The following is a 57415-nucleotide window of genomic DNA, read 5'->3' as shown; positions in this document are numbered from 1 at the left end:
CGCCCTTGACGCGCACGACGTGCGCGCCGCGCAGCGCATGGCGGCGCATCAGTTTCTCGATGAATGCCTGCGGCGTGGAGCGGCAGCCGCCGCGCTTGCCGACGCGGATCACGCGCGCGTGCGGCGCGAGTTCGACGATGCCGGGCGCGACGAGATCGTCGAGCAGCAGCACGTCGGCGGCCGCCAGCGCCTTCACGGCCTTCAGCGTAAGGAGATCGGGATCGCCGGGGCCGGCGCCCAGCAGCGTGACTTTACCAGTCGTCATGTCGTATTCCAGTGCCGCGTGCGTGCGGCGATCGATAACGCGTTGTTGCTTGCGGCGGCGGCGGGCGGTCGAAGCGACCACGGCATCCGGCCGTGCCGAACACGGGGGGACGTCGTTGTCCTGGTCTGCTGCACCCGCCTGCGACGGCGGGCCTGACTTGCGGGGACTGCCCACCGGCGCCGTTGCCGGTGTACACAGGATTCAGCAATATCCGGGCCAACCTGAGCGAGCCTGGCGGCGAGCGGGGCGATATGCACGGCGATATGCGCTGCATGGCGCGCCACGATGGATGCCGACCCGCATACGGCCGGGGGACAGCGGCGCACGCGATGCCGTATCGGCGTGCATCGCGCCCCGTTAGCACGCACCGCGATGTCGCACGGCGACAGTGCTGCAGCGCACCACATCTGTGCCTCGCTGCATCCCGCCGCGTCGTGCACGGCGCACCGCAGCGATGCGCGCGACGGCCGGCGAGCCTTGTGCGGCGGGGCCGCGCGCGCGATTCGGGCCGACATGGCACGGCGTTTGCATAAGCCGGTTCGGGCGGATCAACGACGATTCGTCCGCAGTACCGATTACTGACGCGCCCGGCAACGGGCTTCATGGGCAACGGCGTCCTACACATCGGGTCTCGACGAGACCGGGTGTGCAGGACGCCGTTTTTCGTTTGGCGGATGACATGACCGACAAAGCTACCCGTATCGATCTCTTCAGCTTCCGCACCGCGCCGATGCGCGCGTTCCACATGACGTGGATGGCGTTTTTCGTGTGCTTCTTCGCGTGGTTCGCATGCGCGCCGCTGATGCCGCTGATCGCGCGCGAATTCCACCTCACCGCGGCACAGGTGGCGAACATCAACATCGCCGCGGTGGCCGCGACGATCGCCGTGCGGCTGCTGGTCGGCCCGATGTGCGACCGCTTCGGCCCGCGCCGCGTGTATGCCGGGCTGCTTTTGCTCGGCGCGATCCCCGTGTTCGCGGTGTCGTTCACGCACGACTACCTGTCGTTCCTGATCTGCCGGCTCGGCATCGGCGCGATCGGCGCGGGCTTCGTGATCACGCAGTACCACACGTCGGTGATGTTCGCGCCGAACGTGGTCGGCACCGCGAACGCGACGACGGCCGGCTGGGGCAACGCGGGCGCAGGCGCGACGCAGGCGATGATGCCGCTCCTGGTCGCCGCCGGCCTGATGCTCGGCTTCGGCGACGACGCATCGTGGCGCATCGCGCTCGTCGTGCCGGGCGTCGCGATGCTCGCGATGGCCTGGGCGTACTGGCGCTTCACGCAGGACTGCCCGCAAGGCGACTTCGTCGCGCTGCGCAAGCAGGGCGTGACGGTCGACAGCGGCAAGAAGGGCGGCTGGGCGAGCTTCGTCGCCGCGTGCGGCAACTATCGCGTGTGGATGCTGTTCGTCACGTACGGCGCGTGCTTCGGCGTCGAGGTGTTCATCCACAACATCGCCGCGCTGTACTACGTCGATCACTTCCAGTTGTCGCTGAAGGATGCTGGTTTCGCGGTGGGCCTGTTCGGGCTGCTCGCGCTGTTTGCCCGCGCGCTCGGCGGCTGGCTGTCGGACAAGATCGCCGCGCGCCGCAGCCTCGACGTGCGCGCGGCGCTGCTGTGCGCGCTGATCGTCGGCGAAGGGCTCGGGCTGATCTGGTTCTCGCATGCGCAAGGCATCGCCATGGCGCTCGTCGCGATGCTGACCTTCGGCCTCTTCACGCACATGGCCTGCGGCGCGACCTATGCGCTCGTGCCGTTCATCGACCGCAAGGCGCTCGGCGGCGTCGCGGGAATCGTCGGCGCGGGCGGCAACGTCGGCGCGGTGGCCGCGGCCTTCCTGCTGAAGGGCGTCGGCGACGTGCAGCACACGCTGAGCCTGCTCGGGCTCGCCGTCACCGCGACCGCATTGTGCGCGATGGCCGTGCGCTTCAGCGAAGAACACAAGGCACGCGAGGCCGAGCTGCGCGACCGCGCGCTGGCCGCCGCGAACGCCATGAACTGATCGACCGAAGGAAACGTCATCATGAAACTCATCGTCATCGGCCACGGGATGGTCGGCCACAAGCTCCTCGAATGCGTCGCCGCGCAAGCCGGCGCGGCGGGCGCGCTGCAGGTCACGGTGCTCGGCGAGGAACCGCGCCCCGCGTACGACCGCGTGCACCTGTCGGAATTCTTCGCGGGCAAGTCGGCGGACGATCTGTCGCTCGTCGAACCCGGCTTCTTCGAGCGTCATCCGCAGTTCGACCTGCGCCTGAACGCCCAGGTCGCGTCGATCGACCGTGCCGCGCACACGGTCACGCTCGCGTCCGGCGAAACGCTCGCGTACGACAAGCTCGTGCTCGCGACGGGCTCGCGTCCGTTCGTGCCGGCAGTGCCGGGACGCGATCGCGCGGGCTGCTTCGTGTACCGGACGATCGAGGATCTCGAAGCGATGCAGGCGTGCGGCACGCACGCGAAGCGCGGTGTCGTGATCGGCGGCGGGCTGCTCGGCCTCGAATGCGCGAAGGCGCTGCGCGACATGGGGCTCGACACGCACGTCGTCGAATTCGCGCCGCGGCTGATGGCGGTGCAGGTCGACGACGGCGGCGGCCGGATGCTGCGCGCGAAGATCGAGGCGCTCGGCGTGACCGTGCATACGGGCAAGAACACGCTCGAGATCGTCGACGGCGAGGAAGGCACGCACCGGATGGCGTTCGCCGACGGCTCGCATCTCGACACCGACATGATCGTGTTTTCGGCCGGTATCCGCGCACGCGACGAGCTGGCGCGTGCGTGCGGCCTCGACATCGGCCCGCGCGGCGGCGTCGCGATCGACGACGCGTGCCGCACGAGCGATTCGGACATCTACGCGATCGGCGAATGCGCGGCCTGGAACGGGATGGTGTACGGCCTCGTCGCGCCGGGCTACGACATGGCGCGCGTGGTCGCGAAGCAACTCGGCGGCGGTATCACCGATGCGGCCGATGCGGCCGACGCCGCGTTCGCCGGTGCCGACATGAGCACCAAGCTGAAGCTGATGGGTGTGGACGTCGCGAGCATCGGCGACGCACACGGCGCGACGGCCGGCAGCCGCACCTACCAGTATGCGGACGAGCGCCGCCAGGTCTACAAGAAGCTGGTGGTGTCGGACTGCGGCAAGTTCCTGCACGGCGCGGTGATGGTCGGCGACGCGGCCGAATACGGCACGCTGCTGCAGATGATGCTGAACCGCATCGAGCTGCCCGAGTCGCCGGAATTCCTGATCCTGCCGTCGTCGGACGGTGTGGCGAAGCCCGCGATCGGCGTCGACGCGCTGCCGGAAGGCGCGCAGATCTGCTCGTGCAACAACGTGTCGAAGTCGCAGATCTGCGCGGCGGTGGCCGACGGCGCGACGAGCCTCGGCGCACTGAAGTCGTGCACGGGCGCGGGCACGTCGTGCGGCGGCTGCGTGCCGCTCGTCACGCAGATCATGAAGGCCGAGATGAAGAAGCAGGGTCTCGCGGTCAACAACCATCTGTGCGAACACTTCCCGCATTCGCGCCAGGAGCTGTTCCACCTGATCCGCGTCGAGCGCATCACGACCTTCGACGAACTGCTCGCGAAGCATGGCCACGGCCTCGGCTGCGACGTGTGCAAGCCGGCGGTGGCGGGCATTCTCGCGTCGTGCTTCAACGAATTCGTGCTGAAGAAGGAGCATGCGGGGCTGCAGGATTCGAACGACTACTACCTCGCGAACATCCAGCGCGACGGCACGTATTCGGTCGTGCCGCGCATGCCGGGCGGCGAAGTCACGCCGGAAGGGCTGATCGCGGTGGGCCAGGTTGCACAGAAGTACGGGCTCTACACGAAGATCACCGGCGGCCAGCGTGTCGACCTGTTCGGCGCACGCGTCGAGCAGCTGCCGTCGATCTGGGAGGAGCTGATCGCGGCCGGTTTCGAATCGGGCCACGCATACGGCAAGGCCCTGCGCACCGTGAAGTCGTGTGTCGGGTCGACGTGGTGCCGCTACGGCGTCGACGATTCGGTCGGCCTCGCGATCGACCTGGAGAACCGCTACAAGGGGCTGCGCGCGCCGCACAAGATCAAGTTCGGCGTGTCCGGCTGCACGCGCGAGTGTGCGGAGGCGCAGGGCAAGGACGTCGGCATCATCGCGACCGAGAAGGGCTGGAACCTGTACGTGTGCGGCAACGGCGGGATGAAGCCGCGCCACGCGGAACTGCTCGCGTCCGATCTCGACCGTGCCACGCTGGTCCGCTATATCGACCGCTTCCTGATGTTCTACGTGCGCACGGCCGACCGGCTGCAGCGCACGAGCGTGTGGCGCGACAACCTCGAAGGCGGCCTCGACTACCTGATCGACGTCGTCGTGCACGACCGGCTCGGGATCGGCGCCGAACTCGAAGCCGACATGCAGCACGTGGTGGACACCTACGAGTGCGAATGGAAGAAGGCCGTCACCGATCCCGACACGCGCAAGCGCTTCCGCCACTTCGTGAACAGCGACGCGCCGGACACGACCATCGAATTCGTCGAGACGCGCGGTCAGATCCGGCCCGCGACGCCCGGCGAACGGACGGGCGGCAAGCCCGTGTCGATTCCCGTGGTGGCCGTTGGCGCGACGCAAGCCGCCACCGAACCCGCAACCGTTTGACCCTGACCGACACCAGCGTCTTTTCCAAGGAGCCCATCATGAACGATCGTCTTCCGCTGTCCTGGACCCGCGTGTGCCCGCTCGACGACATCGTGCCGAACACCGGCGTGTGTGCACTCGTCAACGGCGCGCAGGTCGCGGTCTTTCACGTCGCGCATGCCGAAGAAGGCGGCGTGTTCGCGATCGACAACGTCGATCCCGTGTCCCAGGCGGCCGTGATGTCGCGCGGGCTGATCGGCAGCCTCGGCGAGCGTGTCGTCGTCGCGTCGCCGCTGTACAAGCAGCATTTCGATCTGCGCACCGGCGAATGCCTCGAGGCGCCCGAGCAGTCGGTGAGCGCGTATCCGTCGCGGGTCGAGGACGGTTTCGTGTGGATCGCAGCCTGATCGCCCCGGAGCGCGCATGACCGCCACCCCCGTCAAGAGCGTGTGCCCGTACTGCGGCGTCGGCTGCGGGATGGTGCTGCACGTCGAGGAAGGCGAAGTCGTCAAGGTGTCCGGCGACGCCGACCATCCGACCAACTTCGGGCGGCTGTGCACGAAGGGCTCGTCGGCGCACGTCGCGTTGCGCCGTTCCGGGCGGCTCGACCGCGCGTTCGTGCGGCGCGCGCGCGAGGACGACCTCGTGCCGCTGCCGGCACGCGACGCGATCGCCGAGACCGCGCGGCGGCTGCGCGCGGTGCTCGACACGCACGGGCCCGATGCGCTGTCGTTCTACGTGTCGGGGCAGATGTCGATCGAGGCGCAATACCTCGTCAACAAGCTCGCGAAGGGCTTCGTCGGCACCAACAACATCGAGTCGAACTCGCGCCTCTGCATGGCGAGCGCGAGCACCGGCTACAAGCAGTCGCTCGGCGCGGACGGCCCGCCCGGGTCGTACCAGGATTTCGATCGCGCGAACCTGTTCTTCGTGATCGGCGCGAACATGGCCGACTGCCATCCGATCCTGTTCCTGCGGATGATGGATCGCGTGAAGGCCGGCGCGAAGCTGATCGTCGTCGATCCGCGCCGCACCGGCACGGCCGACAAGGCCGACCTGTTCCTGCAGATCCGGCCGGGCACCGATCTCGCGCTGACCAACGGGCTGCTGCACCTGCTGCATGCGAACGGCCGCACCGACGCCGCGTTCATCGATGCGTACACCGAAGGCTGGGACGCGATGCCCGCGTTCCTCGCCGACTACACGCCGGAGCGCGTCGCGGAAATCACCGGTCTCGCGGAAGCCGACCTCCGCACGGCCGCGCAATGGATCGGCGACGCGCAGGAATGGATGAGCTGCTGGACGATGGGGCTCAACCAGAGCACGCACGGCGTGTGGAACACCAACGCGATCTGCAACCTGCATCTCGCGACGGGCAAGATCTGCCGCACCGGCAGCGGGCCGTTCTCGCTGACCGGCCAGCCGAACGCGATGGGCGGGCGCGAGATGGGCTACATGGGCCCCGGGCTGCCGGGCCAGCGCTCGGTGACGTCCGACGACGATCGCCGGTTCGTCGAGAACCTGTGGCGCGTGCCTGCCGGCACGCTGCGCAAGGAGACGGGGCAGGGCACGGTCGACCTGTTCTCGCGGATGGCGGCCGGCGACATCAAGGCATGCTGGATCATCTGCACGAACCCGGTCGCCACGGTACCGAACCGGCAGAACGTGATCGCCGGGCTGCAGGCCGCCGAGCTCGTGATCGCGCAGGATGCCTTCCTCGACACCGAAACCAACCGCTACGCGGACATCCTGCTGCCCGGCGCACTGTGGGCCGAGGGCGACGGCGTGATGATCAACTCCGAGCGCAACATGACGCTGATGCGCGCGGCGGTCGCGCCGCCCGGCGACGCGCTGCCGGACTGGCGCATCGTCGCGGAAGTCGCGCGCGCGATGGGCTTCGGCGATGCGTTCGACTATGCGTCGGCGGCCGACGTGTTCGACGAGATCGTGCGCTTCTCGAATCCGGCGACCGGCTACGACCTGCGCGGCGCGAGCCATGCGGCGCTGCGCGAGGGCCCGGTGCAATGGCCGGTCGCGCCGGGCACCGCGCGCGAGCGGCACCCGATCCGCTACCTGAACGACGGCGTGAGCCAGACGCCGCGTCCGGCGGCCGACGGGCACGACGCGCCGCGCCTCGCGTTCCCGACGCCGTCGGGCAAGGCGCGCTTCTTCGCGCGGGCGCATGTCGATCCGGCCGAGCTGCCCGACGACACGTTCCCGATCGTGCTGAACACTGGGCGGCTGCAGCATCAATGGCACACGATGACGAAGACGGGCAAGGTCGCGATGCTGAACAAGCTCAACCCGCGCCCGTTCGTCGAACTGCACCCGGACGATGCGAGCGCGCTCGGCGTTGCCACGAAGGACAGCGTCGAGATTCGTTCGGCGCGCGGCCGCGCGGTGCTGCCGGCCGTCGTGACCGAGCGCGTGCGGCGCGGCAACTGCTTCGCGCCGATGCACTGGAACGACGTGTACGGCGACGACCTGTGTATCAACGCGGTGACGAACGACGCGATCGATCCCGAATCGCAGCAACCCGAACTGAAATACTGCGCGGTCGCGTTGCGGCGCGTCGAGACCGATGCGTTCGCGGCCGCCGACGAAGAGACGGCGCAACCCGACGCAGGCGCCGACGACGCGCGGCCCGCCCCGGCGCTGGTGCAGGCTACTGCTTCACAGGAATCCGACATGGCAGACATCGACACTTTCGCGGCCGCGCTCGGCGTGGCCGACCTCGCTCCGCCGCCATTGACGGACACCGAACGGCTGTACGTGGCCGGCCTTGTCAGCGGGCTGAAGGCGAGCGCCGGCCGGCGCGAGGGCAGCGTGCCCGTGCTGCCGGCCAGCGCGCCGCTTACGCCGCCGGTGCGGTTCTGGCTCGACGGGATGCTGGCGGGGCTGTTCAGCCGCTCGCTGCCGGCGAGCGTGCCGGGTGCGGCGGCGCCCGCGCTGCCGGCCGATGCCAGCGCGCCCGGCGGTGTGCGGATCGTGCGCACGCGGCCGAAGGTCGTGCTGCTGTGGGCATCGCAGACCGGCAACATCGAATCGTTGACCGAGGATTACGCGACGCAGCTGATGAATGCGGGCTTCGAGATCCGCACCGCGTGCATGTCCGACTATCCGGTGGCGTCGCTTGCCGGTGCGCAATACGTGCTGCTGATGACGAGCACGTTCGGCGACGGCGACGCGCCCGACAACGGCAGCGAGTTCTGGGAAGCGCTGCAGGCCGGCAGCGCCGCGCGCCTCGACGGCGTGCACTTCGCGGTGCTCGCGTTCGGCGATCGCAACTACGACCAGTTCTGCGGCCATGGCCGCCGGCTCGACGCGCGGCTCGCGGAACTCGGCGCGGCGCGTCTTTGCGCGCGCGTCGATTGCGACGTCGAGTTCCAGCGCGACGCCGACCAGTGGCTCGAACGCGTCGTCGCCCGGATCAAGGAAGCCGATGCCGCGCTGCATGCGGTGCCGTCCGCTGGATTGAGCCCGTCGGGGCTGCTGCCGACCAAGGCGCATCCGGCGCCGTCGAAGCTCGTCGCGAACCTGCGGCTCAACCGGCCGGGCGCGGCGAAGGACACGCGCTACGTGTCGCTGTCGACCGAAGGCGCGAACCTCGAATACGAAACCGGTGATGCGCTCGGCGTGTGGCCGACCAACTGCCCGGAGCTGGTCGACGAACTGCTGTCCGTCACCGCGCTGAAGGCTGACGCTCCCGTGTCGGTGGCGGGTGTCGGCGACGTGCGCCTTGGCGACGCGCTGGCGCGCCACTTCGACATCACGCGCCCGCATCCCGACACGCTCGCGGTCATCGCGTCGCGCAGCGCGAACGGCGCACTGAAGGCGCTGCTCGGCGACGATCGCAAGGCCGACCTGAAGCAATGGTTGTGGGGGCAACAGCTCGCCGACGTGCTGCACGAGTTCCCGGTCGATCTGTCGGGCACGGAGCTGGTCGGGATGCTGAAGCGCATGCAGCCGCGCCTCTATTCGATCGCGTCGAGCCCGAGCGCGCACCAGGGCGAGATCCACCTGACCGTGTCGGCCGTGCGCTATCACAACGGGCGGCGTGCGCGCAAAGGCGTTGCGTCGACGTTCCTCGCCGATCGCGCGGACGACGGCCGCGTGCCCGTGTTCGTGCAGAAGTCCGCACATTTCCGGCCGCCGGTGAACGGCGACGTGCCGATCGTGATGGTCGGCCCCGGCACCGGCGTCGCGCCGTTCCGCGGCTTCCTGCACGAGCGGCAAGCACGTGGCGCACGCGGCCGAAACTGGCTGTTCTTCGGCGAGCAGCACGCGCAGACCGACTTCTACTACGGCGACGAACTGGGCGCGATGCACGACAGCGGCTTCCTGACGCGGCTCGATCTCGCGTTCTCGCGCGACCAGGCCGACAAGATCTACGTGCAGGACCGGATGCGCGAGCAGGGCGCCGAGCTGTTCGCGTGGCTGGAGGAAGGTGCGCACTTCTACGTGTGCGGCGATGCGGCGCGGATGGCGAAGGACGTCGATGCCGCGCTGAAGGCGGTGGTCGCCGAGCACGGCGGGATGTCGGACGAAGCCGCGAACGACTACGTCGCGCGGCTTTCGAAGGCGCGCCGCTACATGCGGGACGTGTACTGAACGCTGGCGACGCGGGCCGGGAGGGTTACGGCTGTTCGTCCGGTTGCGGTCGCGGTTGGTCGAACCACTGCCGGCTCGAGCGCGACAGCAACAGCAAGGTCGCCAGCGTGAAAAGGCAGTAGACCGTGCTCAGGAAATCGGCCGGCCGGTGCGCGACGGTGAAGGCCATCAACGCGAGCGTGGCGATGACCAGCCCGATCATCGTGATGCGCGCCCAGTTCTTCCGGCGCGCGATCTGCACGACGAGCAGCGCGAGGGCGACGGCGATCGCGACGAAGGTCGCCGCGAGCATCCGGACCATCCCGGCGTGAAGCGAGCCGCTCGGGAAGCGGTCGAGCAGCGCCGGAACGACCGCCGACTCGAAAACGGCGACCCGGTACGCGAAGATGCACCACGCGCCCGTCAGCAGCGTGACTGCCACCCGCACGGTTTCCGGCGTATCGCCGCCGAAAATCGGCATATTCTTCAGCGAAGTCATTTTCATTTCGATGGGTTCCTTCGCGGCGGCGGGCATGCCGTTTGCGTGCGGCCGGCGGCGTTGCGGCCGCAGGCGGGAATCGATCGTCGCAGCGTAGCACAGGCGCAGGCGCCGGCCGGTTCGTTACGCGGCCGGTGCGCATCGTTCCTACACGATCGACCGGAGCAAGCATGAAGAAGGGATTTGTCAGCGCGGCGCACCGGGCCGCGACCGTTTACATGGCGGGCATCCTGGCGGCCGCCGCGGCATGGAGCCTGCCCGCCGCCGCGCAGGGCTCGACGCCGCCCACGGGCACGGCTGCCGCGACGCCCGACAATGCGGTGCTGCTGACCGTGTTCCTCAAGCACGACCAGTCGCGCCCGCTCGCCGAGCTGAATGCGCAACTCGCGAAGCAGGGGTTCTACAAGGCGTTTCCGCCGCCGGGCGTGGAGGTGGTGAGCTGGACCGTGACGATGGGGATCGGGCAGATCGTCGTGCTGCGGCTGCCGGCGTCGCGGCTGCGGGAGGTCAATCGCGTGCTCGAGGATACGGCATGGGGCGCGTATCGGACGGAGTTTTATCCGACTTATGACTACAAGGCGATCGGGTTAGGGGAGCATGAGCGGGCGGAGTAATGAAGGGCCGTGTGTGCCCGGCGCGGGACACGGCGGGCGGCCCGCCACACAGACCCGTCCCCATTTCCGGCGGGTCGCGCCGGTTCGTGAATTCGTCCTCGTCCGTGCAGCCCGGCCGGGAGAATTTTTCCCAATTCCGCCCCCGGTCATTCATCCGATGAAAAAACCCCGCCGGTTCCCGGTATGATGCGCACCTTGCGTTTGTCGGACGCGATATTTTTGATGCGATTTTGATGTGCGAGACGCCACAAAACCGCACAATCCGAATCTGAAAGAATCTGTAATATAAATTCCGTATACTCGTAAGTTCTGATCCAGGCGCCGCCCGCGATTTCCGTCGGCCGACCGCCCACGCAGAACAACCAGATACGTCGCCGCCTGGCCGTCTTGCGCCGCGACACGCTATGCACCACCACTGAACAACCTATGTCTTCCCGCCACTCTGGTTCGCCCGGCCGCGCCGCGGCGGTGATCGCCCGTGCCCGGGCGTTGATCCGCAACGAGCGTGTGCTGTCGCCGCTGCTCGCGCTCGGCATCGGCCTGCTGCTGATCGTGGTCTTCCAGCACTTGTCGGAATCCGTCGACTACCGGTCGGTGATCCGCCAGCTGCGTCACATGTCCGCCGGTGAGTGGAGCGCGTCGCTGGCCGCGACGGCGCTCAGCTATCTCGCGCTCGTCGCCCGCGACGCGGTCGGCCTGCGCTACGTTGCCGCGAAGGTGCCGCGCGCCGCGCTGTGGATCGGCGCGATCGCCGGCTCCGCGCTGGGCAACGCGACCGGCTTCGGCGCGCTGACGGGCGGCGCGGTCCGCGCGCGCGTGTACGGCGTGTCGGGCGTCACGCCCGCGCAGATCGGCCGGATGACGGTGTTCACGAGCGGCACGCTGGCGCTCGCGATGGTGTGGATGACGGCGATCGGCATGGTCTGCGTGCCGGAGGCGCTTGCCGCGATGCTGCACGTCGCGCCCGGCGTGCTGACGTGGACCGGCGCGGCGCTGCTCGTGGTGCTGGCCGCGATGGTCATGATGTGCGGCAACACCGCGCGCCCGGTCGTCACGCGTTTCAAGTGGCTGTCGTTCGACGTGCCGGCGCGGCGCGATCTCGTCGCGCAGGTCGTCTATGCGGTGCTCGACGTCGTCGCGGCCGGCCTGACGCTTTGGGTGCTGCTGCCGGCCGCGCCGGTCGGTTTCCCGACCTTCATTACTGTTTATGCCGCGGCGTTGCTGCTCGGGATGATCGGTCATACGCCGGGCGGGATCGGCGTATTCGAAGCCGCGATGGTCTTCACGCTCGGTCGCGAAGTGCCGCCGCACGCGATGGTCGCCGCGCTGATCGCGTATCGCGCGATCTATTTCGGCGTGCCGCTCGTGCTGTCGGCCGGCCTGCTGGCCGGTTTCGAAGGCCGCGCGCTGCGGCGCCGGCTCGTGTCGAGGCAGGCCGCGCGCGTGTCGCAACTGGCGCCGCTGTTCCTGAGCCTCGTGACGTTCGCGGTCGGCGGGATGCTGGTGATCTCGAGCGCGACGCCCGCGTTCTGGCACCGGATCGCGATCCTGCGCCACCTCGTGCCGCTGTGGGTGCTCGAAGGCTCGCAGGTGATCTGCAGCGTGCTGGGCGTCGCGCTGCTGTTCGTCGCGCGCGGGCTGCTGCGCCGCCTCGACGGCGCATGGTGGATGACGTTCGCGCTGACGCTCGCGAGCCTCGCGCTGTCGCTGGCGAAGGGCCTCGCGTTCGTCGAGGCCGGCGTGCTCGGCATTCTGCTGGTGCTGCTGCTCGTCAGCCGCCGCCGTTTCAACCGGCATTCGTCGCTGCTCGCCGAGCGCTTCACGGTGAGCTGGTTCGTGTCGGTGGCGATGGTGCTGATGCTGGCCGTGTGGGTGCTGTTCTTCGCGTTCCGCGACGTGCCGTACACACGCGAGCTGTGGTCGCATTTCTCGTTCGACGCGCGTGCGCCGCGTGCGCTGCGCGCGACGCTCGCAGCCGGCGTGTTCGTCGCGCTGTTCGCGCTGTGGCAATTGCTGCGCCCGGCGCCGGGCCGTTTCGTGAAGCCCGCGGAGCAGGACCTGTCGGATGCCGAACGGATCATCCGCGCGCAGGAGTGCAGCGACGCGGGCCTCGCGCTGATGGGCGACAAGTCGTTCCTGTTCTCGGAGTCCCGCCAGGCGTTCCTGATGTATGCGAAGAACGGCCGCACGTGGGCCGCGCTCCACGACCCGGTCGGGCCGCGCGAGGAATGGCCGGCGCTGATCAGCAAGTTCATTGCGCTCGCACACGCGCACAGCGGCCGTGCGGCGTTCTACCAGGTGCGCGCGAACGCGTTGCCGCTGTATCTCGACGCGGGCCTCACGCTGATGAAGCTCGGCGAGGAAGCGCACATCGCGCTCGACCGGTTCGACCTGAAAGGTTCGAACCGGTCGCACCTGCGCTATGCGCTGCGTCGCGGCGACAAGGACGCGCTGACGGTCGAGGTGATCGCGCCGAGCGACGTGCCGGCCGCGCTGCCGGCGCTGCGCGACATCTCGGACGGCTGGCTCGACAGCCGCGACGCGCGCGAGAAGAGCTTCTCGGTGGCTGCGTTCCACGACGGCTATCTCGCGACGCAGTCGGTGATGCTCGTGCGCCAGGCCGACAAGCCGATCGCGTTCGTCACGTTCATGACGACCGACCTCAACACCGAGGCGACGGTCGGCGTGATGCGTCATCTGCCGGAAGCGTCGCCATATGCGATGGAGTATCTGTTTACGCAGCTCGCGCTGCACCTGAAGGAAGCGGGGTTCCGCAAGCTGAGCCTGGGCATCGCGCCGTTCTCGGGGATGGGGGCGGCGAAGATGCCGTCGCCGTGGCACCGGTTCGGGCTGATGGTCTGGCGCTTCGGCGGCCGCTTCTACAACTTCCGTGGCTTGCGTGCATTCAAGAGCAAGTTCGAGCCGCACTGGGAGCCGCGCTATCTCGCGGCCTCGGGCTCGGTCGGCGTGTTCGTCACGCTCGCGGATCTGTCCCTGCTGGCTGGAGGTCGGCGTTCATGATGTTGAAGAAGGGTATCGCGCAGGCGGCAGTCGCCTGCGCGGGAATGATGCTGGCCGGCGCCGCGCTCGCGGCGCAGCCGGCTGCGGCGAAACCGGAAACCGTATCGGGCGGCCGTTACGGCCCCGTGACCGTGACGAAGCCGAGCGGCCCGCTGCGCGGCTTCGTCGTGCTGTTCTCGCGTGAGCGCGGCTGGGGCGCCGCCGATCAGCAGGCAGCCGACGCACTCGCTAAAGCGGGGGCGATGACGGTCGGCGTGGATTCGGAGCGCTACGCGGCGAACCTCGCCGCGAAGCAGGAAACCTGTCACCACCTCGACGGCGACGCCGAGGCGGTCAGCCACCAGCTCGAACGCCTCGCGCAATCGGCGCGTTACTACACGCCGATCGTCGCGGGCGTGGGCCAGGGCGGCGCGATCGCGAAGCAGATCCTGTCGATGGCGCCGGAGAACACCATCGCCGGCGTCGTGTCGGTCGCGCCGGCGCCGAAGCTCGATGCGCGCTTCAAGCCGTGCCCGCCCGATCCGACGATCGTGCGCCGCGCGATGCCGGGCTTCGTTGAAACGGCCGCGGCCGGCGACACCACGAAGCTCGTGTCGCTCGTGACGTCGCGCCTGCACGACACCAGCAGCAGCGACGAGCTCGACGTGTCGGACCTGCCGCTCGTCGAGCTGCCGGCCAAGGGTGGCAGCGACCGCCTCGCGATCGTGATCTCCGGCGACGGCGGCTGGCGCGATCTCGACAAGACGATCGCCGAGGCGCTGCAGCGCGACGGCGTGTCCGTGGTCGGCATCGACAGCCTGCGCTACTTCTGGAGCGAGAAGCCGCCCGCACAGGTGAGCCGCGACCTCGCGCGCGTGATGCGTACGTACATGGCGCGCTGGCATGCGAACCGTGTGGCGCTGGTTGGCTACTCGTTCGGCGCGGACGTGATGCCGTTCGCGTACAACCGGCTGCCGGGCGACCTGCGCGACAAGGTCGCGGTGATGTCGCTGCTCGGCTTCGCGCCGGCGGCGGATTTCCAGATCCGCGTGACGGGCTGGCTCGGCATGCCGGCGAGTGACAAGGCGATGAAGGTCGCGCCGGAGATCGCGAAGGTACCGCCGCAGCTCGTGCAGTGCTTCTACGGCGCGGAAGAGAAGGACACGATGTGTCCGGCGCTCGCGAATACCGGCGCCGACGTGATCAAGACGGGGGGCGACCACCACTTCGGCCACGACTACATCGCGCTCGAGAGGAAGATCCTCGGCGCGTTCGGCAAGCCGGTGGCGGCGCGCTGAACGCCGGTGCCCGCTTCGCGGCGGGCGCGGCGCTTGCGGTTCATCGGACGGGCGGCCTGCGGGCCGCCCGTTTTCATTGCTCCGTCTGCGTCGCCGCATCCTGCCGCGGTGTTGCCGTTCTCGCATCGCGCTGATAGAAGCCCGGGAACCGGTCGAGCTGCCGGCGCGCGGCGGCCAGATCGGCATCGACGCCGAGCACCGCGCTCGAAAACCCGGTGCGCTCCATCAGCAGCAACTGGTCGATCAGCACGTCGCCCGTCGCGCGCAAGTCGCCGGCGAAGCCGAAGCGTTTGCGCAGCAGATAGGCCTGGCTGTACGCGCGGCCGTCGGTGAAGGACGGGAAGTGCAGGTCGATGCGCGCGGCCTGCGCGATTCGTTCAGCGAGCGGCGGCAGTTCCTCGTCGTTGCCGATCGTCAGGGTCGTGCGGGTCGCCATGTCGGGCGCGTTCGTATCGTCGGCGTGTTCGGCCGGTGTCAGCAGCCGGATGCGTGCGTTCGCGCTCGCGTTTACTGTTTCGTCGATCGGGTTCATGCGTGCTCCGCGTGGTGACGTGCGTCGTTCGCCGCCGCCTTGAAAGGCTCGGTGCCGATGCGGCGCACCGTGTCGATGAATCGTTCGCTGCGGCCGTCGGCATCGAGACGCGTGTCCAGGTACACGTTGACGAGCGCGTCCACGACATCGACGATCTCGTCCGCCGAGAACGACGGGCCGATCACCTTGCCCGGTCGCGCGGGGCCGCTCGCGCTCGAACCGTCCGAGCCGCCGATCGTCACCTGGTACCACTCCGCGCCGTCCTTGTCGACGCCGAGGATGCCGATGTGCCCGCTGTGATGGTGGCCGCACGAGTTGATGCAGCCGCTGATGTGCAGGTCGATGTCGCCAACGTCGTGCTGCATGTCGAGATCCTGGAACCGCTCGGCGATCGCGTCGGCGATCGGGATCGAGCGCGCGTTCGCGAGCGCGCAGAAGTCGCCGCCGGGGCACGCGATCATGTCGGTCAGGAGTCCGACGTTCGCACTGGCAAGACCGATCGCGCGCGCGTGCTCCCACAGCAGGAACAGGTCGTCGACATGCACCCACGGCAGCACCACGTTCTGCGTGTGCGTCACGCGCGCCTCGCCGGCCGAGAAGCGCTCGGCGAGTTCGGCCAGCGCGTCGAGCTGCTCGGGCGATGCATCGCCGGGCGCCTGCAGGCGACGCTTGAACGACAGCGTGACGATGCGCAGCGCCGGGTCGCGGTGTGCGGCGACGTTGCGCGCGAGCCAGCGCGCGAAGGCCGGATGGCGATTGGCGTGGGCGGCCATGCGTGCTTCGGCATCGTCGAGGTCGAGCGTGCGCGGCTTCAGCCGCGGCGGCACGAACGATGCCGCGATGCGGTCGAACTCGGCCTGCGGAATCGTGTGCGGGCCGCCGTCGTGCTCGACGATCTGGCGGAACTCTTCCTCGACGTCGTCGATGTAGCGCTGCCCCTCGCTCTTCACGAGGATCTTGATGCGTGCCTTGTACTTGTTGTCGCGGCGTCCGTGGCGGTTGTAGACGCGGACGATCGCCTCGATGTAGTTCATCACGTGCTGCCACGGCAGGAACGCGCGCAGCAGTGTCGCGATCAGCGGTGTGCGGCCCATACCGCCGCCGGCGCTCACGCGAAAACCGAGCTCGCCCGCGTCGTTGCGCACGAGCTTCAGCCCGACGTCGTGCCAGTCGGTCGCCGCGCGGTCCTCGGCCGCGCCGGTGATCGCGATCTTGAACTTGCGCGGCAGGAACGCGAATTCCGGATGCAGCGTCGTCCACTGGCGCATCACCTCCGCGAACGGCCGCGGATCGGCGATCTCGTCCGGCGCGACGCCCGCGCGCTCGTCGCACGAAATGTTGCGGATGCAATTACCGCTCGTCTGGATCCCGTGCATGTCGACGGTCGCGAGCAGGTCCATCACGTCGGCCGCCTTCGCGAGCGGAATCCAGTTGAACTGCACGTTGGTGCGGGTCGTGAAGTGTGCGTTGCGGGTCGGCAGGCGCAGCGTGCCGAGCAGCGCCTGCGCGTCGCAGGCGGCGCGATAGGTGGCGTCGTCGGGCACGTCGTAGTCGCGTGCGATCCGGGCGAGCACGCGAAGCTGCGCGCTCGACAGTTCGCCGTACGGCACGGCCACGCGCAGCATCGGCGCGTGGCGCTGCACGTACCAGCCGTTCTGCAGGCGCAACGGCCGGAACGCGTCCTCGCTCAGCGTGCCGTGCTGCCAGCGTTCGAGCTGGTCGCGGAACTGGGCGGCGCGGCTCAGCACGAGCGCCCGGTCGAAATCGGTATATCGGTACATGACGTGATACGAGAGAGGAGCGGTGGCGCAGGGGGCGCGCGCCGCTCGGGAGGGAACGTTGCGACGGGTGTCGGGCAATCGGAGACAGCGTAGGGAACGCGGGGCGGCGGGAAAAGAAGCAGATCGGGACGAAAAAGGCACAGCAGATTCGCGGGGCGCCGGCATGCGTTGCGCATGCCGGCGCCGGGTTCACGCCTGCGCGTCGACGATCAACGCCGGATCGAGCGCGCGGATGCGCTGGTCGATGAAGTAGCCGCCGCCTTCCTGGTAGCGCAGATACAGCCGGCCGCACGACACGCAGCGGCTGACGTTGCAGCGGTTGTACGGAAAGTGGCGCGGCGCGATCGGTGCGTCGTCGGACCCGTAACGCGTGCGGTCCGGATGGTATTCGTCGTAGGTCGGCTCGGGGTCGTCGGGCGGCATGAGCGTCGCCACTTCGACGAGCTGCGGGTCCCGTAGCGACAGCGGCAGGCTTGTCCAGCCGGCAAGCGGGGTCTTCGTGCAGGTGCACGGTTGCGTGACGCCAGCGGCTTCGGCGGCGAGCCTCAGCAGCGCGGCGTGATCGAGGTACGGCAATGCGCTCATGGGATGGGTCGAGGGGGCGAAAAGAGGTGCACTGTAACCCGTGCGTGCGTCGGCTGCACGGCGGCGGTGGCCTGCGTGCGGGCTCAACCGGCCTTGCGTACGGCCGGCTCGGCGACCAGTTCGCCGAGCACGCGGATCGCGCGTTCGATGTCGCGGTTCCACGGATGGCCGAAGTTCACGCGCACGCAGCGCTCGAAGCCGTGCGCGGCCGAGAACAGCGGCCCCGGCGCGAAGCTGATGCCGCGCGCGATCGCCTGGCGGTGCAGTTCCATCGCATCGATCGCATCGGGAAACGACAGCCACAGGAAATACCCGCCGTCCGGCCGCACCCACTCGACGCCGTCCGGCAGCCAGCGCCGCAGCGCGTCGTCCATGCGGGCGAGCTGCGTTTGCAGTGCGCCGCGCAGCTTGCGAAGATGACGATCGTAGCCGCCGTGCTCCAGATAGTTCGCGATGCCGACCTGCGCGGGAATGCTCGCCGACAGCGTGGTCATCAGCTTGAGCCGCTGCACCTTTTCCGCGAAACGGCCGGCGGCGGCCCAGCCGATCCGGTAGCCGGGCGCGAGCGTCTTCGAGAACGAACTGCAATGCATCACGAGGCCGTGCCGGTCGAAAGCGCGCGCGGGCATCGGGTAGTCGGGGCCGAAATGCAGCTCGCCGTACACGTCGTCCTCGATCAGCGGCACCTCGCGCGCGGCAAGCATCTCCACGAGCGCGCGCTTCTTGTCGAGCGACAACGTGACACCGGTCGGATTCTGGAAATTGGTCATGAACCAGCACGCGCGAATGTCGTGCCGGTCGAGCGCGTTCGCAAGCGCATCGAGATCGAGGCCCGTGCGCGGATCGACGGGAATCTCGACCGCGCGCAGGTCGAGTCGCTCGATCGCCTGCAGCGCCGCATAGAAGCCGGGCGATTCGACCGCGACGACGTCGCCGGGCCGCGTGACGGCCATCAGGCACAGGTTCAGCGCTTCAAGTGCGCCGTTCGTGACGACGATCTCGTCGACGGGCTGTGCGACGCCGGTCGCCAGATAGCGGCGCGCGATCTGCTGGCGCAGCGCCTCGTTGCCGGGCGGCAGATCGACGACCGTGCTCCACGGGCTGACGAGCCGCGTCGCCTGCGCGAGCGACTTCGCGAGGCGCGGCAGCGGAAACAGCTGCGGCGACGGGAAGGCGGAGCCGAGCGGCACGATGCCGGGCTGCGTCGCGGCGTCGAGCACCGAGAACACGAGATCGCTGATGTCGACCTTGCGCGTCGCGCCGGCGCGGCTCGCGCGGCGTTTCGCGGGCGGGTTCGCCGCCGGGCCCGCACCCGGCGCGACGTAATAGCCGGAGCGTTCGCGTGCGCGGATCAGCCCCCACTGTTCGAGCAGGTAATACGCGCGAAACACCGTCGACTGGCTCACGCCATGTTGCGCGATGATCTGCCGCAGCGACGGCAGGCGCGTGCCGACCGCGAGGTTGCCGTGGCGGATTTCGTCGGCGATCGTGTGGGCGAGGGTTTCGTAGCGTTTCATCGGTGCGGGTGGTGCATGCTTGCGCTACGCGCGGGCCAGTGCGGCGCCACGCCGGCGGGGCGGGTCATTGTCTGACGAGCGGCCCGAAAAGGAAAGCGCGACGGCCGCGGCGGCTGGCCGCGCTTTCGGGGCGATGCCAGTGCCGATGCTTGCGCCGCATCAGGCCGCGTTCTGCTCCGCGTTGCGGCCGTTAGCACCGTCCCTTTCGCCTGGAAGCGTCCGGCGCCAACGACGCGTAACGACTTTCTCCTGATCATTCGTTGTTCTCGCATACGCATTCGTCTGAGCGCGACGACACGCGATCGAACGGGTGCACGCATGTCGTCCTCCGCATGAGGCGGACACGATTCGCGTGCGGCTTGTTCCAATTGCGCCGCGATATTTTTTATGGTCTTGTTGCACGATCACGCGTCGACTCGAAAAAGGACGGCGGATGCAGTCGGGCCATTCATACGGGGTCCCTTTGATCAGGGGAATAGGCGCGCGCGAGCGTGGGCTTCGTGCCGTCCGTCGATTGCTCGTCCTGTTGGCGTTGGGCGTGTCATGCGTGCACGCGTTCGCCGCTTCTCCCGAGACCGTCAACGACAACGTACTGCGCGTCCTTGCATGGCCCGGCTATGCGGACAACGATGTCGTCAATGCATTTGAGACGCAATTCCATGTGCGCGTCGAAGTGACGTTCGTCGATTCCGACGAAGCGTTGTGGACGCGAATGCACAGCGCGTCGCCACCGCCGTATGACGTGCTCGCGGCCAACACGGCCGAGATCCAGCGCTATGCGCGCGGCGACCTGCTCACACCCATCGACCTGTCCCAGATCCCCAACCGTCGACGGCAACTGCCGAATTTCCGGCAGCTCGCGACGATCGGCGGGCTCGTGCACAACGGCGCGACCTATGCGATTCCATTCACGTATTCGTCGATGGGACTGATCTACGATCGCAAGCAGGTGCCGGTCGCGCCGCGTTCGATGCTGGAACTCTGGAACCCGCGTTACCGCGGCAAGGTGCTCGACTTCAACAGCGCGCAGCATAATTTTTCGTTCACCGCGCTCGCGCTCGGCTATCCCGACCCGTTTCACCTGTCGCCCGCGCAAACTCTTGCCGTCGCGCACAAGCTGGTCGACCTGCGACGCAACCTGCTCACGTATTACACGTTTCCTGAAGAGGCGACCGCGCTGTTCGTCCAGCATCGCGCGGCGCTGATGTTCGGCAACTACGGCACGCAGCAGGTCGAACAACTGCGTCGCGCCGGTGCGGATGTCGGCTACGTGATTCCGAACGAAGGCGCGCTCGCGTGGCTTGACTGCTGGGGCGTCACGCGCGGCGCGGAGCATCGCGAGCTCGCGTTCGCATGGATCAACTACATGCTCGAACCGGCGATCGGCGCGCTGCTGACCGAACGCCAGGGGCTCGCGAATACGCTCGAGCCGCCACCCGGTCTCGAGGCCGGCCACCAGCACCTCGTCTGGATCCAGCCGGTCGAGGACATCGCGCGGCGCGAGTCGCTGTGGAGCCGCATCGTATCGGGCGATCGGCCGGAGCGATTCGACAAATGATCAGGCTCGGGCTGACGTCGAAGCTGTCGGTGCTGTTCGCGTGCATCGGCGTGATCGCGTCCGGCACGACCGGCTACTACACCTACCGCGCGAACCGGACGATGCTGGTGCAGGAAGCACAGCACAGCCTGCTGATGTCGACGCAATTGCTCGGACAGCGCTTCACGACCGCGCTGTCCGACGTGGCTGACGATGCGCTCGTGCTCGCGCAATTGCCGTCGGCGGCGCTCGTCGCGGGCGGCGGCGGCACCGATCGCGCGCCGCGCTCGCGGCTCGAGCAGGTGTATTTCAGCTTCATGAAGAACCACCCCGAGTACCTGCAGGTTCGGCTGATCGCGCGCGGCGATTTCGGGCTCGAGCGCATCCGCGTCGATCGCGACGCGCACGGCATCGTCGTGCTGCCGGAGAGTGCATTCCAGGAGAAAGGGCAGTTTTCCTACGTATTCGACACGCTTGCGACGGCGCCCGGTCATATCTACCTGTCGCCGATCGTGATCAATCACGAGACCGGCTCGCATGCGGCCGAAGGGCTGCCGATCCTGCGCGTGGGCACGCCGGTCGTCGACCAGGCCGGCGTGGTCGTCGGCGCGCTGGTCGTCGACGTCGAGTTGTCGCGCATGTTCGATCGGCTCGAGCGCGACCTGCCGCAAGACTACGTGGTGTTCCTCGCGAACGAGTGGGGCGACTTCCTCGTGCACCCCGATCCGTCGCAGATCTTCGGCTTCGATCGCGGGCGGCGCGTGCTGATGCAGGACAGCTTTCCCGACACGCGGCTGCTGTTCGCCGGGACGCGCACGAACGTGACGCTCAACGGTCTCGCGCAGCCCGACGAAGTACCGGGCGAGATGCTCGCGTTCGTGCGCACGCCGTTCGGCAAGAACGAGGGCAACCGCTTCGTCGTGCTCGGCATGGCGCGTCCGCTCACGGACGTGCTGGCGCCGGCCGGGATGCTCGGCGAACGGATCATCCGGATGGTGTTCCTGATGAGCCTGGCGGCGGTGATTCTCGCGATCCTGTTCGCGCGTGCGATCACGCGTCCGTTGCAGATGCTCGCGCGCGCGGCGACCCACGTGTTCGACGATCCGGCCGCCGAACGGTTGCCCGTTGCGCGGGCCGACGAAATCGGCGTGCTGGCGCGCTGTTTCGACTGCATGCGCGTCGAGATCCGCACGCAGGTCGCGATGCTGCGCGCGAAGCAACTGGAGCTCACACACCTCGCCGGTCACGATCCGCTGACCGGCCTGCCGAACCGCCTGCTGTTCATGGAGCATCTCGATGCCGCGATCCGGCATGCGGCCGCGGAGCGCGAGGGGCTGGCGGTGATGTTCGTCGATCTCGACCGCTTCAAGCAGATCAACGACCAGCACGGGCACGCGGCCGGCGATCGCACGCTCGTCGCGGTCGCGAAACGGCTGAGCCTCGTGCTGCGCAGCGGTGACATGGCCGCGCGGCTCGGCGGTGACGAATTCATCGTGCTGATTTCGGACGTGCGATCGCCGGCGGTGATCGGCGATATCGCGTCGCGTATCCAGATCGTGATGGCCGAGGAGCTGGAGTTCGGCGACCGTCACCTGGCCGTGGGCGCGAGCATCGGCGTCAGCGAATATCCGGTCGATGGCGCGTCGGCGGAGGAACTGCTGGTCAAGGCCGACGCGGCGATGTACGCGGCCAAGGCGTCCGCGCAGTGCGCGTGCGTGCGTTACCAGGAACTGCTGGGCGGCGGCGGCGCGGATGCGGGCGCCCGCATAGCGGCGGGCGGCGGCCGCTGACGGCGGGCCGGTCCAGCGTGCCGCGCAAATGCGACGAGCCCGTCATGGGACGGGCTCGCCGGATCCGGGTTGACTGCGCGCGATGCGCGCAGCGGCGGGCTTAGTGGCCGAAGTAGACCGAGTCGCGCGCGTTGTGCACCTTGACTGCCGGTGCGCCGCCCTGGACGACCGGGGCCGGTTGCGCGCCGTAGCCGCTGGCGTCGGCGGCCTGCACGCGCGCTTGCGCGGCCTGGATGTCGGCCGGGTAGTGCGGGCTCGACTGGCTCGGCTTGTAGCCGGCGTTTTCGAGCTGGACGAGTTCGTTGCGCACTTGCGCGCGGGTCACGGTGCTTTGGGCGAAGGCGCCGAACGAAGCGGACAGGGCAACAGCGGCAACGACTGCGGAAACGAGCGATTTCATGATGACCTCCGATGTTCTATTGAGTTCGCCGGCGACACCATGTCGTAAGCGATTGATTACATCGTAGGCGTCGGCCGATTCAGGGTAAACGTGGATTCCGACTAAAGATCGTTGCAAACGGGATAATAATCCCAGCGGAAATCCGATCCGTCCCTGTTCCGTGTCGTGGGAATCGCAGACCGGTGGCGGGCGGGAGCGGCGAGGCGCCGCGCATGGGCGAACACCCGGCGACGGGCGCCGGCAGGTGGGACGGGACGGGGGGCGTTGCCGGATCAGACGCCGTCGGCGTCGTCGATCTCCTTGCGCTCGCGGCGTTCTTCGTTGCCGCGGCGCGCCCGCAGGCGCTGGCGCGACAGGACCGCGATCACCTGCTGGGTGGGCGCGCCGGACGGCAGCTCGTTGCGGATGCGATCGGGCACCATCGGCAGGCCCGCGCGCTGCCGGCGCAGTGCCTTCGCGATTGCCCGGCGGCATTCGTCCCCGTGGCAATCCCATTCATCGCGGATTCTCTGGCAATAACGGCATTGTTCCATCGAGACAGTCTAACGCGTCTTGGGGATCGGGGCTGAAGGGGGAACGGACCGTGACGGGGCCGGCGGGCGCCCGACGTCATTTCGCGTTTGCATGCGGGCTGTCGACCTGCGCGACGGGCGATGCCGCGTGCCGGAAGACGCCCGACTTCCAGATCATCTGGGACGCGGCGACGAGCACGAACAGCAGGACGACCATCCGGAATACGCGCGGTGACATTTTGTCTCGCAGCGGGCGAACGAGCCACATGCCGGCGATGGCGGGCAGGCTGGCCGCGGCCGAAATCGCGAGGTCGGCGGCGCTCGCGTGTGCGGCGCCGCTGAACGTCGTGATCAGTGTGACGATCGACACCACGAGGATGATCGCGATCTGCTTCGTGAACGCGCGGCCGGTCGCGCCGGATGAAATCAGGTAGGTGGCGAGCAGCGGCCCCGGCACCGACGCGATGCTCTCCATCAGCGCCGCGCCGAACCCGAGCGCGAACCCGACCGGCTTTTGCCATGCTTCCGGCAGCGCCAGCTTCGGCGCGCTCAGCATCAGCGCCGCGGCGACGATCAGCAGCGCGCCGGACGCGGCCTGTGCGTGGCCCGCGTTCAGCGACAGGAGAATCGCGACGCCGACGACGTTGCCGAGCACGGTGCCCGCGATCGGTGCGGCGATCTTGCGTGCGGTCGCCAGGACCTCGCCGCCTTCCAGCGCCTGCGGGATGTTGCCGAGGATGATCGGCATCGACAGCAGCAGCACCGCATGCCGGATCGGCAGGAACTGGCTCAGGATCGGCATCGCCACCAGCGGAACGCCGATGCCAGTGATCCCCTTGACCATCCCGCCGAGCAGCAGTGCGACGGCGATGCCGATCAGGTCGAGCAGCGCGAGCCCGTGCAGGCTGGACACCAATACACCTTCAGTCAGATCGAGATGAGTCATCGGGAGCAGGTCGAGACATGAGCGGCGGCGGGGCGGTCGACGGCACCCGTTGCGGGTGCGTGCGATGGCGCACGCCGTTGTTTGGTTTTGCGTCGAACCGGTCGCCCGTTGCATCGTCCGCCGTCGGCATTCGACAGGGAGGCATCGGTGCGCTGGCGCAAGCCCGCGCGTGCCACGGCGCCGGCGTTCGACACGGTTCGAGGCTGAATCTTACCCGAGCGCGACGCGGGGCATCGGGCGCGGTCGTGGGGTCGCGCCCATATCGTTGGGGCGCTTCAATACGCTTCATGATACGTGGCTCTATCATGTGAAAAATACATGGACCGAAACAAGGAGGTGAGATGACGCTTGCGCAGTTGCAGGCCCTGGCGGCCGTGGTCGAACTCGGCTCGCTGACGGCCGCGGCCGAGCGGCTCAGTCGCAGTCAATCCGCGATCAGTCATGCGTTGACCGAACTGGAGGACATCACCGAGGTCAAGCTGCTGTTGCGCGACCGCCAGCCGGTCGTCCTGACTGCTGCCGGCGAACGCCTGTGGCCGTACGTGCAGAACGTGGTTCGCGAGGCACAGACGCTGCGCCAGCAGTTCGGCCTGTCGCGCGGCAAGCTCGAAGGGCGGCTGGTGGTCGCGTCGCTGCCGAGCGTTTCGCTCGCATTCGTCGTACCCGCGCTCGAGGCGTTGAAGGCGGCGCACAAGGGCGTGACGGCGGTACTGCTCGAAGGCACGGACGCGGAGGTCGAAGGATGGCTCGACGACGGCACCGCCGACGTCGGCGTGGTCGCCGGCACGAAGACCTTCGCGAACAATCTGCCGCTGCTCGACGAGGATTTCGTCGCGGTGGCAGCGGACGGCATGTTCGACGGCCGCAAGAGCGTGTCCGCGAAGCTGTTGTCCGCGATGCCGTTCGTTTTCTCGAAGGCGGGGTGCGGGCCGGTCATCGCAGATTACTTCGCGCGCAACGGTGCGTCGCTTCGCGCCGCGTTCAACGTGGTCGAGATGCGGACCATCCTGTCGATGGCGGAGGCGGGAATGGGCGTGTCGATCGTCCCGCGCATCACGCTCACCTACACCCGGTTCGGCGGCCGGGTGCTGGAGCTGTCGCCCAGGCTGCGCCGTTCAGTGCGGCTGTCGTGGAACGCGACCGGCAATGCGGTCGCAGACGCATTCGTCAAGCTGGTGGACGCCCAGCGCGCGAAGGCGGGAAAGGCGATTCAGGTGCGAGCGAGAAAGGGAAAGTAACGCGTCGGCAGCGCGATGAGGGTATGAAGCGCGTTCATGGGCGACTTGCAGTTTATTCATGTCGGTAGCCGTCGACATGCAATACATTGTGGATCACTCGCCCTGACTTCACTGCCTCGAAGGAGACCGCCGTGCCGGCCTTGCCCACCCTGATTGCTTTCGGACTCGTGTCGCTCGGCATGGTCCTGACGCCCGGCCCGAACATGATCTACCTGATCTCCCGCTCGATCTGCCAGGGCCGCCGCGCGGGGCTGGTGTCGCTCGGCGGCGTCGCGCTGGGGTTCGTGTTCTACATGTTCTGCGCGGCATTCGGCCTTACCGCGCTGGTGCTGACCGTGCCATACGCGTATGACGTGCTGCGTTTCGCCGGCGCGCTGTACCTGGCATATCTCGCGTGGCAGGCGCTCAAGCCGGGCGGCCGCTCCGCGTTTCAGGTGCGGCAGCTGCCGCACGAGAGCGGCGTGCGACTCTTCACGATGGGCTTCGTCACCAACCTCGCGAACCCGAAGATCGCGGTGATGTACCTGTCGCTGCTGCCGCAGTTCATTTCGCCGGGGCACGGCAGCGTGCTCGTGCAATCGCTGGCGCTGGGTTGCGTGCAGATCGCGGTCAGCGTCAGCGTCAACGCGCTGATCGCGAGCATGGCCGGCTCGATCGCGGAGTTCCTTGCCGGTCGGCCGGCCTGGGCACGGGGGCAGCGCTGGTTGATGGGGACCGTGCTGGCCGGACTGGCCGTGCGTATCGCGCTGGAATCGCGAAGCTAGCCGGTGGAACGGCTAGCGGAGGCAATCGGCGTACCGATGCGCATGCAACCTTCGGCGGACGAACGGGTGCAGCCGATCCGCGTGAAGCAGGCCGTCGCGCATTCGCCGTTCCGGTAAGTGGACGGTGCGCGTTGCGCACGATGTCCCGCACGAGCCGGCCCCGGCCGCCCGCCGCGCGATCGCGCGCCGCGGGCGGCCGCCGCGTCAGCGCTCGCCGCGCTTCTTGCTCAGCTCGATCGTCTCGAACAGCTCGTACTGCGCGGTCGGGTGCTGATCCGCGCCCGGCGCGTGGTAATAGCGCATCGTGATCGTCGTGTGGCCGCCCGGCTTGCCCGGATCGTGGTCGAACACGGCGATCCCGTAGCCCGTGCCCGTATCGCGGCGCGCGGACCAGATCGCATCCTCGAGCGCATCGGCCGGCTTGCGCACGAACGTGTTCGGCGCGGTGCCCGGCACCGGCCGGTTCGGTTTCGTGAAGACCTTGGCCTGCGCAAAGCCGGTCGCCGGGTTTTCGCCGTACACGTCGAGCGGCGCACTGGTGCCGCCGCCGCCGAGAATCAGGTGAATCGTGCCGTGGCTCGTGTCGAACGTCGTGCTGTTCGGGTCGGTCGACCCGACCGGACGCGGCTGCAGCGTCTCGACGACTTCGCCGGTCGAAGCATCGACGCCCGCGCGGTGATTGCAGCCGCGCACCGGGTAGCTGCGCTCGTAGTCGTGATCGTGACCGCACAGCACGAGGTCGACACCGTAGCGGTCGAACAGCGGCAGCCATGCCTCGCGAATGCCCTTGTCGGAGCCGTTGCCCGTCTTCGACGAGCTCAGCGCATCCTGGTGCATTTGCACGACGATCCAGTCGATGTCGTCATCGTGGGACGCGTGACGCAGCGTGTGCTCGAGCCAGCGCGTCTGCTCGCCGTTGCTGTAGCCACGTACGTAGAACGACGTGCCCGGTTCGATCGGCGCGCGGCCGGTGCTCGCGGCCGGCACGAGCGGATTCGGGCCGCCGACGAATGCGGCCGCATCCTGGTACACGACGTCGTCGGCGTCGAGCGAGATGAACAGCACCGAGCTCACGCGGAAGCTGTACCAGCGGCCCGGAAAGCGCGTGCCGTTCTCCGGAAGCATGTAGCGCGCGAGATACGAGTCGAGCCCCTGCGGGCCGTTGTTGAATTCGATCTCGTGATTGCCCGGGCATGGCATCCACGGGCGGTTCGCAGCGGACGTCTGGTTGTTGTTGCCGAAGTCGCGCCACACCTCCGGCTGATGCGCGGGGTTCAGGTTCGCGTAGCAGAGGTCGCCGTTCAGCAGGTGGAACAGCGGCTGGAACTGCTCGACGGCCTGCACCGCGAAGCGGCTTTGCGGCGACGACAGCACCCACGCGCCATTCGGCGTCGCGAGGTCGCCGTAGCTCGTGAAGCGGAACGGCGCGCGCGCGCGCGGCGCGGTCGTGAAGGTCGCGGCAAACGGCTGCGCGGCGTTGCTGTCGTTGTCGGCCGTCAGTTCATAGCGGTAGCGCGTGTTCGGCTTCAGGCCGTGCACCCGTGCGTGGTACGTGAACACGGTTTCGCCGTTCAGGCCGTCGGTGTAGATGCGCTGCACGCCGTGCACGGTGCGTGCCGGTTCGCCGTCGGCGACGATCCGCGCGCGCGGATTGACGGCCGGTGCGAGCGACGCCCACGAGATCGCGACTTCCGACGTTGGGTCGCTGCCCCATGTCAGGTGCACCTGCTCGGGCGTGCCGTCCGGATTCGACCCGGCGGCGCGGGCGGCCGCGAGCCCGCCCGCGGCGGTGGCGAGGCTGGAGACGCCGGCCAGTTTCAGGAAGCCGCGACGCGATACGGAAGCGGCCGGCTCGTTCGACTCGGCGGGGAGGTTTTCCTGGTTCGACATGATCGTATTTTCGTTGAATGACACGCGAGATGCGGAACTGCCCGGCCGTGCGCGAGCGCGTCGGGGGCGTGGGCCGGAAGCGAGCGGGATCCCGGTGACACGCATTGTCGAAGCGCAGTTTTGCCGGGTTGTGACAGACGGTAATCGATGCGCGGGCCCGATGCGTCGATGGCGCGCGCGGCGTTGCCGTCACGGCGGAAATTTTTTACGTGTGTCGCGACGGATTTTTTCGCATGCGTCGTTTAACGAACGAACGGCCACTTCCGGCCGGGAAACGATGCTTCGGAGTCTTGCATGAAACTTTCCATTTCATTACGGTTTGCCGCGGGATGCGTGGCCGCGCTGGCGACGTCCGCCGCATTCGCGCAGGCCGTCATCGTCGCACCGGTCGCACCGCCGCCGCCGCGCGTCGAAGTGATGCCGGCGCCGCGCGCGGGCTACGTATGGGATCAGGGCCACTGGCATTGGCGCCACGGCCGCTACGTTTGGATTCCAGGTCACTGGCAAGTGGTACGTGCCGGCTATCACTGGGTGCCGGGACACTGGGCCGCGCGCGGCCCGAACTGGCGCTGGGTGCCGGGCCACTGGGCCTGACGCGCAGGGCGCCGCGCGGCGTGCAGTGTCCGCGCGGCGGGACTTCCACACAATCTCATCGGTCGAGCCATGCCTTTTCGAACCATCGTGATCCTGACAGCCGCGGCCATCGTGCTGGCCGGCTGCGTCGTGGTGCCGGCGCGCCCGGTGTATTACCGGCCCGCGCCGGTCGTCGTATATTGATCGCGCCGGCCGGCGGGTGATCGACAGGATCGATATGCCGTTCGAACCGGATCTCGACGAAATCGACCGGGCCGATCCCGGGCGCGGCGCACCAAGTGTCGAAGAAGCGCCGGTCCGATGCATGCAAGGAGAGCACGACGATGAGCTTCAGCCGGACAACGGGCGCAACCGCCGGCAGCATGCGGCGTTCGCACCGCGCATCGCGGAGCGGCCTGCGTTGAGCGACGCCGATCCGGACGCGGAACTCGTCGCGCGGGTTGGCGCGCGCGACGCGTCGGCCGTGCGCGCGCTCGTCGCACGCAAACTGCCGCGCTTGCTCGCGCTCGCGACACGCATGCTCGGCGACCGGACCGAAGCCGAAGACGTTGCGCAGGAAACCTTCCTGCGGATCTGGAATCATGCGCCGCGCTGGCGGGATGGCGAAGCGCGCTTCGACACGTGGCTGCATCGCGTCGTGCTGAACCTGTGCTACGACCGCTTGCGCGGGCGGCGCGAGGAGCCGGTCGACGCATTGCCCGACATGCCCGACCCGCAACCCGAACCGGCCGCGCACGCGGAGTTGCGCTCGCGCGACGCGCGCGTGCGCGAGGCGCTCGCCGCGTTGCCGCCAAGGCAGCGGGAAGCGCTCGTGCTCCAGTACTATCAGGACATGTCGAACGTTGAAGCGGCGAACCTGATGGGCATCACCGTCGATGCGCTGGAAAGCCTGCTCGCGCGCGCACGGCGCAACCTGCGCGCGCAACTGGCCGGCGACCCACCTAGCGAGGACAAGCGATGACACCCGAAAGATTCCGTACCATCGTCGCCGCGTACGGCTCGGATGCGCGGCGCTGGCCGCAAGACGAACGCGCGGCGGCCGAAGCGTGGGCGCAAGCGCATCCGCGCGACGCGCTGGAGGCGCTCGACGATGCCGCCGAGCTCGATGCCTGGCTCATGCAGGACACGGTCGCGCCGCCGGCGCCGGCGCTCGTCGAACGCATCGTCGCGTCGGCGCCGGTGCCACAACGTGCGCGGCGCCGGGGCAGGGTGTGGTGGTCGGGCGCGGCGTTCGCGGGTGTCGGGCTGGCCGGCGCGTTGGCCGGCGCGGTGGCCGTGTCGATGCTGATGCTCGGCAGCGCGCCGATCGCGCAACACGAACCGGGCTACCTGACGACGACGTTCGGCGGCCCGAGCATCGACGGAGGCGACGAATGAGCGAACGCGGCTGGAAATTGTTGCTCGTCGGGTCGGTCGTGCTGAACGTGTTCATGCTCGGCGCGATTGGCGGCGGCGCGTATCAGTGGTTCTCGACGCATCGCGACCTGCATGGAACGGGGATGCCCGGACAGCGCACGGCGTTGCGGTTCGCCGCGGACGGATTGTCCGATGCGCGTCAGCGGGCGTTCGCGGCGGCGCTGAAGGCGGCGCGCAAGGACGCTCGGGATTTCGCGCGGGAAGGGCGCGATGGGCGGATCACGGTGCTCGATCTGCTGGCCGCGCCGCAGCTCGATCGTCCGGCGATCGATGCGGCGCTCGATCGGACGCGAGCGGCCGATAGTGCGTTGCGAGGGCAAGTCGAGCGCAGTGTCGTCGATTTCGCGGCGACGCTCACGCCGGACGAGCGCGCGAAGTTCGTCGACGGGTTGCGGCGTAGCGGGAACTGGCGGTTGCCGGCGAGATTGCAGAAGCAGCAGGGAGCGGCGGGAAACGAATAAGCCACACGTCGTCCAGTGACGGCACGGAATGACCGTTCACGCCGATACCCGTCCCGGGATTATGATGGCCCGATCGGCAGCACATTCCCGATGAACGCACCGCAACGCGAGGCGGCAATCTCGAGAGCCGCGGCAAGGACGAGCCATGGATCGAAGCGAAGACTTTATCGTGCGCACCATGTCGGCCAGTGAAGTGGCCATGTCGGTCGAATGGGCGGCCGCGGAAGGGTGGAACCCTGGCCGGCACGACGCGCGTTGTTTCAGGGAAGCGGACCCGGCCGGTTTCTTCGTCGGCATCTGGCGCGGCGAGCCGGCCGCTTGCCTCGCGGCGGTGGCTTATGACGAACACTTCGGCTTCATCGGTCTCTACATCGTGAAACCGGAGTTTCGCGGCAAAGGCCTCGGCATGCGCATCTGGCAGCACGGCATGCGTTACCTTGGAGAACGAAACATCGGCCTGGACGGTGTCGTTGCCCAGCAGGCGAATTACAGGAAGTCAGGGTTCCGGCTCGCGTATCGCAACATCCGCTATCAGGGGCGCGTGGGCGGCATCGGGTGCGCGCAGGTTGCGGCAGCGGCCGACGTACCGTTCGAGCAGTTGCTCGCCTACGATCGCCGGTGTTTTCCGGCGGCGCGCGAGCGTTTCGTCTCCGTCTGGATCGCGCAGCCGGATGCCGTGGCGCTCGCGATCATCGACGCGGGCCGTGTTGCCGGATACGGTGTCGTGCGCCGCTGCCACGCGGGCTGCAAGATCGGCCCGCTCTTTGCCGATGACGCCGATGTCGCGACGGGGCTGTTTCGTGCGCTGGCGTCGCGCATGCCCGGCGAGGTGATCGTGCTCGACGTGCCGGAAACGAACCCCGCAGCCGTCGCGCTGGCGGAAGGTCACGGTATGTCGAGCGTGTTCGAGACCGCGCGGATGTATACGAAGGAAGCGCCCGCGATTGCGATCGACCGCGTGTTCGGGGTGACGTCTTTCGAGCTGGGGTGATCGTCGCGAGCATGGCCGGCCCGAAACGGACGCCGGATTTGCCCATGCGTCTGCCGACGTGACGCCGTCTCCTGGCTACTTCTCGAACCAGTATTCGAACTCGGTGTGGTTCTGGTTGAACGCCTTGGCGTCGGACATTGTTTCCGCGCGCACGATGCCGTGGATGCCACGCGCAACGGCGCGGGCCGCCATCGATGCTCCTTTTGCCTACCGGCCGGTGGTTGCGATCGATCCGGCGATCGGGCAGCGCAAGCGAATGCTCGACGCCAGTTGAAAGCCGCGTGCAAGAAGCGGCAGATTCGACGTCTACGAGCTGAACCGGAAATATTTCGTCCATCCAGCGACGGATTTCCCGCCAGCCACCGTTAAACACGGGTACGCATCGCGAGAGCCCCCTTCATGGACCATCCGAACGACATCTCAACGGCCGCCATCGCGCTGAACCGTTTCGGCCTCGGCGCGCGGCCCGACGAATCGCCGCCTGTCGATCCGAAGGCTGCGCTGGTCGCCCAGTTCGACCGTTACGACGCACGGCCGGCCGCATGGGCTGGCGAACCCGACGCGGTCACGCTCGCCACGCGCTTCGCGACGGCCCGCAACGCGATGACGAGCGACGACGCGGCGGCCAGACGTGCAACCGAGCAGTCGATCCGCCGCGACGGCTACGACGCATATCGCAGCGCGGTCGCCGCACGACTGAACGGCGCGCTCGTCACGCCCGCGCCGTTCGTCGAGCGCCTGGTGCATTTCTGGGCGAACCATTTCGCGGTGTCGGTCGACAAGGGGCAGGTGGCCGCGTATGCGGGCGCATTCGAGCGCGATGCGATCCGCCCGCACGTGCTCGGCCGCTTCGAGGACATGCTCGTCGCCGTCGAGCAGCATCCCGCAATGCAACTGTTCCTCGACCAGGCGCGCTCGGTCGGCCCCGACAGCCCGGCCGCGCTGCGCGCCGAAGCCCGCAATCCGGCGGCGCGACGCGGCCTCAACGAGAACCTCGCGCGCGAAATCATGGAACTGCATACGCTCGGCGTGCGGACCGGCTACACACAAGCGGACGTGACGGAATTCGCGCGCGCGCTGACCGGCTGGAGCATCGCGGGCGGGCGCGGGCCGCAGCCCGGCGATGCGGCGCCGGGCGCGTTCGTGTTCCGTCCGAAGCTGCACGAACCGGGCGCACGCACGGTGATGGGACGCACCTACGACCAGCAGGGCGAAGCGCAGGCACGCGCGATCCTGGCCGACCTGGCACGTTCGCCCGCGACGGGCCGGCATATCGCGTTCCAGCTCGCCCGCCATTTCGTCGCCGACAATCCGCCGCCTGCGCTCACCGACCGGCTCGCCCGCGCATTCGAGACGAGCGGCGGCGATTTGCCGACCGTCTATCGCGCGCTGGTCGATGCGCCCGACGCCTGGTCGCCGGTCAATCGCAAGTTCAAGACGCCGTGGGAGTGGGCCGTGTCGTCGCTGCGCGGGCTCGGCTGGCGCGACGCGGGCGACCTGAAGGTCGCGCCGCTGCTCGCGCAACTCGGCCAGCCGGTATGGCGGCCCGGATCGCCGGCCGGTTACGACGACGTCGCCGCGAGCTGGGCCGCGCCCGACGCGCTGGTGCGCCGCGTCGAGATCGCGCAGCGGCTGGCTGCACGCACGGGCGACCGGCTCGACCCGCGCACGCTCGGCAATACGCTGCTGGCCGGCTCGCTGAGCGCGTCGACGGCGACCGCGCTGTCGCGTGCCGAAAGCGCGACCACGTCGCTCGCGCTGCTGCTCGTGTCGCCCGATTTCCAACGGAGATGAACATGGCCCGATCCTTGACTCGTCGACATTTCCTGAGCATCGCCGCGGCCGGCGCGGGCGCGATCCTCGTCGCGCCGCGCATCGTGTTCGCGAACGTCGAAACCGACCGGCGCTTCGTGTTCGTGATCCAGCGCGGCGCCGCCGACGGGTTGAACATCGTCGTCCCGTATGCGGAACCGGCGTATGCGTCGCTGCGCGGCCCGCTGGCGATCGACGCTGCGGCGGCGACACGCATCGACGGCATGTTCGCGCTTCATCCGGCGCTCGTGCAGACCGCGCAGATGTTTCGCGACAAGCAGGCGCTGTTCGTCCACGCGATTGCGTCGCCGTATCGCGACCGCTCGCATTTCGACGGCCAGAACGTGCTGGAGACGGGCGGGCGCGCGCCGTACCAGGTGAGGGACGGCTGGCTCAACCGGCTCGCCGCGATGTTGCCGGCGACGCGCGACCGCGCGATCGCGTTCGCGCCGACGGTGCCGCTCGCGTTGCGCGGCAGCGTGCAGGCCGCGTCGTATGCGGCGTCCGGTCTGCCGGCCGCGCCGGACGACCTGCTCGCGCGCGTATCGGCGCTTTACGAGGCGGACGCGCAGCTCGGGCCGCTGTGGCAGTCGGCGATGGCCGCGCGGGGCCTCGCCGGCGATGCGCATGCGCGCCAGGATCCGGCGGGCGTCGGCAAGCTTGCGGCGACGTTTCTCGCGCGCGACGACGGCCCGCGGATCGCGATGATCGAGACGGGCGGCTGGGACACGCACAGCGCGCAGAACGCGCGGCTCGCGAATCAGTTGAAGGCACTCGACACGATGCTCGCCGCATTGCGCGACGGCCTCGGGCCGGTGTGGCAGCAGACCACGGTGCTCGTCGCGACCGAGTTCGGCCGCACGGCCGCCGCGAACGGCACGGGCGGCACCGATCACGGGCAGGCGTCGGTCGCGATGCTGGCGGGCGGGGCGGTCGCGGGCGGGCGCGTGATCGCCGACTGGCCGGGCTTGCGGCCGGGCGACCTGCACGAAGGACGCGACCTGAAGCCGACCGCGTCGCTCGATGCGCTGATCGCGGGCGCGGCCGCTGAAAGCCTGCGGCTCGATCCCGGCCATACCGCGGCCACGTTGTTCGCGCAAAGCGGCGCGACGCGGCCGATGACGGGCCTCGTTCGCGGAACCGCATGACGCGCGGCATGCGCGCGCTCGCATCCGCCAGCCGATTACATATGACACAACAGGGAGAATCGACGATGAAGATCCGATCCGTATCGCTTGCCGTGTTGGCGACGACGAGTGCCGTGCTGATGTCCGCGTGCGTGGTGGAACCGGCGCGGCCGCCGCAGCCCGCGCCGGTCGTCGAGGTCGCGCCGCCGCCGCCGGCGCCCGGTTATCGCTGGGCGAAGGGCCATTACCGCTGGGCCGGCAATCACTGGGCGTGGGTGCCCGGACATTGGGTGGCCGTGTATTGAAGCGCGTGAACGGCGCGCCGCTCACCACCCGATGCGGTGCTTCTCCTCGGTTTCGCTGTGCCGCCAGTCGTCGTCCGCATGCAGATACTGGCTCGTCGTCGTCAGCGACACGTGCCCGAGGTTGTCGCGCACGAGCCGCAGATCGACGCGGCCATCGGCCATGTGCGAGCCGGCGCTGTGGCGCAGCCAGTGCGCGGATGCCTGTTCGAGCACGCGCGCCTGTTCTTCGCCTGCATTTCCTTGCGCACGCAACCGCTCGGCCGCGAACCGGAACACCTGCTTCACGATCCGGTGCAGCGCCGCGCGCGTGAGCGGCTTGCGCGTGCGACCGACCGGCAGCACGAGCGGCGTGGGTTCGCCGTCGGCCGGCAGCGCGGGCAGGCCATGCGCGCGCCGGTAGCGCGCGAGCTCGACCATCATCTCGGCGGTGGCCGGCACGAGCCGCTGCCGGCCGCCTTTGCCGGTCACGTCGAGCCACCAGCGGTCGCGCCCGTTCGCATCGCGCCGCGCAAAGAATTGTCCCATCGTGGTGTCGGCTGCTTCGGTAATGCGCAGCCCGCCGAGATACAGCAGCGTGAATACCCAGCGCGCGCGATCCGCATGGAAGGCGGCGCGCGCGTCGTCGCGCGGCATCGCGGCGATCGCATCCTTGACCGCCTGCCACAGCGGCGGCCCGAGATGGCGCGTGACGCGCGGCGCGGGCCGTCGTTGCCGCTGCCGGGACAGCGCGAGCGGATTGCCGGCCAGGTAGCCGGCCTGCACGAGCCACGAGAACATCACGTTCAGGATGACCATCGCCTGCCGCTGGCTGGCCGCCGACAGCGGCCCGTAGAACGGCCGCCAGCGCGGGTCGCCGCGCGGATGCTTGCGGCCGCCGTTCGCGCACCACAGGTCGGCCGGCACGGGCGCGAGCAGGAACTGCCGGTAGCCGACGAGATCCTCGTGCGTGAGCGACGACAGCGGCTTGCCGCACGCGATGACGGCCCACAGCAGCAGGCGTTCGGCTTCCTTGCGGTAGTTCTGGAACGTGGTGGGCGTATCGACGAAGCGTGCGAGCCACGCGCGCACGGCGTCGAGATCATGCGTCGCGGCGATCTGAGGATGCGCGCTGGTCGAGCGGTTGGTGCCCGCCCGTCCGTCGAGCGCGGCCGGCACGGTCAGCGTATCGATCGGCTGCGGCCGCAGCGCAACGCCGGACGGAACGGGTGAGGTCATGCGAAGAGGTGGCGCGGCTCGCCGGTGAGCGGGCGGGCGCACGCGGCGCGACGAAGCGTACGAGGAAGCGCCGATGGTAATACACGATCGCCGTGCGGTGAAGCCGCCGTCGATCGCGCGTGTCTGGCCGGTGACGAAGCGCGTGACGGACGAGCACGGCCACGTCACCCCAGCGACAACACGCTGTTCAGCAACGTCCGCACGAGCGTCGCCTGCCGCGTGACGCCCGTCTTCGAAAAGATCGCGCGCAGGTGCGAGCGCGCGGTGTTCTTGCTGATGTCGAGTTCGTCGGCTGCCTCCTCGAGCGTCGACCCGTTGACGAGCGCGAGCGCCAGGGCGGTCTCGGCCGGCGTGAGGTCGAACAGCTTGCGCACGATGTCGTGCGATGCCTGCGACTTGCGTTCGGCATCGCGGATGAAGATGGCGCACGCCGGCCGGCGCGGATTGTCCTCCGACCATTCGCTGAGCGGGACCGTACGGATCAGCACGCCGAGCGGCGGCTTGCCGGACGGGCGCGACACGGCGATCGCCTGCGCGACCGTCGGCGCGCCGCCCGCGCGCTCCGCGACCACCTGCCGGATCAGCTTCTGCAGCTTGCGGTCCTCCAGCGGATACGAGGCCTCGAGCGCGCCGCCGCGCACGCGCAGGCCGTCGCATTCGGCGAAGATCTCGTCCGCGACGGAGTTGGTCTTCATGATCGTGCCGCGCTCGTCGAGGATCGCGGTCGCGACGAGCATGCGGTCGATCGTGCTCGCGTACAGCATGCGCTCCGATTCGACCATCCCGAACTTCGCATGCAGTCGCACCGCGCGCTTCAGGTGCGGCAGCAACGCGTTGCAGACGGCCTTGTCGGTCACGGAGAACGCGTGGCCGTGATGCGAGCGGCACACGCGGAACCGGCATTCGATCCCGTCGGGCGTGCGCAGGTCCGCGCCCATCAGGTAGCCGACGTCGAACGGTTCGAGAAACTCGCGATACATCGCGCTGCCGCGCCACACGCCGACGCCGGGCAACTCGTCGACGGTGACGACACGATCGCTCGGCAGGTTCACGAACGGATCGAGCGCGTAATAGTAGTTGTTGTACGACGCGACGCCCGGCAGCGGCGCGCCGTGCCCGGACGCATTGATCATCAGCCCCGCGTGACCGCCGGCGGGCCAGCGCAGGATCATCGTCACGTAGTTCGCGTCCAGATGCACGCGGATCCGTTCGAGGGCGCCGCCCCATGGCACGTCTTCCAGCGGGCCTTCGTAGATTGTCGCGAGCAGCGCGTCGAACTGCTCGAGCGTCAGGCTCGATCGGGCAAGGCTCGGGGGAAGGGCCGGGGGCGCCGTGGTCATCGGGGTTGTCTCCTGTTGCAGCGCCCGGTCGCGGTGCGCCGGGCGTGCGGGTGCGTGCACGGGCGTATCCGGACCGCCGACGGCGGCGCGCGGCGGCCTGCACCGGAATACGGTAGCGCGCCGGCGCACGCACGACATCCCACGAATGAGGGTGGCGGCATGCCGTTGTAAGCCATTCGTGAACTTTCCCGAAGGAGCGTTCGTCTAATCGGCCCGCCAATGCTTCCTGAGGAACACCCGATGATTCGCAAGACCAGAACGCTGCTCGGCGCGGCCGTGATCGCCGGCAGCATGCTGCTCGCCGGATGCCAGACCGGAGCGGCCGCGACGGACGCGCGCGCGGCTCGCCCGGCCGACGGCCGGCCCGTGACCAGGACCGTTTATGTCGCGCCGCAGGCGGCGCGCTGCACGGGCGTCGCGCCGATGGAGTGCCTGCAGGTGCGCAGCAGCCCGGCGGAGCCGTGGAGCCTGTGGTATGCGGGTATCGAGGGTTTTGCGTACCAGCCGGGCTATCAATACGTGCTGGAAGTCGACGAATACCGCGTCGCGCAGCCGCCGGCCGACGGCTCGTCGATCCGCTGGGTGCTCAAGCGGGTCGTCGAGCGCCGCCAGGTGAACTGACGGCCGGTCGTGGCCGCCCGCGGCGCCGCTTACGCGGACTGCCGCGGCGCGACTGGCCTCGGCGGCGCGGCAGTATCGATGCGCCGGAACACGACGGACGACAGCAGCGTGACCGAGCCCATGCAGACGAACGACAGGATGAACCCGTTCGCCATCGAGCCCCAATGCGCGGCGAACAGGTTCACGAGTCCGCCGCCGATCGACACGCCGAGCCCCATCGCCAGCATCTGCATCATCGTAAACAGGCTGTTGCCGCTGCCGGCGTCGGCATGCGACAGGCCCTTCAGCGTCACGGCGTTCATCGCGGCGAACTGCATCGAGTTCGCGGCGCCGAACACGATCAGCAACGCAATCTCCAGCGCCGGCGCGGGCCGTGCCGAGACCAGCGCGAACCCCGCGATCGCGCAGCCGACGATCCCCGTGTTCACGACCAGGAACGTCGCATAGCCGAAGCGTGTCGCGAGCGGCGCGATCCAGCGCTTCGCGATCACGCCGGCGATCGCGGCCGGCAGCATCATCATCCCCGACTGGAGCGGCGTATAGCCGAGCTGCACCTGCATCAGCAGCGGCAGCATGAACGGCACGGCGCTCGTGCCGATCCGGCACAGCAGGTTGCCGAGCAGCCCCGAGCCGAAGTTCGGTTCGCGGAACAACCCGAGCCGGAACAGCGGCTGCGCGCGGCGCCGCGCATGGGGCAGGTACGCGAGCGCGCTCGCCATGCCCAGCACGGCGAGCCCGATCGCCCAGCCGGTGCGGTGCGCGGGCATTGGCGGATCGATCGCGAGCGACAGCGCGATCATCGCGACCGACAGCAGCGCACAGCCGACGAAGTCGAACGGCGGCGGCTGCATCGCCTGATCGTGCGGCAGGAAGCGCTGCACCGCGATGAAGCCCACCACGCCGACCGGCACGTTGACGATGAACACCCAGTGCCAGGAAATCGCCTGCGTGAGCCAGCCGCCGAGCGTCGGCCCGACGATCGGGCCGAGTTGTCCGGCGATCGACACGAACGCGATCGCCGCGACGTACCGTTCGCCCGGCACGCGGCGCAACACCGCGAGCCGACCGATCGGCAGCAGCATCGAGCCGCCGATGCCCTGCACGGCGCGCGCGACGACGAGCTGGCCGAGCGTGTGAGACGCCGCGCAGCCGATCGACGCGAGCGAGAACACCAGGATGGCGAGCGAGAACACGCGGCGCGTGCCGAACCGGTCGGCGAGCCAGCCGGACGCCGGCGTGAGCATCGCCATCGTCAGCGTGTAGACGACCACGACCGGCTGCATCGCGAGCGGCGAAGCATGCAGGCTTTGCGCGATCGACGGCAGCGCGGTGTTGACGATCGTCGTGTCGAGCGACTGCATGAAGAACGCGGCGGCGACGATCCACAGCAGCGCGGAGTGTGAGGGTTCGCGGGACATGACGAAACGGGAAGTGCGGCGACCGGCGCGGTGGCGACGTGACGGGCGACGCGGCCCGGCAGGCTCGCGCCGGCGCACGACCGGTCTACAAACGTCCGATGGTACCGATTCCGGTGGCCATCGGGAAGCCGCGTGATGGCACTGACCGTCATCGACATCGCCGATGAAGAGGCGGGACGCTCGATCCCGCCCGGCTCATTACCCGACACCGATCGTTCCTGCGGCATCCGGCCGGGTTTCCGCCGGCCGGATCGCGTGGCATGCGCGCCACACGTGGCCGCGTCATGCGGCGCGTTTCTGCGAAATCACCAGCAGCGCGCCGTTCCTGTCCTCCAGCACCGCGCGGTATTCGTGCGGCCCCGCCTGCACCGGCACGCGCACCGACGCGCCTGCCTTCACGACCCGCGCCATGGCCGCGTAAAGGTCGTCGTCCTCGTCCACGCGCAGCGTGAGCGCCGCGCGTTCGACGATCTGCTCGTCGCCGGCCACCAGCGCGATCGTCAGCGGGCCGCCGTCGAGTGCGCAATAGCGGTCGCCGTCCCGAAACTTCACGTTCAGGCCCAGCCCGTCGACGAACAGCGGCAAGGCCGTGTCGATGTCGTCGACCGGATACAACAGCATCGATACCTTCATTCCCTCTCTCCCTCGTCTTGATGTGTACGGTCCGCACCGGGCCGTCATTCGATGCTAGCGCGCGGTGCCGGCCGCGACGCAGTCTGTTCGGATGACGGTGAAACCCCTCTGTCCCCGCATGCATGCCGTTACTCCAAACAGACGATGCCCGTGCGGGCCCGCGCGCCGACACTCCCATCCGTGGACCGTCGCTATTCGTCCGTATCGTGCGGGCGGGCCGCACGACCCCGACTCGTCCAACATACATGGAGACGCACGCAATGAAGTTTTCCCTCATCTACGAAGCCCAGACCACCGACGCATCGCGCGAGGGCGACCACCGGGTATTCAAGGAGACGGTCGAACAGGCGCTGCTCGCCGAGCAGGTCGGCTTCGACACGATCTGGTGCGTGGAGCACACGTCGCTGACCAACTATGCGCACATGAGCGCGCCGGAAACCTTCCTTGCGTACCTGGCCGGCCGCACGACGCGCATCGGCCTCGGCCACGGCGTCGTGTGCCTGCCGCCGGCTATGAACCATCCGATCAAGGTCGCGGAGCGCGTCGCGCTGCTCGACATCCTGTCGGGCGGCCGCGTGCACTTCGGCGTCGGCAAGGGCGGCAGCCAGCAGGAAGCCGGTGCGTTCGGCTACGACCTCAACGAACTGCAGCCGATGATCGACGAGTCGATGTACCTGGTGCCGAAGATGTTCGTGCAGGACGAGATCGAGCACGACGGCACGTACATCAAGATCCCGAAGCGCCCGATCCACCCGAAGCCGTTCCAGGATCCGCACCCGCCGATGTACCTCGCGTGCACGAATACCGACGCGCTGCTGCGCGCCGGCCAGCGCGGGATGGGCGCGCTGGTGCTCGGTTTCGGCGGCCCCGACGAAGTCGCGAAGAAGAACGCGGTGTACCGCGAAGCGTGGGCGAACCGCAAGCCGGAAGACCAGGTCGGCTTCCGCCCGACCCAGCACCTCGCGGCGCTGTGCCCGACGGTCGTGATGGCCGACGGCCAGGCCGCCCGCAAGATCGGCATCCGCGGCCAGCGTTACTTCATGGAGTCGCTCGCGTACTGGTACACGGGCGGCGAGCGTCCGGACCCGGCGAAGTGGGGCGACGACCTCGTGCAGGCCGACACCGGAGAGATGGTGATCCGCTCGCGCTTCGCGTCGGAGGAAGTCGTCGTGAACTTCGCCGACCCGGCGCTCGCGATGATGAACCCGAACCACGCATACGGCACGGTGGACGACTGCATCGGCTATGTCGGCCGCCTGCAGGAAGCCGGCGTCGACGAAGTGCTGTTCCTGTGCCAGATGGGCACGGTGCCGCACGAAGCGCAGATGGAGACGATCCGCAACATCGGCGAGCACGTGATCCCGTTCTTCAACAAGGAAAAGGAGCGCGCCTGCGCGTAAGGCGGGGCGGGCCGCGCCCGTCGTCCCTTCGGACGATGCGGCGCGGCCGCGCGAGCCCGACCATCGTCGGCAGGAGCCCTGGCTCGCGGCGCCGGCCGCGACGAACCACTTAGAGAGAGACCGGGATGCGCGCCGCCGCGCGCGCCCCGTATCACAGGAGACATTCGTGCACCGCGACAACGATTCGAACGCACTGGCCACCACGCTGATCGCCCGGGCCGAGGCCCTGGCGCCGACGCTGGCCGGCCGCGCCGCGCAGGCGGAAGCGCAGGGCCGCATCCCGGCCGAGACGATCGCCGACATGCAGGCCGCCGGCTTCTTCAAGGTGCTGCAGCCGAAGCGCTACGGCGGCTACGAGCTCGATCCGCAAGCCTTCTTCGACATCCAGATGGCGCTCGCGCGCGGCTGCATGTCGACGGCATGGGTATACGGCGTCGTGGGCGTGCACAACTGGCAGCTCGCGCTGTTCGACGAACGCGCGCAGCAGGACGTGTGGGGCAAGGATCCCGCGACGCTGATCGCGTCGACCTACATGCCGGTCGGCCGCGTGACGCCGGTCGAAGGCGGTTTCCGGCTGTCCGGCCACTGGAAGTTCTCGAGCGGCAGCGAACTGTGCGAATGGGTGTTCCTCGGCGCGCTGGTGCCGCCGGCCGAAGCCGGCCAGCCGCCGGAATACCGCACGTTCCTGCTGCCGAAATCCGATTACCGGATCCAGCAGGACTGGGACGTGCTCGGCCTGCGCGCGACCGGCAGCCATGACATCGTCGTCGACGACGCATTCGTGCCCGCTTACCGCACGCACAAGGCGCTCGATGGGATGATGGGCACGAGCCCGGGCCTGGCCGTCAACGACGCGCCGTTGTTCAAGCTGCCGTTCGCGCAGATCTTCGTGCGCGCGGTATGCACGTCGTGCATCGGCGCGCTGCAGGGCGCGCTCGACGATTTCACCGGCTATGCGGCCACGCGCGTGTCGGCCAACAGCGGCGCGAAGACGACCGACGATCCGGGTGCGCAGAACGCGTGCGCGAACGCGGCCGTCGCGATCGACGAGATGAAGGTGCTGCTCAAGCGCAATTTCGCAGAATTGATGGCATCGGTGACGGGCGGCCCGGCCGTGTCGATCGAGCGTCGCGTGCATTTCCGCTACCAGTCCGCGCAGGTCGCCGAGCGCTGCGCGCAGGCCGCGAACGCGCTGCTGCGCTATGCGGGCGGCAACGGCATCTATCACCGCAATCCGCTGGTGCGCCGCTTCCTCGACCTGCACGCGGCCCGCGCGCACTACGCGAACAACGTGGACCGCTTCGGCCAGAACCTCGGCGCCGTGATGCTCGGCCGCGAGAACACGGACTACTTCATCTGACGAGGTCGCGATGAACGACACGCAAGCGCAGCAATACGTGTTCGACGTCGTGGTCGTCGGCTCCGGCGCGGGCGCGCTGCTCGCGGCATGCCGCGCGGCCGACCGCGGGCTGTCCGCCGTCGTGATCGAGAAGACGGCGCTGTACGGCGGCACGTCGGCGATCTCCGGCGGCGGCATCTGGATCCCGTGCAACCACCACATCGCGGAACTCGGCGTGACCGATACGCGCGAGGCCGCGCGCCGCTATCTCGATGCGTGCACGGCCGGCGCGTCGTCGCGCGAGCGGCTCGACGCGTATCTCGACCAGGCGCCCGAGATGTTGCGTTACCTCGAAACCAAGACGCCGGTGCGCTACCAGGCGCTGCCGAAGTACGCGGACTATTTCCAGAGGCTGCCGGGCGCGATGCCGGGCTATCGCGCGCTCGATCCGCTGCCGTTCGACGGCGCGCTGCTCGGCGACGAACTCGACCGGCTGCGTCCGCCTTCACCCGGCACGCTGATCGGCGGCCGCGTGGCCGTGACGTCGAAGGAGGCGCACACGCTGTTCTCGCGCGGGCCGGGCTTCATGAAGCTCGCGATCGCGCAATTCGGCCGGTACTGGCTCGATTTCGGCGTGCGCCGCCGCACGCGGCGCGACCGGCGCCTGACACTGGGCAATGCATTGATCGGCGGGTTGCGCCGCGCGCTGCTCGACCGCAACGTGCCCGTGTGGCTCGACACGCCGATGCGCGACCTGCTCGAGGTCGACGGCCGCGTGACGGGCGTGCGTGTGCAGCGCTTCGGGCAGCCGGTGACGATCGTCGCGCGGCGCGGCGTGATCCTCGGCGCGGGCGGTTTCGAGCGCAACCAGCCGATGCGCGAACGCTACCTGCCGCAACCGACGCAGATGCAATGGAGCGCGACGCCGCCGGCCAACACCGGCGACGCGATCGCCGAAGGCCACCGGCTCGGCGGCGCACTCGCGCTGATGGAACACGTATGGGGCGCGCCGACGGTCGGCGTCGCGGGCGAGGAGAAGCAGCGTGCGCTGTTTGTCGAACGCAACCTGCCGGGCTGCGTGATCGTCAACGGCCTCGGCAAGCGCTTCGTCAACGAGGCCGCGCCGTATTCCGAATTCGTGCCGGCGATGTATCGCGACCATGCGCGCACCGGCGCGTGCGTGCCGGCGTGGATGGTGTTCGACGCGCGCTTTCGCCGCAAGTATCCGTGCGGTCCGATCATGCCGGCACCGATGATGCCCGATTCGCGCATTCCGGACGCGTTTCGCGACGTGCTCGTAAAGGCCGACACGATCGATGCGCTCGCCGGGCGGATCGGCGTCGACGCGGCCGGGCTGAGCGACACGCTGCGCGACATGGCGCGTTACGCGGCAACCGGTATCGACGAAGCGTTCGGCAAGGGCGACAACCTGTTCGACACGTACTACGGCGATCCGAGAAACCAGCCGAATCCGTGTCTCGGCCCGGTCGACGAGGCGCCGTTCTATGCGGTGCGGATCGACGCGGGCGACATCGGCACGAAGGGCGGGCTGGTGACCGACGGGCACGCGCGCGTGCTGCGCGCCGACGGCGCGCCGGTCGACGGCCTGTACGCGATCGGCAACACCAGTGCATCGGTAATGGGCGCGAGCTACCCCGGCGCGGGCTCGACGCTCGGTCCGGCGATGACCTTCGGATTCATCGCCGCCGACCACCTGGCCGCGCAGGCGGCCGACGCCGGCGGACGGTCAGACCGGCCGTCCACGACTGAACTTGACGGAGTCCAATGATGAGCGATCTCACTACCCATCCGCTGCGCACCGACATGCTGCTGGCGATGCGCCGCCTCGCGCGCTCCGTCACGGTCATCAGCAGTGCGCACAACGGCCGGCGCTACTCGATGTCCGCGACGGCGGTCGATTCGCTGTCGACCGATCCGCCGTCGCTGCTGATCTGCATCAACCGCAATGCGTCGCTGTATCCGCCGCTCGACGCGGGCGCGCCGTTCTGCGTGAACGTGCTGTCGGCACGCCACGAAGGCATCGCGATCGACTGCAGCGGCCGCCTGAAGGGCGAGGCGCGCTTCACGACGGGCGAGTGGCGCACGTCGCCGCTCGGCGTCCCGTATCTGCACGATTCGCAGGCGAGCCTCGTGTGCGAGCAGGACGGGCGTTTCGAATACGGCACGCATACGGTGTTCATCGGGCGAATCCGCGAAGTGTTGATGAGTGGCGACGTCGATCCGCTTGTCTATCTCGACGGCGCGTATACGACGCCCGGCGCGCCCGCGAACCGCGCGGCCGCGTGACGGCCGCACGCCTGACCGCATCGGAAAGAGACGACTCATGACACGCAGACTGAACCGCAATATCGCGAACGGTGCGGACACAACGATCATGCGAGCGCTTGTGCTGTTGATCGGTGCTGCGGCAACGCAGGTGCTCAATGCGTTCGCAGGCATCGCACCGGCGCTCGCGTCGAACCCGGCACGGGTCCGCACGAGCGAAACGGACCGGCATGCGGCCGGTGCGGCATGAGGAGCCGGCGATGAGCGATTCCCGTTTTCACCGGCTGACCGTTGCCGACGTCATTGCCGAAAGCGACGACGCATGTTCGTTCGTGTTCGACGTGCCAGCCGCGTTGCGCGATGCGTTCGCATACCGGCCCGGCCAGTTCCTGACGCTGCACGTGCCGTGTGCCGACGCGACCGTCGCACGCTGCTATTCGCTGTCGAGCGCGCCGGGCATCGATGCGGCACCGAAGATCACCGTCAAGCGCGTGCGCGACGGTCGCGCGTCGAACTGGCTGTGCGACCACATCCGTGCGGGTGATGCGCTCGACGTGCTGCCGCCGGCCGGCGTCTTCACGCTGCGCACGCTCGACGGCGATCTGTTGCTGTTCGCGGGTGGCAGCGGCATCACGCCGGTGCTGTCGATCCTGAAATCGGCGCTCGTGCACGGCCGCGGGATGCTGACGCTGATCTATGCGAACCGCGACGAGCGCTCGGTGATCTTCCGCGACGAACTGCAGCAGCTCGCGCACCGCCATCCGGGGCGCCTGCGCGTGATCCACTGGCTCGACAGCGTGCAGGGCGTGCCGCAGCAGCGGCATCTCGAGGAACTCGCGCGGCCGTTCAGCCAGCAGGAAACGTTCATCTGCGGGCCGGCGATGTTCATGGAGAATGCGCTCGCCGCGATGCTCGGCCTCGGGCTGCCGCGTGCGCGCGTGCATGTCGAGCGCTTCGCGTCGCTGCCCGATGCGTCGGCGCAGGCCGATCCGGCGGCATCGTCCGCAACGACCGTTGCGGCCGACTCCGGCGATGGCGCGGCGATCGAGACCGTGCTCGACGGCGAGGCGTTCGCGTTCGACAGCGCGCCCGGCGAAACACTGCTTGACGCAATGCTGCGCGCCGGGCTGCCCGCACCGAATTCCTGCCGGATGGGGCAGTGCGGCGCATGCATGTGCCGGGTTGAACGCGGGGCAGTGGCGCTTGACGGCAACCACGTGCTCGACGACGACGAGATCGCGGCCGGCTGGACGCTCGCCTGCCGCGCGCGGCCCGCGAGCGACGCGCTGCGCGTGGTGTTCCCCGATTGAGCCGTGGCGCGCCGGCGGCGCGCGCGGCAACCCTGTTGCGATGCCTATGACGATGGACAACGAAATCCTCACCACGCCCGCGCTGATCGCGCGGGCTGCCGCGCGCCACGGCGCGCATCCGGCGATCGAGTCGGAACACGGCCGGCTGACCTATGCGGAACTCGATGCGGCGCGTCTCGAAGCGGCGCGCGCGCTGCTCGCGAGCGGCATCGACGCAGGCGACCGGATCGCCGTATGGGCGCCGAACCTGCCGCAATGGATCGTCGCGGCGCTGGCGATCCACACCGTCGGCGCGATTCTCGTGCCGGTCAACACGCGGATGAAGGGCATGGAGGTGGGCGGCATCCTGCACGACGGCGGCGCGCGGCTGCTGTTCTGCTGCGGCACCTTCCTCGGCGAATCCTATCCGGCGATGCTCGCGCCGCACCGGCCCGCGACGCTCGAACGCGTCGTCGTGTTCGACGGCGACCCGCTGTCCGGCTCGCGCGACGAAACCTGGAACGCGTTCCTCGCGCGCGGCGCGGCGGTACCGCTCGCCGCCGTGCGCGAGCGCGAGGCGCAGGTGACACCGGATACCGTGATGGACCTGATGTTCACGTCCGGCACGACGGGCCGCCCGAAGGGTGTGATGACGGCGCACGGACAGAACCTGCGGGCCGCGCGGGCGTGGGCCACGATCGCCGGCGTGCACCAGGACGACCGCTACCTGATCGTCAATCCGTTTTTCCATACGTTCGGTTACAAGGCGGGCTGGCTCGCCGCACTGTCGAGCGGTGCGACCGTGCTGCCGCATCTCGTGTTCCAGCCCGCCGACGTCTTGCGGCGCATCGCCGACGAACGCGTGTCAGTGCTGCCCGGCCCGCCGACGCTGTACTACGCGCTGCTCGATGCGCCCGATCGCGCGACGCGCGACCTGTCGTCGCTGCGGATCGCGGTGACGGGCGCGGCCGCGATCGCGCCGAGCCTGATCGAGCGGATGCGCGCGGAGCTCGGCTTCGAGACCGTGCTGACCGGCTACGGGCTGACCGAATCGTGCGGGTTCGCGACGCTGTGCCGTCATGGCGACGACGCGCAGACGATCGCCTGCACGTCGGGCCGGCCGATGCCGGGCGTCGAGTTGCGTATCGCGGGGCAGGACGGCGCGGCGCTCGGACCAGACGAGACCGGCGAGATCTGGGTGCGCGGCTACAACGTGATGCGCGGCTACTTCAACCAGCCGGACGCGACGCGCGAAACCGTCGACGCGGACGGCTGGCTGCATACCGGCGACCTCGGCTGCGTCGACGCGAACGGCAACCTGAAGATCACCGACCGGATCAAGGACATGTTCATCGTCGGCGGCTTCAACTGCTATCCGGCCGAGATCGAGCGGCTGCTGGCCGCGCACCCGGCGATCGCGCAGGTTGCGCTGGTCGGCGTGCCCGATACGCGGCTCGGCGAAGTCGGGCATGCGTACGTCGTGCTGCGTCCCGGCGCGCACACCGACGCCGCCGCGCTGAACGACTGGGCGCGCAGCAACATGGCGAACTACAAGGTGCCGCGGCACTTCACGTTCGTCGAGCAACTACCGACGAGCGCGGCCGGCAAGGTGCTGAAGTACCGGCTGCGCGCGGGAACCGAAGCGGCGGCCTGACTGCCGGCGCGCGATATGTCACCAACGGGATGAACGCATGAACGATACGGGATTTCCACAGGGCGCGGTGCTCATGTTCGGCGGCAGCGGCGGGATCGGGCAGGGCGTCGCGCTCGAATTCGCGCGCGCCGGCGTGCCGGTCGCGCTCGGTTATCGCAGCAAGGCCGACGTGGCCGAGCGGGTCGCGCGCGACCTGCGCGGCGCGGGTGTCGCGGCCACCACGCATTGCGTGGACGTGACCGATCCCGCGCAGATCGATGCGGCGCTCGCGGCAGCGATCGACGCGCACGGCCGCGTGCACACGATCGTGTGGGCGGCCGGCCCGTTCGTGAACCAGCGCCGAATCGGCGACATGACGCACGACGACTGGCGGCGCGCGATCGAGGTCGAGACCGTCGGCTTCTTCAACGCGGCGAAGGCCGTGTTGCCGCATTTCCGCGCGTCGGGCGGCGGCTCGTTCGTGACGCTCGGCTCGGCCGGGCATCTGCGCTGGCCGGATCGCGATGGATTGTCGGTCGCGCCGAAGGCGGCGAACGAGGCGCTCGTGAGAGGGCTCGCGCGCGAGGAGGGCCGTCACGAGATTCGCGCGAATTCGATCCTGGTCGGCGTGATCGAGGCGGGGATGTTTCCGGTGCTGCTCGAACAAGGGCAGTTCGACCAGGCATGGATCGACGAGACGCAGAAAATGCTCGCGCTCAAGCGCTGGGGCAAGACGCACGATATCGGGCGCGCGGCGGTGTTTCTCGCGTCGGACCGCGCGAACTACATCACGGGGCAGCAGTTGAACGTGTCCGGTGGGTACGGGTTGTAGCGGATGCACTGGGCCCGCTCGGACGAGCGGGCTCGGCAGACGAACGCGTCAGTTGCTCCCGGCGCCGGATCTGCATACCGCCGGCGAACGGTATCGTCGGCCCACATTGCATGCATCGATGCGTATGAACGGCCATCTCACCAGCGACTGGTTGCGCACGCATCGTCCTCGGTATTCACCCTGACCCGTATCGCGCGATCTCGCCTCTCGGACCACGAGCGGTTCGCGCGAGGTCACGTTGATGAAACATTTTCTTCCGTGCGTGGCGTCACACGCGCTTGCCGGCCGCGGCGACTTCGCGTGCGCCGACGGCCGCGCACGCTTTCCCGGCGCGCGTCGCGACGCCCGATTCGCTGCTTCCCGGCATCGGGCACGGCGCTGACGCGCCGAAAACAGATGCGCTTCTGAAACATTTCCGTCGATTCCCTCCCGCGTAACCCCGGACGTCAGGCCGCGACGCTTGTCCCGCGCCGGTCCGCGCCGCATGGCACACGCCTTGCGGTTAGGCCGGGGCCGCTCGACACAACCGCGACCGATGGCAACGACGAATCGCGGGAGCGGCACGCAATGACATCGAAATATCGGGGATCGGATCGCGCCGCAGGATGGTGGCCGGTCGTGTCGGACGCGCAATGCGTCGTATCGGCGACACGAACGGACACCACACGTGTGATCCGTCAAATAGCAAGCTTGCTTGCGAGATGTCGTGCCGGGGGGCCCGCTGCGCGTGGCGGCATGCGCTGCACGCGGCGGGTCGGCGCGCCCGGCACATGTCGGGGAGACGCCCGTGAAAATGACAATGAACCAATGGGCTGCGCTGGCGATGGTGTTCGCGGCTGGCGCGCACGCGCAGGAAATCTACCTGCAGGGCGGCACGCAAGGCGTCGGCATCGGCGCGGCCGTGAGCTTCAACTCCGTGCTGGGCGCACACGCGGATTTCAATGCGATCAATCTGACGCATGACTTCACCGTGGCCGGCAATCGCTATCAGGACGACATCAAGCTGCGGCAAGGCGGCCTGTATGCGGACATCTTTCCATGGCGCGGCAGCGGCTTTCGCGCGACGATCGGATTGCGCTTCACCGACGACGAAATCCGCGGCGTGTCGGTGCCCACCAACGGCACCTACGTCTTCGCCGGCAAGCGCTACCCGGCGCTGCCCGGGATGTACGCGGTCGCGGAGGCGCGCTATCCGACCGTGATGCCGTATGTCGGGATCGGCTACGGGCATCGGCCGGCGTCGAAAGGGCTCGGCTTCGTCGCCGATCTGGGTGTCGCATACGGGATTCCGCGCTGCTCGTACACGCTGTCGCCGGAACTCGCCGCCGCGGCCGGACCGCAGAAGAGCCAGATCCTGACCTCCAGCGGCCTCGACGAACTGAACCGGATGATGTCGCGGTATCGGTGGTATCCGGTCCTGCAGATCGGGATCTCGTACCGCTTCTGAGCCGGACGTGCTACCGGATGCGAATCAGCGCGGCGCTCACCGGCGCGACCCTCACGGCCACCTGCTGTTTCGCGACGGCAAGCGTCTGCTGCGGCGTGCCGTTCCATGCGCCATTCAGCGCGACCGCCTGCCCGCCGAACGTGATCGGTGTTCCGCCGTCGTAGATGCCCGGATTGGCGAGCTGGACACCCGTTGCGTCACCTGACGAAGCGAGCGTCATCACTGCAATGTCGTCTGCGGCGCCGCAGCAACGCGGCATCGTTTCGCTGCGCGCACCCGCCGCGCCACGCTCTCTCTCCCCGCAGGCTCTCGTCCCAACAGACGATGTGACGCCATCCCCGACCGGCCAGAATCCTTTCACGAACAACGGAATCTGAACCTGGAGGAGGCCGACATGATCGATGTCCGTGCGCTCGGCTACGTCGTGGTCGAGGCGACCCGCGTCGATGCGTGGCGCCGCTACGCGGAAGACGTGCTGGGCATGCAGGCGCTCGACGCGCCCGACGGCGCGCTGTACCTGAAGATGGACGAGCGCGATTTCCGCTACGTGATCGTCCCCGGCACAACCGACCGCTATTTCGCGTCGGGCTGGGAGCTGCCCGACGGCGCCGCGTTCGACGCCGCGCTCGCTGCGTTGCAGCGCGCGGGCGTCGAAGCCGTGCGCGCCACGCGCGACGAGGCCGCGCTGCGCCGAGTGCAGGCCATGGCGTGGTGCACCGACCCGTCCGGCAACCGCCACGAGCTGTACTGGGGCGCGCGCTGCGACTTCCGCCGCTTCGTGTCGCCGCTCGGCGTCGCCCGCTTCGTCACCGGCGACATGGGGCTCGGCCACGCGGTACTGCCCGCGCCGCAGTTCGACGCGACCGACGCATTCGTGCGCGGCGTGCTTGGCTTCGAGCTGTCCGACATCTACCGCGTGAAGTTCACGCCGGACCCCGCCGAACCCGAGAAGCGCATTCACTTCATGCACTGCCGCAACGCACGCCATCACAGCCTCGCGCTGTTCGAGATGGCCGTGCCGTCGGGCTGCGTGCACGTGATGGCCGAAGTCGACTCGATGGACGAAGTCGGCCGCGCGCTCGACCGGGTCGCCGCGCACGACGTGAAGATGTCGGCGACGCTCGGCCGGCACTGCAACGACCAGATGATCTCGTTCTACATGAAGACCCCCGGCGGCTTCGATCTCGAATACGGCTTCGGCGGCCTCACGGTCGACTGGTCGAAGCACGCGGTGTTCGAGGCCACCAAGGTGAGCCAGTGGGGCCACGATTTCAGCATCGGATACCGGTAAGCCAGCACGATGACGATGAAACCTCTCGACAAGACGATGTCCGCGCGCGACGTGGTCGCGCAACTCGCCGACGGCATGACCATCGGCATCGGCGGATGGGGGCCGCGGCGCAAGCCGATGGCGCTGGTGCGCGAGATCGCGCGCTCGAACCTGAAGGACCTGACGGTCGTCGCCTACGGCGGCGCCGACGTCGGCCTGCTGTGCGCGGCGGGCAAGGTGCGCAAGGTGGTGTTCGGCTTCGTGTCGCTCGACGTGATCCCGCTCGAACCGCATTTTCGCCGTGCCCGCGAACACGGCCGTATCGACGTGCTCGAATTCGACGAAGGGATGCTGCAGCTCGGCCTGCGCGCGGCCGCGGCGCGCCTGCCGTTCCTGCCGACCCGCGCCGGGCTCGGCACCGCGCTGCTCGATCACGCGCCGCAACTGCGCACGGTCAAGTCGCCGTACGACGACGGCGAGACGCTGCTCGCGATGCCGGCACTCGAACTCGACGTCGCGCTGCTGCACGTGAACGCGGCCGACCGGATGGGCAACACGCGCATCGACGGCCCCGATCCGTTCTTCGACGCGTGGATGGCGCGCGCCGCGCAGCGCTGCTACGTGTCGGCGGAAACGGTCGACGCGTCGCTCGCGACCGAAGACCTCGATGCCGCGAAACGCAACCCGTTCGAGCGCTCGCTCGTCACCGGCGTCGTGCATGCGCCGGGCGGCGCGCACCCGACGTCGTGCGGGCCGGCCTACGGCTGGGACCTGCCGCACCTGCGCGCGTACTGCGCGAGCGCGGAAGACGATGCGAAGACGGCGGCGTACCTGCGCGACGTGGTCGGCCAGGACGAGCGCCAGTATCTCGAAGGCGTCGGCGGCCTGCCGCATGTGACGACGCTGCCGTTGCCGATTCTGTAAAGGAGCGCCTGTGAGCGAATCTCTCGACCATTCCCTCGCGGAACTGATGATCGTCGCGTCCGCGCGACTCTGGCGCGACGACGGCGAAGTGCTGGCGACCGGCATCGGCACGGGTCCGCGGCTCGCGGCCGGCCTCGCGCGGCTCGCCTACAACAACGGTCTGATGCTGACCGACGGCGAGGCGTATCTCGTCGAGGAGCCGGTCCCGCTCGGCCCGCGCCCCGACGGCCATCGCGTGAAGGCGAGCGGCTGGATGACCTACGAACGCGTATTCGACTGCCTGTGGCACGGCCGCCGCCACGCGCTGGTGATGCCGACGCAGATCGACCGCTTTGGCCAGGCGAACATCTCGTGGCTCGGCGACGACTACGCGCGTCCGAAGACGCAGCTGCTCGGCGCGCGCGGCTTCCCCGGCAACTCGACGAATCACGCGAATTCATTCTTCGTCAGCGGCCACGGCAAGCGCACGTTCGTCGAAGGCGAAGTCGACATGGTCTGCACGGTCGGCTACAACCCGGCGCGCCGGCTGCCCGGCATGAAGACATTCGTCGACCTGCGCAGCATCGTCACCGACCTGTGCGTGATGGATTTCGGCGGCCCCGATCACGCGATCCGCGTGCGTTCGCTGCATCCGGGCGTGAGTTTCGACGAGGTGCAGGATGCGACCGGTTTCCCGCTGGTCGCCGCACCGGAACTCGGCACGACGGCCGCGCCGAGCGCGGAAGACCTGCGCATCGTGCGTGCGCTCGACCCTCACAACCTGCGCGCGACGATCGTGCGCAACAATCCGGCGCCGCGCCGCGGATGAGGTCCGACATGGAAGCGACCCAGATGACGTTCGGCGAAGGTGTCGTCGACTATGCGGTCGAGGACGGCATCGCGACGATCACGATGAACCGTCCCGAGTATCACAACGCGCAGAACTCGAAGATGACGTATGCGCTCGACGCGGCGTTCCGGCGCGCGTCGCATGACGACGCCGTGAAGGCGATCGTGCTCGCGGGCGCCGGAAAGCATTTCTCGGCGGGCCACGACATCGGCACGCCGGGCCGCGACATTCACGAGTCGTTCGACCGCGCGTCGCTGTGGTACGACCACGTCGACAAGGAGGGCGGCGAATTCCTCTATGCGCGCGAACAGGAGGTGTACCTCGGAATGTGCCGGCGCTGGCGCGACCTGCCGAAGCCGACCATTGCGATGGTGCACGGCGCGTGCATCGCGGGCGGGCTGATGCTCGCGTGGGTATGCGACCTGATCGTCGCGTCGGAGGACGCGTTCTTCGCGGATCCGGTCGTGCGGATGGGCATTCCGGGCGTCGAGTATTTCGCACATGCGTACGAACTGAACCCGCGCATCGCGAAGGAATTCCTGTTCCTCGGCGAGCGGATGCCGGCCGAGCGTGCGTACCAGATGGGCATGGTCAACCGCGTGGTGCCGCGCGAGCGGCTGCGCGACGCGACCTACGCGATCGCCGCGAAGATCGCGACGATGCCGCGGCTCGGCCTCGCGCTGACCAAGCAGGCGCTGAACCACGTCGAGGAATTGCAGGGCAAGCGCGCGGCGATGGATGCGGCCTTCGCATGGCATCACTTCGCGCATGCGCACAACGAGCTCGTCAGCGGCGACCGCCTCGGCGGCTACGACGCGCGCAAGATGGCCAGCTCGCAGCGCAGGCCGGCGGAGACGGACGGCGAAGGACGCACCGATGCGGCACCGGCCGCCGTCAACGGAGCCGCGGCATGAGCACGACGCTGCATACCCCGTTGTGCGACCTGCTCGGCTGCCGCTACCCGATCGTGCAGACCGCGATGGGCTGGGTGGCAGATGCACGGCTCGTCGCGGCGACCGCCAACGCCGGCGGCTTCGGCTTCCTGGCCGGCGCGACGCTGGAACCGGAGCAGGTCGAGGCCGAGATTTTGAAGGTGAAGTCACTGACCGACAAGCCGTTCGGCATCAACTTCCACATGTTCCAGAAGAACGCCGCGCAGGTGGTCGATCTCGCGATCAAGTATCGGCTGCGCGCGGTCAGCTACGGCCGCGGGCCGGACGCGAAGACGATCCGCCGCTTCAAGGACGCCGGCATCGTCTGCATGCCGACCGTCGGCGCGCCGAAGCACGCGGCGAAGGCGGTCGAGCTCGGCGCGGACGTCGTCACCGTGCAGGGTGCGGAAGGCGGCGGCCACACGGGCTCGGTGCCGACCACGCTGCTGCTGCCGAAGGTGCTCGATGCGGTGCGCGTGCCGGTGGTCGCGGCCGGCGGGTTCTTCGACGGGCGCGGGCTGGCTGCCGCGCTCGCGTACGGCGCGGCCGGCATCGCGATGGGCACGCGCTTCCTGATGAGCGCCGAATCGCCGGTGCCGCGCGCGACGCTCGACCGGTACGTCGCGGTCGGCGACCCGGCGCGGATCCGCGTGTCGGACGCGCTCGACGGGCTGCCGCAACGCATGATCGACAACCCGTATCTGCTGAAGCTCGAGCGCTTCGGCCCGCTGCGCCGCACGCTGTTCGCGCTGAAGACGGCCGAAGCCTGGCGCCGTCAGAACGGGCTGCGCACGACCGACATGCTGGGCCTCGCGATCAAGGCGCTGCGCTCGCACGACTACACGGCGAGCCAGACGCTGATGGCCGCGAACGCGCCGTTCCTGATTCAGCGCGCGATCGTCGAGGGGCGGCCGGACGAGGGCGTACTGCCGAGCGGCCAGGCGGCCGCGATGATCGGCGCGATCGAATCGTGCGACGCGCTGATCGCGCGGATCGTCGCGGAAGCCGGCGAGCGGCTCGACGCGCTGGCCGCGTTGCGCGGCGCGACGGCGACCCACGCGGCTTGAAAGACATCACAGGGAGGCAGTGGAGATGACTACATCCAAACAACGGGGCGGCGCGATGCCGTTCCGGATCGAGCGCGCCGACGGCATCGCCGAACTGGTGATCGCCCATCCGCCCGTGAACGCGCTCGATGCGCAGGGCTGGCATGCGCTCGCGCGGGCGCTCGATGCGCTCGGCGAGGACGACGAGGTGCGCGTGATCGTCGTGCGCGGCGAAGGCCGTGGCTTCTGCGCGGGCGTCGACATCAAGGAGCTGGCCGCGCATCCGGAACGGATCGTGTCGGTCAACGCAGGCAACTACGAGACGTTCCGCGCGGTGCACCGCAACCCGAAGCCGGTGATCGCGGCTGTTCACGGCTTCGTGCTCGGCGGCGGGATCGGCATCTGCGGCGCGGCGGATATCGTCGTCGCGGCCGATTGCGCGCGCTTCGGCGTGCCGGAGATCGACCGTGGCGCGATGGGGGGCGGCGCGCATCTGCAACGACTGTTCGGCGTGCAGAAGGTCAGAACGATGTACTTCACCGGCGACATGATCGACGCGGCCGAAGCATATCGGCTCGGCGCGGTCGAGCAGGTCGTTGCCCGCGATGCGCTGTGTGACGCGGCGCGCTCGATCGCCCGCAAGATCGCGGACAAGAGCCCGGCGATGGTGCGGCTCGCGAAGGAGGCGCTGAACGGCGTCGAGGACGGCGATCTCGAGGACAAGTACCGCTGGGAGCAGGGCTTCACGCTGCAGGCGTACATGACCAACGACTCGACGGAGGCGCGTGCCGCGTTCGTCGAGAAGCGCGACGCGCGGTTCGACGCGCAAGCCGAGGAGGCACGCGCATGAACCTGACCTATACGCAGCAACAGCAGGCGTTCCGCGCGGAAATCCGCGAATGGCTCGCCGCGCACGTGCCGCGCGAGCGGCTGCCGAGCTTCGACACCGAGGAAGGCTTCATCGCGCACCGCGAATGGGAACGCACGCTGCATTCGGGCCGCTGGAGCATGGTCACGTGGCCGCGCGAGCTGGGCGGGCGCGGTTGCGACCTGATCGAGTGGCTGATCTTCGAGGAAGAGTACTGGCGCGCCGACGCGCCGATGCGCGTGAACCAGAACGGCATCTTCCTGCTCGGCCCGACGCTGATGGATTTCGGCACGGTGGAGCAGAAGGCGCGCTTCCTGCCGGCGATGGCGGCGGGCGAGCACGTGTGGGCGCAGGGTTGGTCGGAGCCGAACGCGGGCTCGGACATGGCCGCGATCCGCACGACGGCGATCCGCATCGGCGACGAATACGTGCTCAACGGCCAGAAGATCTGGTCGACACGCGCGGTGTGGGCCGACTGGCTGTTCGGGCTGTTCCGCAGTGATCCCGAATCGTCGCGTCACCACGGGCTCACGTTCCTGATGGTGCCGCTGTCGACGCCGGGCATCACGGTGCGGCCGATCCGCCAGCTGAACGGGCAGACGGGCTTCGCGGAAATCTTCTTCGACGACGTGCGCGTGCCGGTCGAGAACCGCCTCGCGGCCGAAGGCGCGGGCTGGCAGGTCGCGATGGCGACGGCCGGCTTCGAGCGCGGGTTGATGCTGCGTTCGCCCGCCCGTTTCCAGCGCACCGCGCAGGCGCTGCGCGACCTGTATCTCGCGCACCGCGACAGCGCGGATCGCGACCCGACGCTGCGCGAACGCGTGGTGTCCGCGTGGATGGATGCGCAGGCGTACGCGCTGTCGACCTACGCGACCGCGAGCCGGCTGCTGAAGGGCGGCCATATCGGCGCGGAGTCGAGCACCAACAAGGTGTTCTGGTCGGAACTCGATTTGCGGATGCACCAGACCGCGCTCGACATTCTCGGCGCGCACGGCGAGGTCGTCCCGCAGTCGGCCG

General features: G+C 68.8%; 51 protein-coding genes (2 of these 51 cut by a window edge). 36 read left to right on the top strand and 15 right to left on the bottom strand.

Going from position 1 to position 57415, the window contains the following annotated elements; translation table 11 throughout:
- A protein-coding gene (cobA, locus tag DIE11_RS08800; protein WP_124622914.1) for a uroporphyrinogen-III C-methyltransferase crosses the window boundary here: on the bottom strand, nt 1–265 show its beginning. It extends 506 nt beyond the left edge of the window; the window shows 265 of its 771 coding nt (coding positions 1–265); its start codon is at nt 263–265; the stop codon falls past the left edge of the window.
- Between the two features lie 679 nt (nt 266–944).
- On the opposite strand from cobA, the gene DIE11_RS08790 reads away from it, so the two are divergent.
- The 4 genes from DIE11_RS08790 to DIE11_RS08775 are packed head-to-tail and all read left to right on the top strand — an operon-like array spanning nt 945 to nt 9488.
- Entirely contained in the window at nt 945–2270 is a 1326-nt protein-coding gene (locus DIE11_RS08790) for an MFS transporter (protein ID WP_124622912.1), read from the top strand.
- 21 nt (nt 2271–2291) lie between these two features.
- On the top strand, nt 2292–4898 hold the full coding sequence (nirB, locus tag DIE11_RS08785) for a nitrite reductase large subunit NirB (protein WP_124622910.1): 2607 nt from the start codon (nt 2292–2294) through the stop codon (nt 4896–4898).
- A gap of 38 nt (nt 4899–4936) precedes the next feature.
- Entirely contained in the window at nt 4937–5284 is a 348-nt protein-coding gene (gene nirD, locus DIE11_RS08780; RefSeq protein WP_124622908.1) for a nitrite reductase small subunit NirD, read from the top strand.
- Nucleotides 5285–5300: 16 nt separating this feature from the next.
- Nucleotides 5301–9488: a bifunctional nitrate reductase/sulfite reductase flavoprotein subunit alpha gene (locus tag DIE11_RS08775; RefSeq protein ID WP_124622906.1), complete on the top strand. Its 4188-nt coding sequence runs from the start codon at nt 5301–5303 to the stop codon at nt 9486–9488.
- 25 nt (nt 9489–9513) lie between these two features.
- On the opposite strand, the gene DIE11_RS08770 is transcribed toward DIE11_RS08775, so the two are convergent.
- A complete protein-coding gene (locus DIE11_RS08770) occupies nt 9514–9972 on the bottom strand; it encodes a hypothetical protein (RefSeq protein WP_185633734.1) in 459 nt (152 codons plus the stop codon).
- A 164-nt stretch (nt 9973–10136) separates the two neighbouring features.
- Between DIE11_RS08770 and DIE11_RS08765 the strand changes: the two genes are divergently transcribed.
- From DIE11_RS08765 to DIE11_RS08750, 3 genes are all read left to right on the top strand, one after another.
- Nucleotides 10137–10580 carry a hypothetical protein gene (locus DIE11_RS08765; RefSeq protein ID WP_409364563.1) on the top strand — a complete coding sequence of 148 codons (444 nt, stop codon included), beginning with the start codon at nt 10137–10139 and terminating at the stop codon, nt 10578–10580.
- A 426-nt stretch (nt 10581–11006) separates the two neighbouring features.
- Nucleotides 11007–13601 carry a bifunctional lysylphosphatidylglycerol flippase/synthetase MprF gene (mprF, locus tag DIE11_RS08755; protein WP_124622902.1) on the top strand — a complete coding sequence of 865 codons (2595 nt, stop codon included), beginning with the start codon at nt 11007–11009 and terminating at the stop codon, nt 13599–13601.
- Nucleotides 13598–14878 (top strand): virulence factor family protein, encoded by a 1281-nt coding sequence (locus DIE11_RS08750; protein ID WP_124622900.1) that lies wholly within the window; start codon nt 13598–13600, stop codon nt 14876–14878. Before mprF ends, DIE11_RS08750 begins: the two co-directional genes overlap by 4 nt.
- Before the next feature lie 73 nt (nt 14879–14951).
- Here DIE11_RS08750 and DIE11_RS08745 read toward each other — a convergent pair whose 3' ends face one another.
- The 4 genes from DIE11_RS08745 to DIE11_RS08730 all read right to left on the bottom strand — a co-directional run bounded on the left by DIE11_RS08745 (nt 14952) and on the right by DIE11_RS08730 (nt 19293).
- Entirely contained in the window at nt 14952–15410 is a 459-nt protein-coding gene (locus DIE11_RS08745; protein ID WP_124622898.1) for a DUF934 domain-containing protein, read from the bottom strand.
- Entirely contained in the window at nt 15407–17191 is a 1785-nt protein-coding gene (locus DIE11_RS08740; RefSeq protein ID WP_124622896.1) for a nitrite/sulfite reductase, read from the bottom strand. Before DIE11_RS08740 ends, DIE11_RS08745 begins: the two co-directional genes overlap by 4 nt.
- A 189-nt stretch (nt 17192–17380) precedes the next feature.
- The gene (locus DIE11_RS08735) at nt 17381–17776 is read right to left on the bottom strand and encodes a hypothetical protein (protein ID WP_124622894.1); all 396 of its coding nucleotides are present in this window, start codon (nt 17774–17776) and stop codon (nt 17381–17383) included.
- Between the two features lie 83 nt (nt 17777–17859).
- Nucleotides 17860–19293 (bottom strand): PLP-dependent aminotransferase family protein, encoded by a 1434-nt coding sequence (locus DIE11_RS08730; protein WP_124622892.1) that lies wholly within the window; start codon nt 19291–19293, stop codon nt 17860–17862.
- Between the two features lie 433 nt (nt 19294–19726).
- On the opposite strand from DIE11_RS08730, the gene DIE11_RS08725 reads away from it, so the two are divergent.
- Nucleotides 19727–20851 (top strand): extracellular solute-binding protein, encoded by a 1125-nt coding sequence (locus DIE11_RS08725; protein ID WP_124622890.1) that lies wholly within the window; start codon nt 19727–19729, stop codon nt 20849–20851.
- Entirely contained in the window at nt 20848–22620 is a 1773-nt protein-coding gene (locus tag DIE11_RS08720) for a diguanylate cyclase domain-containing protein (protein ID WP_124622888.1), read from the top strand. The genes DIE11_RS08725 and DIE11_RS08720 overlap by 4 nt, the downstream gene beginning before the upstream one ends.
- Before the next feature lie 100 nt (nt 22621–22720).
- On the opposite strand, the gene DIE11_RS08715 is transcribed toward DIE11_RS08720, so the two are convergent.
- The 3 genes from DIE11_RS08715 to DIE11_RS08705 form a co-directional block, all read right to left on the bottom strand.
- Nucleotides 22721–23020, bottom strand: coding sequence for a DUF4148 domain-containing protein (locus DIE11_RS08715; RefSeq protein WP_059600568.1), 300 nt, complete (start codon nt 23018–23020; stop codon nt 22721–22723).
- Nucleotides 23021–23292: 272 nt separating this feature from the next.
- Entirely contained in the window at nt 23293–23553 is a 261-nt protein-coding gene (locus DIE11_RS08710; RefSeq protein ID WP_006760082.1) for a hypothetical protein, read from the bottom strand.
- A 76-nt stretch (nt 23554–23629) separates the two neighbouring features.
- The gene (locus DIE11_RS08705) at nt 23630–24478 is read right to left on the bottom strand and encodes a sulfite exporter TauE/SafE family protein (protein WP_124622886.1); all 849 of its coding nucleotides are present in this window, start codon (nt 24476–24478) and stop codon (nt 23630–23632) included.
- A gap of 341 nt (nt 24479–24819) precedes the next feature.
- Between DIE11_RS08705 and DIE11_RS08700 the strand changes: the two genes are divergently transcribed.
- The gene (locus DIE11_RS08700) at nt 24820–25716 is read left to right on the top strand and encodes a LysR family transcriptional regulator (RefSeq protein WP_124622883.1); all 897 of its coding nucleotides are present in this window, start codon (nt 24820–24822) and stop codon (nt 25714–25716) included.
- A 131-nt stretch (nt 25717–25847) separates the two neighbouring features.
- Nucleotides 25848–26480: a LysE family translocator gene (locus tag DIE11_RS08695; RefSeq protein WP_124622881.1), complete on the top strand. Its 633-nt coding sequence runs from the start codon at nt 25848–25850 to the stop codon at nt 26478–26480.
- Nucleotides 26481–26684: 204 nt separating this feature from the next.
- On the opposite strand, the gene DIE11_RS08690 is transcribed toward DIE11_RS08695, so the two are convergent.
- Nucleotides 26685–28370 carry a metallophosphoesterase family protein gene (locus DIE11_RS08690; RefSeq protein ID WP_124622879.1) on the bottom strand — a complete coding sequence of 562 codons (1686 nt, stop codon included), beginning with the start codon at nt 28368–28370 and terminating at the stop codon, nt 26685–26687.
- A gap of 294 nt (nt 28371–28664) precedes the next feature.
- On the opposite strand from DIE11_RS08690, the gene DIE11_RS08685 reads away from it, so the two are divergent.
- The 8 genes from DIE11_RS08685 (at nt 28665) to DIE11_RS08650 (ending at nt 35076) form a co-directional block, all read left to right on the top strand.
- The gene (locus DIE11_RS08685; protein ID WP_059600563.1) at nt 28665–28964 is read left to right on the top strand and encodes a YXWGXW repeat-containing protein; all 300 of its coding nucleotides are present in this window, start codon (nt 28665–28667) and stop codon (nt 28962–28964) included.
- 217 nt (nt 28965–29181) lie between these two features.
- On the top strand, nt 29182–29925 hold the full coding sequence (locus DIE11_RS08680; protein ID WP_124622877.1) for an RNA polymerase sigma factor: 744 nt from the start codon (nt 29182–29184) through the stop codon (nt 29923–29925).
- A complete protein-coding gene (locus DIE11_RS08675) occupies nt 29922–30341 on the top strand; it encodes a hypothetical protein (RefSeq protein WP_059600562.1) in 420 nt (139 codons plus the stop codon). Before DIE11_RS08680 ends, DIE11_RS08675 begins: the two co-directional genes overlap by 4 nt.
- Nucleotides 30338–30841 (top strand): periplasmic heavy metal sensor, encoded by a 504-nt coding sequence (locus tag DIE11_RS08670; RefSeq protein WP_124622875.1) that lies wholly within the window; start codon nt 30338–30340, stop codon nt 30839–30841. The genes DIE11_RS08675 and DIE11_RS08670 overlap by 4 nt, the downstream gene beginning before the upstream one ends.
- 145 nt (nt 30842–30986) lie before the next feature.
- Nucleotides 30987–31832: a GNAT family N-acetyltransferase gene (locus DIE11_RS08665; RefSeq protein WP_124622873.1), complete on the top strand. Its 846-nt coding sequence runs from the start codon at nt 30987–30989 to the stop codon at nt 31830–31832.
- Nucleotides 31833–32231: 399 nt separating this feature from the next.
- Nucleotides 32232–33626: a DUF1800 family protein gene (locus DIE11_RS08660; protein ID WP_124622871.1), complete on the top strand. Its 1395-nt coding sequence runs from the start codon at nt 32232–32234 to the stop codon at nt 33624–33626.
- A gap of 2 nt (nt 33627–33628) precedes the next feature.
- Nucleotides 33629–34792, top strand: a complete 1164-nt coding sequence (locus DIE11_RS08655; protein ID WP_124622869.1) for a DUF1501 domain-containing protein — start codon at nt 33629–33631, stop codon at nt 34790–34792.
- A gap of 65 nt (nt 34793–34857) precedes the next feature.
- Nucleotides 34858–35076 carry a YXWGXW repeat-containing protein gene (locus tag DIE11_RS08650; RefSeq protein ID WP_059600556.1) on the top strand — a complete coding sequence of 73 codons (219 nt, stop codon included), beginning with the start codon at nt 34858–34860 and terminating at the stop codon, nt 35074–35076.
- A gap of 21 nt (nt 35077–35097) precedes the next feature.
- On the opposite strand, the gene DIE11_RS08645 is transcribed toward DIE11_RS08650, so the two are convergent.
- Together DIE11_RS08645 and DIE11_RS08640 are read right to left on the bottom strand one after the other, a co-directional pair.
- Complete coding sequence (locus tag DIE11_RS08645) at nt 35098–36291, bottom strand: tyrosine-type recombinase/integrase (RefSeq protein WP_124622867.1); 1194 nt, start codon at nt 36289–36291, stop codon at nt 35098–35100.
- Between the two features lie 164 nt (nt 36292–36455).
- Nucleotides 36456–37631, bottom strand: a complete 1176-nt coding sequence (locus tag DIE11_RS08640; protein ID WP_059600602.1) for a helix-turn-helix transcriptional regulator — start codon at nt 37629–37631, stop codon at nt 36456–36458.
- 240 nt (nt 37632–37871) lie between these two features.
- Here DIE11_RS08640 and DIE11_RS08635 point away from each other — a divergent pair, with 240 nt between their 5' ends.
- Nucleotides 37872–38252: a DUF4377 domain-containing protein gene (locus tag DIE11_RS08635; protein ID WP_124622865.1), complete on the top strand. Its 381-nt coding sequence runs from the start codon at nt 37872–37874 to the stop codon at nt 38250–38252.
- A 29-nt stretch (nt 38253–38281) separates the two neighbouring features.
- Here the strand turns inward: DIE11_RS08635 and DIE11_RS08630 are convergent, their stop codons facing one another.
- Together DIE11_RS08630 and DIE11_RS08625 are read right to left on the bottom strand one after the other, a co-directional pair.
- Nucleotides 38282–39670 carry a DHA2 family efflux MFS transporter permease subunit gene (locus DIE11_RS08630; protein WP_124622863.1) on the bottom strand — a complete coding sequence of 463 codons (1389 nt, stop codon included), beginning with the start codon at nt 39668–39670 and terminating at the stop codon, nt 38282–38284.
- Nucleotides 39671–39952: 282 nt separating this feature from the next.
- A complete protein-coding gene (locus DIE11_RS08625) occupies nt 39953–40303 on the bottom strand; it encodes a VOC family protein (RefSeq protein WP_057925050.1) in 351 nt (116 codons plus the stop codon).
- A gap of 260 nt (nt 40304–40563) precedes the next feature.
- Between DIE11_RS08625 and DIE11_RS08620 the strand changes: the two genes are divergently transcribed.
- The 9 genes from DIE11_RS08620 (at nt 40564) to DIE11_RS08580 (ending at nt 50529) form a co-directional block, all read left to right on the top strand.
- Nucleotides 40564–41703 carry an LLM class flavin-dependent oxidoreductase gene (locus DIE11_RS08620; RefSeq protein ID WP_059600601.1) on the top strand — a complete coding sequence of 380 codons (1140 nt, stop codon included), beginning with the start codon at nt 40564–40566 and terminating at the stop codon, nt 41701–41703.
- A 166-nt stretch (nt 41704–41869) separates the two neighbouring features.
- Nucleotides 41870–43063: an acyl-CoA dehydrogenase family protein gene (locus tag DIE11_RS08615; protein WP_059600552.1), complete on the top strand. Its 1194-nt coding sequence runs from the start codon at nt 41870–41872 to the stop codon at nt 43061–43063.
- A 10-nt stretch (nt 43064–43073) separates the two neighbouring features.
- Nucleotides 43074–44831 (top strand): FAD-binding protein, encoded by a 1758-nt coding sequence (locus DIE11_RS08610; RefSeq protein WP_124622861.1) that lies wholly within the window; start codon nt 43074–43076, stop codon nt 44829–44831.
- Nucleotides 44831–45349: a flavin reductase family protein gene (locus DIE11_RS08605; protein ID WP_124622859.1), complete on the top strand. Its 519-nt coding sequence runs from the start codon at nt 44831–44833 to the stop codon at nt 45347–45349. Before DIE11_RS08610 ends, DIE11_RS08605 begins: the two co-directional genes overlap by 1 nt.
- A 37-nt stretch (nt 45350–45386) precedes the next feature.
- Nucleotides 45387–45578 carry a hypothetical protein gene (locus tag DIE11_RS08600; RefSeq protein ID WP_124622858.1) on the top strand — a complete coding sequence of 64 codons (192 nt, stop codon included), beginning with the start codon at nt 45387–45389 and terminating at the stop codon, nt 45576–45578.
- Nucleotides 45579–45588: 10 nt separating this feature from the next.
- Nucleotides 45589–46638 (top strand): ferredoxin--NADP reductase, encoded by a 1050-nt coding sequence (locus tag DIE11_RS08595; RefSeq protein ID WP_124622856.1) that lies wholly within the window; start codon nt 45589–45591, stop codon nt 46636–46638.
- A gap of 46 nt (nt 46639–46684) precedes the next feature.
- A complete protein-coding gene (locus tag DIE11_RS08590; RefSeq protein WP_124622854.1) occupies nt 46685–48271 on the top strand; it encodes a FadD3 family acyl-CoA ligase in 1587 nt (528 codons plus the stop codon).
- Nucleotides 48272–48308: 37 nt separating this feature from the next.
- Nucleotides 48309–49082 (top strand): SDR family NAD(P)-dependent oxidoreductase, encoded by a 774-nt coding sequence (locus DIE11_RS08585; RefSeq protein ID WP_124622852.1) that lies wholly within the window; start codon nt 48309–48311, stop codon nt 49080–49082.
- 793 nt (nt 49083–49875) lie between these two features.
- Nucleotides 49876–50529: a hypothetical protein gene (locus DIE11_RS08580; RefSeq protein WP_124622850.1), complete on the top strand. Its 654-nt coding sequence runs from the start codon at nt 49876–49878 to the stop codon at nt 50527–50529.
- A 10-nt stretch (nt 50530–50539) separates the two neighbouring features.
- Here DIE11_RS08580 and DIE11_RS08575 read toward each other — a convergent pair whose 3' ends face one another.
- Nucleotides 50540–50749 carry a hypothetical protein gene (locus DIE11_RS08575; protein WP_124622848.1) on the bottom strand — a complete coding sequence of 70 codons (210 nt, stop codon included), beginning with the start codon at nt 50747–50749 and terminating at the stop codon, nt 50540–50542.
- Nucleotides 50750–50923: 174 nt separating this feature from the next.
- Between DIE11_RS08575 and DIE11_RS08570 the strand changes: the two genes are divergently transcribed.
- The 7 genes in view from DIE11_RS08570 to DIE11_RS08540 are tightly spaced (at most 25 nt apart) and all read left to right on the top strand, a layout consistent with a single transcriptional unit that may run on beyond the window.
- A complete protein-coding gene (locus tag DIE11_RS08570) occupies nt 50924–51820 on the top strand; it encodes a VOC family protein (protein WP_124622846.1) in 897 nt (298 codons plus the stop codon).
- 9 nt (nt 51821–51829) lie between these two features.
- Nucleotides 51830–52723, top strand: coding sequence for a CoA transferase subunit A (locus DIE11_RS08565; protein ID WP_124622844.1), 894 nt, complete (start codon nt 51830–51832; stop codon nt 52721–52723).
- A 10-nt stretch (nt 52724–52733) separates the two neighbouring features.
- Nucleotides 52734–53531, top strand: a complete 798-nt coding sequence (locus DIE11_RS08560; protein ID WP_059600542.1) for a CoA-transferase subunit beta — start codon at nt 52734–52736, stop codon at nt 53529–53531.
- 8 nt (nt 53532–53539) lie between these two features.
- Entirely contained in the window at nt 53540–54466 is a 927-nt protein-coding gene (locus DIE11_RS08555; RefSeq protein WP_124622842.1) for an enoyl-CoA hydratase, read from the top strand.
- A complete protein-coding gene (locus DIE11_RS08550) occupies nt 54463–55551 on the top strand; it encodes a nitronate monooxygenase family protein (RefSeq protein WP_124622840.1) in 1089 nt (362 codons plus the stop codon). Before DIE11_RS08555 ends, DIE11_RS08550 begins: the two co-directional genes overlap by 4 nt.
- Nucleotides 55552–55576: 25 nt before the next feature.
- The gene (locus tag DIE11_RS08545; protein WP_124622838.1) at nt 55577–56380 is read left to right on the top strand and encodes an enoyl-CoA hydratase family protein; all 804 of its coding nucleotides are present in this window, start codon (nt 55577–55579) and stop codon (nt 56378–56380) included.
- On the top strand, nt 56377–57415 hold the 5' portion of the coding sequence (locus tag DIE11_RS08540; RefSeq protein WP_124622836.1) for an acyl-CoA dehydrogenase family protein. It continues 131 nt past the right edge of the window; only the first 1039 of its 1170 coding nucleotides appear in the window; the start codon lies at nt 56377–56379; its stop codon lies beyond the right edge, outside the window. The genes DIE11_RS08545 and DIE11_RS08540 overlap by 4 nt, the downstream gene beginning before the upstream one ends.

The organism is Burkholderia sp. Bp9012 (assembly GCF_003853825.1).
Classification (GTDB): Bacteria; Pseudomonadota; Gammaproteobacteria; order Burkholderiales; family Burkholderiaceae; genus Burkholderia; species Burkholderia diffusa.
This window is presented reverse-complemented; position numbering and strand designations above follow the sequence as displayed.

Coding starts and splice junctions, on each gene's coding strand:
- DIE11_RS08675 (WP_059600562.1), top strand. CDS start 29,922: ATGACACCCGAAAGATTCCGTACCATCGTCGCCGCGTACGGCTCGGAT.
- DIE11_RS08570 (WP_124622846.1), top strand. CDS start 50,924: ATGATCGATGTCCGTGCGCTCGGCTACGTCGTGGTCGAGGCGACCCGC.
- DIE11_RS08750 (WP_124622900.1), top strand. CDS start 13,598: ATGATGTTGAAGAAGGGTATCGCGCAGGCGGCAGTCGCCTGCGCGGGA.
- DIE11_RS08575 (WP_124622848.1), bottom strand. CDS start 50,749: ATGACGCTCGCTTCGTCAGGTGACGCAACGGGTGTCCAGCTCGCCAAT.
- DIE11_RS08690 (WP_124622879.1), bottom strand. CDS start 28,370: ATGTCGAACCAGGAAAACCTCCCCGCCGAGTCGAACGAGCCGGCCGCT.
- DIE11_RS08745 (WP_124622898.1), bottom strand. CDS start 15,410: ATGAACCCGATCGACGAAACAGTAAACGCGAGCGCGAACGCACGCATC.
- DIE11_RS08620 (WP_059600601.1), top strand. CDS start 40,564: ATGAAGTTTTCCCTCATCTACGAAGCCCAGACCACCGACGCATCGCGC.
- DIE11_RS08680 (WP_124622877.1), top strand. CDS start 29,182: ATGCCGTTCGAACCGGATCTCGACGAAATCGACCGGGCCGATCCCGGG.
- DIE11_RS08580 (WP_124622850.1), top strand. CDS start 49,876: ATGACAATGAACCAATGGGCTGCGCTGGCGATGGTGTTCGCGGCTGGC.
- nirD (WP_124622908.1), top strand. CDS start 4,937: ATGAACGATCGTCTTCCGCTGTCCTGGACCCGCGTGTGCCCGCTCGAC.
- DIE11_RS08790 (WP_124622912.1), top strand. CDS start 945: ATGACCGACAAAGCTACCCGTATCGATCTCTTCAGCTTCCGCACCGCG.
- DIE11_RS08550 (WP_124622840.1), top strand. CDS start 54,463: ATGAGCACGACGCTGCATACCCCGTTGTGCGACCTGCTCGGCTGCCGC.
- DIE11_RS08660 (WP_124622871.1), top strand. CDS start 32,232: ATGGACCATCCGAACGACATCTCAACGGCCGCCATCGCGCTGAACCGT.
- DIE11_RS08635 (WP_124622865.1), top strand. CDS start 37,872: ATGATTCGCAAGACCAGAACGCTGCTCGGCGCGGCCGTGATCGCCGGC.
- DIE11_RS08605 (WP_124622859.1), top strand. CDS start 44,831: ATGAGCGATCTCACTACCCATCCGCTGCGCACCGACATGCTGCTGGCG.
- DIE11_RS08775 (WP_124622906.1), top strand. CDS start 5,301: ATGACCGCCACCCCCGTCAAGAGCGTGTGCCCGTACTGCGGCGTCGGC.
- DIE11_RS08595 (WP_124622856.1), top strand. CDS start 45,589: ATGAGCGATTCCCGTTTTCACCGGCTGACCGTTGCCGACGTCATTGCC.
- DIE11_RS08715 (WP_059600568.1), bottom strand. CDS start 23,020: ATGAAATCGCTCGTTTCCGCAGTCGTTGCCGCTGTTGCCCTGTCCGCT.
- DIE11_RS08630 (WP_124622863.1), bottom strand. CDS start 39,670: ATGTCCCGCGAACCCTCACACTCCGCGCTGCTGTGGATCGTCGCCGCC.
- DIE11_RS08600 (WP_124622858.1), top strand. CDS start 45,387: ATGACACGCAGACTGAACCGCAATATCGCGAACGGTGCGGACACAACG.
- nirB (WP_124622910.1), top strand. CDS start 2,292: ATGAAACTCATCGTCATCGGCCACGGGATGGTCGGCCACAAGCTCCTC.
- DIE11_RS08590 (WP_124622854.1), top strand. CDS start 46,685: ATGACGATGGACAACGAAATCCTCACCACGCCCGCGCTGATCGCGCGG.
- DIE11_RS08640 (WP_059600602.1), bottom strand. CDS start 37,631: ATGACCACGGCGCCCCCGGCCCTTCCCCCGAGCCTTGCCCGATCGAGC.
- DIE11_RS08645 (WP_124622867.1), bottom strand. CDS start 36,291: ATGACCTCACCCGTTCCGTCCGGCGTTGCGCTGCGGCCGCAGCCGATC.
- DIE11_RS08625 (WP_057925050.1), bottom strand. CDS start 40,303: ATGAAGGTATCGATGCTGTTGTATCCGGTCGACGACATCGACACGGCC.
- DIE11_RS08670 (WP_124622875.1), top strand. CDS start 30,338: ATGAGCGAACGCGGCTGGAAATTGTTGCTCGTCGGGTCGGTCGTGCTG.
- DIE11_RS08735 (WP_124622894.1), bottom strand. CDS start 17,776: ATGAGCGCATTGCCGTACCTCGATCACGCCGCGCTGCTGAGGCTCGCC.
- DIE11_RS08730 (WP_124622892.1), bottom strand. CDS start 19,293: ATGAAACGCTACGAAACCCTCGCCCACACGATCGCCGACGAAATCCGC.
- DIE11_RS08650 (WP_059600556.1), top strand. CDS start 34,858: ATGAAGATCCGATCCGTATCGCTTGCCGTGTTGGCGACGACGAGTGCC.
- DIE11_RS08610 (WP_124622861.1), top strand. CDS start 43,074: ATGAACGACACGCAAGCGCAGCAATACGTGTTCGACGTCGTGGTCGTC.
- DIE11_RS08555 (WP_124622842.1), top strand. CDS start 53,540: ATGGAAGCGACCCAGATGACGTTCGGCGAAGGTGTCGTCGACTATGCG.
- DIE11_RS08700 (WP_124622883.1), top strand. CDS start 24,820: ATGACGCTTGCGCAGTTGCAGGCCCTGGCGGCCGTGGTCGAACTCGGC.
- mprF (WP_124622902.1), top strand. CDS start 11,007: ATGTCTTCCCGCCACTCTGGTTCGCCCGGCCGCGCCGCGGCGGTGATC.
- DIE11_RS08720 (WP_124622888.1), top strand. CDS start 20,848: ATGATCAGGCTCGGGCTGACGTCGAAGCTGTCGGTGCTGTTCGCGTGC.
- DIE11_RS08770 (WP_185633734.1), bottom strand. CDS start 9,972: ATGAAAATGACTTCGCTGAAGAATATGCCGATTTTCGGCGGCGATACG.
- DIE11_RS08545 (WP_124622838.1), top strand. CDS start 55,577: ATGACTACATCCAAACAACGGGGCGGCGCGATGCCGTTCCGGATCGAG.
- DIE11_RS08725 (WP_124622890.1), top strand. CDS start 19,727: ATGCAGTCGGGCCATTCATACGGGGTCCCTTTGATCAGGGGAATAGGC.
- DIE11_RS08655 (WP_124622869.1), top strand. CDS start 33,629: ATGGCCCGATCCTTGACTCGTCGACATTTCCTGAGCATCGCCGCGGCC.
- DIE11_RS08740 (WP_124622896.1), bottom strand. CDS start 17,191: ATGTACCGATATACCGATTTCGACCGGGCGCTCGTGCTGAGCCGCGCC.
- DIE11_RS08710 (WP_006760082.1), bottom strand. CDS start 23,553: ATGGAACAATGCCGTTATTGCCAGAGAATCCGCGATGAATGGGATTGC.
- DIE11_RS08765 (WP_409364563.1), top strand. CDS start 10,137: ATGAAGAAGGGATTTGTCAGCGCGGCGCACCGGGCCGCGACCGTTTAC.
- DIE11_RS08585 (WP_124622852.1), top strand. CDS start 48,309: ATGAACGATACGGGATTTCCACAGGGCGCGGTGCTCATGTTCGGCGGC.
- DIE11_RS08565 (WP_124622844.1), top strand. CDS start 51,830: ATGACGATGAAACCTCTCGACAAGACGATGTCCGCGCGCGACGTGGTC.
- DIE11_RS08665 (WP_124622873.1), top strand. CDS start 30,987: ATGGATCGAAGCGAAGACTTTATCGTGCGCACCATGTCGGCCAGTGAA.
- DIE11_RS08705 (WP_124622886.1), bottom strand. CDS start 24,478: ATGACTCATCTCGATCTGACTGAAGGTGTATTGGTGTCCAGCCTGCAC.
- DIE11_RS08685 (WP_059600563.1), top strand. CDS start 28,665: ATGAAACTTTCCATTTCATTACGGTTTGCCGCGGGATGCGTGGCCGCG.